Annotated in this window: 44 protein-coding genes and 1 pseudogene (2 of these 45 cut by a window edge); 21 read left to right on the top strand and 24 right to left on the bottom strand. The window is 60.8% G+C overall.

Translation table 11 applies throughout. The features are described 5' to 3' along the window. Positions 1-741, top strand: the 3' portion of a protein-coding gene (locus tag J1G34_RS12420; RefSeq protein WP_222994126.1) for a PQQ-dependent sugar dehydrogenase. It extends 417 nt beyond the left edge of the window; only the last 741 of its 1158 coding nucleotides appear in the window; the start codon falls outside the window, past its left edge; its stop codon occupies positions 739-741. A gap of 456 nt (positions 742-1197) precedes the next feature. Here the strand turns inward: J1G34_RS12420 and J1G34_RS12415 are convergent, their stop codons facing one another. Then, complete coding sequence (locus tag J1G34_RS12415) at positions 1198-1677, bottom strand: nuclear transport factor 2 family protein (protein WP_122561847.1); 480 nt, start codon at positions 1675-1677, stop codon at positions 1198-1200. 52 nt (positions 1678-1729) lie between these two features. Next, complete coding sequence (locus J1G34_RS12410) at positions 1730-2293, bottom strand: TetR/AcrR family transcriptional regulator (protein ID WP_122561848.1); 564 nt, start codon at positions 2291-2293, stop codon at positions 1730-1732. 124 nt (positions 2294-2417) lie between these two features. On the opposite strand from J1G34_RS12410, the gene pssA reads away from it, so the two are divergent. Further along, positions 2418-3761 (top strand): CDP-diacylglycerol--serine O-phosphatidyltransferase, encoded by a 1344-nt coding sequence (gene pssA, locus J1G34_RS12405; RefSeq protein ID WP_122462947.1) that lies wholly within the window; start codon positions 2418-2420, stop codon positions 3759-3761. An 83-nt stretch (positions 3762-3844) separates the two neighbouring features. Here pssA and efeO (J1G34_RS12400) read toward each other — a convergent pair whose 3' ends face one another. From efeO (J1G34_RS12400) to efeU, 4 genes are read right to left on the bottom strand one after another with little or no spacing between them, the layout of a single operon-like run. Continuing rightward, positions 3845-4663 (bottom strand): iron uptake system protein EfeO, encoded by an 819-nt coding sequence (gene efeO / locus J1G34_RS12400; protein ID WP_065884616.1) that lies wholly within the window; start codon positions 4661-4663, stop codon positions 3845-3847. 26 nt (positions 4664-4689) lie between these two features. Beyond that, positions 4690-5994, bottom strand: a complete 1305-nt coding sequence (gene efeB / locus J1G34_RS12395; protein ID WP_065893318.1) for an iron uptake transporter deferrochelatase/peroxidase subunit — start codon at positions 5992-5994, stop codon at positions 4690-4692. A 13-nt stretch (positions 5995-6007) separates the two neighbouring features. Next, complete coding sequence (efeO, locus tag J1G34_RS12390) at positions 6008-7210, bottom strand: iron uptake system protein EfeO (RefSeq protein WP_222994125.1); 1203 nt, start codon at positions 7208-7210, stop codon at positions 6008-6010. A gap of 10 nt (positions 7211-7220) precedes the next feature. Beyond that, positions 7221-8066 (bottom strand): iron uptake transporter permease EfeU, encoded by an 846-nt coding sequence (gene efeU, locus J1G34_RS12385; protein ID WP_065884619.1) that lies wholly within the window; start codon positions 8064-8066, stop codon positions 7221-7223. Positions 8067-8234: 168 nt separating this feature from the next. Here efeU and J1G34_RS12380 point away from each other — a divergent pair, with 168 nt between their 5' ends. Further along, on the top strand, positions 8235-9260 hold the full coding sequence (locus J1G34_RS12380; RefSeq protein WP_222994124.1) for an AraC family transcriptional regulator: 1026 nt from the start codon (positions 8235-8237) through the stop codon (positions 9258-9260). 721 nt (positions 9261-9981) lie between these two features. On the opposite strand, the gene J1G34_RS12375 is transcribed toward J1G34_RS12380, so the two are convergent. The 5 genes from J1G34_RS12375 to J1G34_RS12355 all read right to left on the bottom strand — a co-directional run bounded on the left by J1G34_RS12375 (position 9982) and on the right by J1G34_RS12355 (position 18110). Continuing rightward, positions 9982-10506, bottom strand: a complete 525-nt coding sequence (locus J1G34_RS12375) for a hypothetical protein (RefSeq protein ID WP_222994123.1) — start codon at positions 10504-10506, stop codon at positions 9982-9984. Positions 10507-10725: 219 nt separating this feature from the next. Continuing rightward, the gene (locus J1G34_RS12370) at positions 10726-12141 is read right to left on the bottom strand and encodes an efflux transporter outer membrane subunit (protein WP_065896904.1); all 1416 of its coding nucleotides are present in this window, start codon (positions 12139-12141) and stop codon (positions 10726-10728) included. Further along, positions 12138-15317 (bottom strand): efflux RND transporter permease subunit, encoded by a 3180-nt coding sequence (locus J1G34_RS12365; protein ID WP_065893313.1) that lies wholly within the window; start codon positions 15315-15317, stop codon positions 12138-12140. Before J1G34_RS12365 ends, J1G34_RS12370 begins: the two co-directional genes overlap by 4 nt. A gap of 15 nt (positions 15318-15332) precedes the next feature. Continuing rightward, positions 15333-16574 carry a multidrug efflux RND transporter periplasmic adaptor subunit MexE gene (gene mexE / locus J1G34_RS12360; protein WP_222994122.1) on the bottom strand — a complete coding sequence of 414 codons (1242 nt, stop codon included), beginning with the start codon at positions 16572-16574 and terminating at the stop codon, positions 15333-15335. 243 nt (positions 16575-16817) lie between these two features. After that, positions 16818-18110 carry an MFS transporter gene (locus tag J1G34_RS12355; protein WP_222994121.1) on the bottom strand — a complete coding sequence of 431 codons (1293 nt, stop codon included), beginning with the start codon at positions 18108-18110 and terminating at the stop codon, positions 16818-16820. 259 nt (positions 18111-18369) lie between these two features. Here J1G34_RS12355 and J1G34_RS12350 point away from each other — a divergent pair, with 259 nt between their 5' ends. Continuing rightward, the gene (locus J1G34_RS12350) at positions 18370-19452 is read left to right on the top strand and encodes a sensor domain-containing diguanylate cyclase (RefSeq protein WP_222994120.1); all 1083 of its coding nucleotides are present in this window, start codon (positions 18370-18372) and stop codon (positions 19450-19452) included. Between the two features lie 1003 nt (positions 19453-20455). On the opposite strand, the gene J1G34_RS12345 is transcribed toward J1G34_RS12350, so the two are convergent. The 4 genes from J1G34_RS12345 to J1G34_RS27180 form a co-directional block, all read right to left on the bottom strand. Beyond that, positions 20456-22807, bottom strand: a complete 2352-nt coding sequence (locus J1G34_RS12345) for a TonB-dependent receptor (RefSeq protein WP_222994119.1) — start codon at positions 22805-22807, stop codon at positions 20456-20458. Between the two features lies 1 nt (position 22808). After that, on the bottom strand, positions 22809-25211 hold the full coding sequence (locus tag J1G34_RS12340; protein ID WP_222994118.1) for a hybrid sensor histidine kinase/response regulator: 2403 nt from the start codon (positions 25209-25211) through the stop codon (positions 22809-22811). Then, a complete protein-coding gene (locus tag J1G34_RS12335) occupies positions 25211-26014 on the bottom strand; it encodes a response regulator transcription factor (protein WP_222994117.1) in 804 nt (267 codons plus the stop codon). The genes J1G34_RS12340 and J1G34_RS12335 overlap by 1 nt, the downstream gene beginning before the upstream one ends. A gap of 137 nt (positions 26015-26151) precedes the next feature. Further along, a complete protein-coding gene (locus J1G34_RS27180; protein WP_256095207.1) occupies positions 26152-26274 on the bottom strand; it encodes a hypothetical protein in 123 nt (40 codons plus the stop codon). A 99-nt stretch (positions 26275-26373) separates the two neighbouring features. Here J1G34_RS27180 and J1G34_RS12330 point away from each other — a divergent pair. The 7 genes and pseudogenes from J1G34_RS12330 to J1G34_RS12300 form a co-directional block, all read left to right on the top strand. Then, positions 26374-26703 (top strand): annotated as a pseudogene (locus J1G34_RS12330) (SDR family NAD(P)-dependent oxidoreductase); the annotation flags it as partial. Between the two features lie 230 nt (positions 26704-26933). Next, positions 26934-28556: a methyl-accepting chemotaxis protein gene (locus J1G34_RS12325; protein WP_065893307.1), complete on the top strand. Its 1623-nt coding sequence runs from the start codon at positions 26934-26936 to the stop codon at positions 28554-28556. A 61-nt stretch (positions 28557-28617) separates the two neighbouring features. Next, a complete protein-coding gene (locus J1G34_RS12320) occupies positions 28618-28767 on the top strand; it encodes a hypothetical protein (RefSeq protein ID WP_158254517.1) in 150 nt (49 codons plus the stop codon). Between the two features lie 239 nt (positions 28768-29006). Further along, positions 29007-29519, top strand: a complete 513-nt coding sequence (gene fae / locus J1G34_RS12315) for a formaldehyde-activating enzyme (protein WP_017845677.1) — start codon at positions 29007-29009, stop codon at positions 29517-29519. A gap of 10 nt (positions 29520-29529) precedes the next feature. After that, a complete protein-coding gene (locus J1G34_RS12310) occupies positions 29530-30564 on the top strand; it encodes an aldo/keto reductase (protein ID WP_122561693.1) in 1035 nt (344 codons plus the stop codon). After that, positions 30561-31994: an NAD-dependent succinate-semialdehyde dehydrogenase gene (locus J1G34_RS12305; RefSeq protein WP_222994116.1), complete on the top strand. Its 1434-nt coding sequence runs from the start codon at positions 30561-30563 to the stop codon at positions 31992-31994. The genes J1G34_RS12310 and J1G34_RS12305 overlap by 4 nt, the downstream gene beginning before the upstream one ends. Before the next feature lie 100 nt (positions 31995-32094). Next, positions 32095-33459 (top strand): MFS transporter, encoded by a 1365-nt coding sequence (locus J1G34_RS12300; protein WP_222994115.1) that lies wholly within the window; start codon positions 32095-32097, stop codon positions 33457-33459. Between the two features lie 61 nt (positions 33460-33520). Here the strand turns inward: J1G34_RS12300 and J1G34_RS12295 are convergent, their stop codons facing one another. The 8 genes from J1G34_RS12295 to J1G34_RS12260 form a co-directional block, all read right to left on the bottom strand. Continuing rightward, the gene (locus J1G34_RS12295) at positions 33521-34396 is read right to left on the bottom strand and encodes a LysR substrate-binding domain-containing protein (RefSeq protein WP_222994114.1); all 876 of its coding nucleotides are present in this window, start codon (positions 34394-34396) and stop codon (positions 33521-33523) included. A gap of 326 nt (positions 34397-34722) precedes the next feature. Next, entirely contained in the window at positions 34723-35829 is a 1107-nt protein-coding gene (locus J1G34_RS12290) for a hypothetical protein (RefSeq protein ID WP_240997015.1), read from the bottom strand. A 161-nt stretch (positions 35830-35990) separates the two neighbouring features. Further along, positions 35991-37637 (bottom strand): dipeptide ABC transporter ATP-binding protein, encoded by a 1647-nt coding sequence (locus tag J1G34_RS12285; RefSeq protein WP_065893301.1) that lies wholly within the window; start codon positions 37635-37637, stop codon positions 35991-35993. 2 nt (positions 37638-37639) lie between these two features. After that, positions 37640-38476 carry an ABC transporter permease gene (locus J1G34_RS12280; protein ID WP_065896893.1) on the bottom strand — a complete coding sequence of 279 codons (837 nt, stop codon included), beginning with the start codon at positions 38474-38476 and terminating at the stop codon, positions 37640-37642. Further along, positions 38473-39426: an ABC transporter permease gene (locus J1G34_RS12275; protein ID WP_122462729.1), complete on the bottom strand. Its 954-nt coding sequence runs from the start codon at positions 39424-39426 to the stop codon at positions 38473-38475. Before J1G34_RS12275 ends, J1G34_RS12280 begins: the two co-directional genes overlap by 4 nt. A 74-nt stretch (positions 39427-39500) precedes the next feature. Continuing rightward, entirely contained in the window at positions 39501-41135 is a 1635-nt protein-coding gene (locus J1G34_RS12270) for an ABC transporter substrate-binding protein (protein ID WP_222994113.1), read from the bottom strand. Positions 41136-41593: 458 nt separating this feature from the next. Next, positions 41594-42823 (bottom strand): M24 family metallopeptidase, encoded by a 1230-nt coding sequence (locus tag J1G34_RS12265; RefSeq protein WP_065893297.1) that lies wholly within the window; start codon positions 42821-42823, stop codon positions 41594-41596. 55 nt (positions 42824-42878) lie between these two features. Next, positions 42879-43760, bottom strand: coding sequence for a HalD/BesD family halogenase (locus tag J1G34_RS12260; protein WP_065893296.1), 882 nt, complete (start codon positions 43758-43760; stop codon positions 42879-42881). 116 nt (positions 43761-43876) lie between these two features. On the opposite strand from J1G34_RS12260, the gene J1G34_RS12255 reads away from it, so the two are divergent. After that, entirely contained in the window at positions 43877-44791 is a 915-nt protein-coding gene (locus tag J1G34_RS12255) for a LysR family transcriptional regulator (protein ID WP_130138004.1), read from the top strand. On the opposite strand, the gene J1G34_RS12250 is transcribed toward J1G34_RS12255, so the two are convergent. Next, complete coding sequence (locus J1G34_RS12250) at positions 44729-45964, bottom strand: MFS transporter (protein WP_128876511.1); 1236 nt, start codon at positions 45962-45964, stop codon at positions 44729-44731. The two genes, J1G34_RS12255 and J1G34_RS12250, sit on opposite strands and share 63 nt — an antisense overlap. Before the next feature lie 343 nt (positions 45965-46307). Between J1G34_RS12250 and J1G34_RS12245 the strand changes: the two genes are divergently transcribed. The 9 genes from J1G34_RS12245 to J1G34_RS12205 all read left to right on the top strand — a co-directional run. Continuing rightward, the gene (locus J1G34_RS12245; RefSeq protein WP_065893293.1) at positions 46308-47240 is read left to right on the top strand and encodes a LysR substrate-binding domain-containing protein; all 933 of its coding nucleotides are present in this window, start codon (positions 46308-46310) and stop codon (positions 47238-47240) included. Between the two features lie 145 nt (positions 47241-47385). Continuing rightward, positions 47386-48810, top strand: coding sequence for an aldehyde dehydrogenase (gene aldA, locus J1G34_RS12240; RefSeq protein ID WP_065896931.1), 1425 nt, complete (start codon positions 47386-47388; stop codon positions 48808-48810). Positions 48811-48893: 83 nt separating this feature from the next. Further along, the gene (locus tag J1G34_RS12235) at positions 48894-50213 is read left to right on the top strand and encodes an MFS transporter (protein WP_222994112.1); all 1320 of its coding nucleotides are present in this window, start codon (positions 48894-48896) and stop codon (positions 50211-50213) included. A 1-nt stretch (position 50214) separates the two neighbouring features. After that, positions 50215-51432 carry a mandelate racemase/muconate lactonizing enzyme family protein gene (locus J1G34_RS12230; protein ID WP_222994111.1) on the top strand — a complete coding sequence of 406 codons (1218 nt, stop codon included), beginning with the start codon at positions 50215-50217 and terminating at the stop codon, positions 51430-51432. 68 nt (positions 51433-51500) lie between these two features. Next, positions 51501-53108 carry a GMC family oxidoreductase gene (locus tag J1G34_RS12225; RefSeq protein WP_065893290.1) on the top strand — a complete coding sequence of 536 codons (1608 nt, stop codon included), beginning with the start codon at positions 51501-51503 and terminating at the stop codon, positions 53106-53108. 208 nt (positions 53109-53316) lie between these two features. Beyond that, positions 53317-54579 (top strand): serine hydrolase domain-containing protein, encoded by a 1263-nt coding sequence (locus tag J1G34_RS12220; protein WP_065893289.1) that lies wholly within the window; start codon positions 53317-53319, stop codon positions 54577-54579. Between the two features lie 117 nt (positions 54580-54696). Next, positions 54697-56034 carry an alginate export family protein gene (locus J1G34_RS12215; RefSeq protein WP_128876512.1) on the top strand — a complete coding sequence of 446 codons (1338 nt, stop codon included), beginning with the start codon at positions 54697-54699 and terminating at the stop codon, positions 56032-56034. A gap of 40 nt (positions 56035-56074) precedes the next feature. Then, complete coding sequence (locus J1G34_RS12210; protein WP_222994110.1) at positions 56075-57178, top strand: polyamine ABC transporter substrate-binding protein; 1104 nt, start codon at positions 56075-56077, stop codon at positions 57176-57178. 42 nt (positions 57179-57220) lie between these two features. Next, a protein-coding gene (locus J1G34_RS12205) for a DUF3237 domain-containing protein (protein WP_222994109.1) crosses the window boundary here: on the top strand, positions 57221-57671 show its 5' portion. It continues 29 nt past the right edge of the window; the window shows 451 of its 480 coding nt (coding positions 1-451); it begins with the start codon at positions 57221-57223; the stop codon falls past the right edge of the window.

Below are 57671 nucleotides of genomic sequence, written 5' to 3'. Positions count from 1 at the left end.
AGTGGCTTGAAGGACTTTACGGTGATTCTGCACCAGGAGCCCAAGCTGTCCACCGGCAATCACTTTGGTTCGCGCCTGGCGTTTGACCGTGACGGCTACCTGTTCGTGACCCTGGGCGAAAACAACGACCGGCCCACTGCCCAGGACCTGGACAAGCTGCAAGGCAAGGTCGTGCGCATCTACCCGGACGGCCGCGTACCCGACGACAACCCGTTTGTCGGCCAGCCCGGGGTACGCCCCGAAATCTGGTCCTACGGCCAGCGCAACCCGCAGGGCCTGGCGCTGAACCCGTGGAGCGGGACGATCTGGGAAAACGAACACGGGCCACGTGGCGGGGATGAAATCAACATCATCGAGCGCGGCAAGAACTACGGTTGGCCGTTGGCCACGCATGGCATCAACTATTCGCTTGCGCCGATTCCCGAGGCCAAGGGCAAGACCGCCGAAGGCACCGTAGCGCCGCACCATGTGTGGGAGAAGTCACCGGGGATCAGTGGCATGGCGTTCTACGACGCCGATCGGTTCAAGGCCTGGCAGCACAACGTGTTTATCGGCGCATTGGCCAGCCAGGAGCTGATTCGATTGCAGTTCGAGGGTGACAAGGTTGTGCATGAGGAGCGTTTGCTGGGTGATTTGAAAGCGCGCATTCGTGACGTGCGGCAAGGGCCGGATGGTTTTCTGTATGTGCTGACGGATGAAGATGATGGCGTGCTGTACCGCGTCGGGCTGGATCAGGACTAGGCAGATATAGCTGACGAATGTGGGAGGGGGCTTGCCCCCGATGGCGGCCTCTGGGCCGACCAGGATGTTGGATCAGATCGAGTACATATCCGTTTCTGCGGTAATGGCCACTTAGGGTTCCGCCCTGACGGCGGGTCACTTTGGAAAAGCCCCAAAGTAACCAAAGGGCTCTTGCCCCACCACTCGGCACCTCGCCTGGGCTCGGTGTGCCCGAACGCAGGCTTGAATCCGTGGGCCGCCGCAATGGGCCATCCATGGCCCAGTGCGGCTAACCCGGCGTCCTGCCGGGTTGCCCACGGATTCAAGCCTGCGTTCGGCCAGCGTGGTTTAACGGGGCGCCTGAGATCAAAAGCAGATCAAGATCAAGAGCGACTCGCTGCGCATCGTGGTTACGGTTGGGCGCTAGAGAGTTGTGTAGATGCCTATGCTCATCGGCGGCAAGCCCCCTCCCACAGGTTACAGGCCCAATTCCGACAACCCCGGATGATCATCCGGACGCCGCCCCAACGGCCAGTTGAACTTGCGTTCGCTTGCCTTGATCGGCAGGTCGTTGATGCACGCAAAGCGGTTGGCCATCAGGCCGTTCTCATCGAATTCCCAATTCTCATTACCGTATGAGCGAAACCAGTTGCCGGAGTCATCGTGCCATTCGTAGGCATAGCGCACGGCAATGCGATTGTCGGTAAACGCCCATAACTCCTTGATCAATCGATAGTCCAGTTCCCTGGCCCATTTGCGCGTGAGAAAACCCTCGGCTTGTTCGCGGTTGTGGACAAACTCGGCGCGGTTGCGCCATTGGGTGTCCAGCGTATACGCCAGTGAAACCCGATGCGGGTCGCGGGAATTCCAGCCGTCTTCGGCCAGGCGCACTTTTTCGATGGCCGATTCGCGGGTAAAGGGCGGCAGTGGCGGGCGTACTTCTGCGTCAGTGGACATAGAGCAACTCCTGAAAGCAATACAGTGGATCGAAAGTTGCCAGGCATGCGGTTCAAAGTGCCAATAATCTTCGCGCCATATCCTGCGCATTATCGGCAGCCGTTGAATCACCCATCACCAGAGCAACGGTAATGGCGCCATCGATCAGGATCAGCAGTTGTGCGGCCTGCCGCTCCGGGTCGGGGGTGCCATGTGCGTGACATAACTCGAGTGCGTACTCGAACAGTTTGCGTTTGTGGGCCTTGGCCAACAGGCGCACCGGGTCTTGCGCGTTGCCGGTCTCGCCACTGGTATTGATAAAGGCACAGCCGCGGAAATCCGCCGAGCCGAACCAGCTTTTCAATGCGCTGAACAGCGCCAGCAGGCGCTCGCCACTGTCGTTGCTGCGCTCCACGTGCGTGCGCAGCCAGTGCATCCAGCGTTCGTCGCGGCGCTGCAGGGCGGCAATCACCAGTTCATCCTTGTTGGCGAAATAGCGGTAGATGCTCTTTCTCGAGACGCCGGCGGTTTTCACCAGCAAGTCCATGCCGGTGGCCGCGATGCCATGGCGATAAATCAGCTTCTCGGTAACGTCGAGAATGATGTCGCGTGTTTCATTAGAGGTCATATCGTTCATGACTTAAACAGTAGAACGATCGTTCTTCTTGGTCAAGGAGCTTTTTCGGTTAGCGCTGACGAGACCTGAGCATCCTCATGGTGTAAGCTTTGGGCCTCTTCGGATTCGACCCTTTGCGAGCCTTATGCCGTCGTTCTTCAAACGCTCCCTGTTGCCCAAACTGCGCGGTTTCCCAGTGTCCACCGAGGCCATCGAGGTGCTGTCCGGCGCCGCTGCCTATCGGCGTTGCCTGCTGGAGAAAATCCCGCAGGCCACCCGGCGCATCTACATCGTTGCGTTGTACTTGCAGCAGGATGAAGCGGGGCAGGAGATCTACGACGCACTGCACGCCGCCAAGGCCGCACGGCCGGAGTTGGACATCGTGGTGATGGTCGACTGGCTGCGCGCCCAGCGTGGGCTGATTGGCGCGGGCAAGCAGCCGGGCAACAGCGCCTGGTACCAGGCCATGACCCAGAGCCATACCACTGAAGTGCCGGTATACGGCGTGCCGGTGCAAACCCGCGAATTGTTCGGCGTATTGCACCTCAAGGGCTTTGTGATCGACGACACGGTGTTGTACAGCGGCGCCAGCCTGAACAATGTGTACCTGCACAAGTTCGACAAGTACCGCTTCGACCGTTATCACCTGATCCACAGCCAGCCGCTGGCCGATTCCATGCAGCACCTGGTGGAGCATGGCCTGGTGGCGTCCAAGGCGGTGCATCGCCTCGACCTGCCCAACCCGCCCACCACCCGCAGCCTGCGCAACGACATCGGTGACCTGCGCAGCCGCCTCAAGCATGCGACGTACGACACCAGTGCCGGGCAGTTGCCCAACGGGCACTTGCAGGTCAGCCCGCTGCTCGGTGTGGGCAAGAACAACCCGCTCAGCCGGGTGATCCTGGAACTGATCGCCAGTGCCCAGCAGCAACTGACGATCTGCACGCCGTATTTCAACCTGCCGTTGCCGGTGACTCGAGAGATCAACCGGGCTCTGGCGCGCGGCGTGAAGATCGACATCATCGTCGGCGACAAGACCGCCAACGACTTCTACATTCCGCCCAGCGAACCTTTCAAGGTGATCGCAGCCTTGCCTTATCTGTATGAGATCAGCCTGCGTCGCTTTGCCAAGCGCCACCAGCCGATGATCGACAGCGGCCAGTTGAACCTGCACCTGTGGCGTGACGGTGACCACAGCTACCACCTCAAGGGCATGTGGGTCGACGAGCGTTACACCTTGCTGACCGGCAACAACCTCAACCCCAGGGCTTTTCGGCTCGACCTGGAAAACGCCTTGCTGATCGACGATCCCAAGGGCGAATGGCTGGCGCCGCGAGCGCAGGAGCTGGCGCATATTTTCCAGCACGCCACGCGCATTGCCGGTTACCAGCAATTGCAGACGCTGGTAGATTATCCGGCGGCGGTGGGCAAGTTCCTGCGGCGGGTGAGCAGGGTGCGTATCGAGCGGTTGCTGTACCGGATTCTGTAAACTCACCCGGCCCATAAAAAAACACCCAGGCTCCCCACGGGGCCTGGGTGTTTTTTTGCGCAGGCGGCCTGGCTCAGGCCCGATTAGTTCAGGCCCAACTTGCCGCGCAGCATCGACAGGTCTTCGGCCAGGGTGTTGACCGGGCCCACCAGGGCCTTGCGGTCGTTATCCTTGACCTTATCGTAGGTCTGAAACCCGCCATCCGGGGTCTTGTACTTGGCGAGGATCTTGTCCACGGTGGCAAAGTTCTTGTCGACCTTGGCCAGGAATGCCTTGTCTTGCTTTTCGATCTGGCCACGGAACAGGTCAACGATTTTCTTCGCACCGTCGATATTGCCCTGGAAGTCATACAGGTCGGTGTGGCTGTAGCGGTCTTCTTCGCCGGAAATCTTGGTGGCGGCCACTTCTTCAAGCAGCGCTGCGGCACCGCCGACGACTTTTTCCGGTGGGAAAGTCAGGCCGTCCACGCGGGTCTTGAGGTCCAGCACGTCGCTGTTGAGCTTGTCGGTGAGGGCGTCGAGGCCCTGGGTGGTGTTCTCGGAAAACAGGCTGTATTCGATGCGGTGAAAGCCGGTGAAGTCTTCAGCCTTCACGCCTTTTTCGTGGTCGTCGACCCGTGAGTCGATGGAGGCGTCGAGGTCGCTGAACAGCTCGGCAATCGGTTCGATGGACTCATAGTGCACCCGCGTCGGCGCGTAGAGTTTTTTCGCGGTGGCCAGGTCGCCTTTTTTCACGGCGGCGGTGAAGGCCTGGGTCTGGGTGACCAGTTCACCGATCTCTTCGGTGACGTAGATCTTGTAGTCGGACACCGGCCCTACCAGGTCCAGTGGTGCCGTGGCAGCGAACGCGGCCAGTGGCGAAAGGGTGATCAGCAACGACAACGCGAGGGTCGACTTTTTCATGGGACGGTATCCGCTCTGAGTTTGTTTTAGGTGTTGGCAGCAGTTTGAAGGGGCGTTGCCGCGAGCAGCGAGCGCCCGATGAAGTCCTCAGCGCCCGTGACGCCCGGCAAGGTAAAGAAATAGCCGCCGCCGACCGGCTTGAGGTATTCCTCCAGGGGCTCGCCGTTGAGTCGGGTTTGCACGCTGATAAAGCCTTGCTCCAGGTCAGCCTGGTAGCAGATGAACAACAGCCCCATGTCCAGCTGACCGTTTTTATTCACACCGTTGGAGTAGTTGAACGGCCGGCGCAGGATCAGGTTGGCCTGGGTCTGGGGCGTGCGCGGGTTGGCCAGGCGGATGTGCGCATCGAGCTTGGTCAACTTGCCTTCCGGGTCCTTGCTGTAATCGGGCACCTGGGACTCTTTGTCGCCTCCCATCGGCGCGCCGGTGGGTTTGACGCGGCCAATGATGCTTTCCTGTTCCTGCAGAGGGGTACGGTCCCAGCGCTCGACGAAGTTGCGGATGATGCGCACCGCCTGGTAGCTGCCATGGGCGGCCCAGGCCGGTTCGTCGCTGCCGGGCTGGACCCAGACGATGCGGTCCATGGCCTTGGCGTCGTTTGAGTCGGGGTTGGCCGAGCCGTCACGAAAGCCCAGGAAGTTGCGCGCACTTTGCGCAGGCTCGCCGGGTTTGGCCGGCGCCTGGGGCGGTACGCTGCCTTCCTGTTTCCAGCGCACCAGCAACAGGTCCGGCAGGTTCTTCACGATGTCGCGCAGGGCGTGGATATTGGTGTCCGGTGTATTGGAGCTGAACTGCAGGCTGAGGTCGCCGTGACACTGTGCCGGCTCCAGCGCATCGTTGGGAAAGCCGACCATGCGAATCAGGCGCTTGGGTTTGGCTGCAGCGAGGCCGAAGCGCTCATCGAACAACGACTCGCCGACGGACACCGTGATGGTCAGGTTATCCGGGGTGACCACCGGGCCGAGGATGCCGGAGTCGGTGGGCGGCAGTTTCGGGTCGACCTGCGGCACGGTGCCGCCGCTCATCAGGAACGCGATGCGCTCGTTCAAGGTGCGAAATAGACGCTCCAGGTCTTCGCGGTCGCCGGCCAGCACGTCGAAGGCCACCACCATGCCGCAGGCCGGGCGCGGGGTGACGATCCCGCTCTGGTGCCGGCCGAAGAACGCGTGGTGGTCCTGGGTCTTGTCGCTGCGCGGCGCGGTAGTAACTTGTTCGGCGGCCGCAGCCATGGCCGGGCAGGTCAGGGTGCTGCCGGCAATGGCCGCGCCGGTGGCCGCCATGCCGAGCAGGACACGGCGACGCTGAAGGTTGAATTGTTGGGGATCACTCATGTGTGCGTTCGTCTCACTGCAGGCCGGAAAGGCCGAGGGCGGGGTCGATTCCATCGAGTGCGGCGGCCAGTGCCTTGGCCTTGTCGGCGATCTGCTTGCGCTGATCGGCCGTGACGCTGTCGTACGTGCTGTAGCGGCTGCCGACTTTGAAACCGGCCAGTTCGGCATCCAATTGCGCCAGTGCGCTGTCGATGGTCGGCAGCAGGTCGGCCGCCGACTGGGTCAACAGTGGGCGCATCAGGTCGACCACTTTGTGCGCCACCTGCAGGTTGGCCGCGAAACCGTTGAGGTCGATATGGCTGTAGCGTTCTTCTTCACCGCTGGCGGCACGGACATCGGCGAGGCTGTTGAGGTTGCGCACCACGATGCTCACCAGTTGCTCCGGCGGCAGCGATTGCGCGAGCAGCTGTTGCCGGAGCGTGGTGACGTCGTCGACCAAACGCTGCGCAACGGGCGCCAGGCCATCGAGGCTGCGCTGCTGGAACAGGCTGTATTCCAGGCGGTGGAAGCCGCTGAAGGCCGGGTCCTGCTCGCGCTTTTCGAAGTAGTCGGCGCGGGCGTTGATCGCGTTGTCCAGCTCGGCCAAACGTTGCGAGGCCGGCGCCAGGCGTTGGTAGGCCTCGCGGGCCGGTACGTACAAGGCCTGGGCCTGGGCGAGGTCGCCCGCAGCAATCGCCTGCTGCAACGCCGTCACAGCCTTGACCAGTGCACTGCCTTGGCCGCTCAGGTACACACGGAACTCCGACAGCGGCCCGATAAACGCCACCATCGACGGCTTGGCCTTGGCCTGGGCGTCGGATTCAGCCGTGGGCGTCACATGCAAGGTGCCGCGCGGGTTACTCAGCAGGCCGCAGGTGATGGCGTAGTCGCCGGGCAGCAGGTTGGCGTTGATCATCTGGCTCAAGCCTGGGGCAATATTCTCCCGCTCTTCGACGACCAGCACGCCGTCGAGGATTTCCCATTCCACCGCGCGATCAGAGCGGTTGATGATGCGAAAGCTCGCGCGCCCGGCCGGCACCGTCAGAGCGTTGGGCTCGCAGGCGTGGCCGTGGATGGTCACCGCGATTTCATTGTGGTTGGCCTGGCGCTTGCCGGCGGCCAGCTGCGAGGCGTAATAGAACAGGCCGCCGGCGGCGATCATCACGACCACCGAGCCGGCCAGGGCCCAGCGCAGCGCGCGGGCCGGCGGGGCCGGTTGAGGAGTTGGGCTGGACAAGGGACGGTCCTTACTGGCTGGAGACGGAAGAAGTGGGCGTGACAGGCTTGGCGGACGGCGCGGGCAGGAAGAACATCACCAGCGCCACCACCAGGTAAATCAGATAAGCGCCGAGCGTGCTGACGGTCGGTGCTTCCTGATAGCCGAACATACCGGCGAGCACTGAGCCGAGCGGGCTGTCCATCGGCAGCGCGGCGCTGAAATCGAACAGCACGGTTTGCAGGTGATTCCACACGCCCGCTTCATGCAGGGCCTGCACCGAGTTGGCGAGGATGCCGGCCGCCACCACGAGAATGAACAGCCCGGTCCAGCGGAAAAACGCGCCGAGGTTCAGGCGCATGCTGCCGGAATAGATCAAAAAGCCTACGACAATCGCGAGGATCAGGCCGAGCAGGGCGCCCATCGGCGCGCCGGGGCCTTCGCTCTGCTGGAACACGGCGAGCAGAAAGAACACCGTTTCCAGGCCTTCGCGGGCTACCGCGAAAAACACCATGGCGATCAGCGCAAACACTTGATGCCGGGAGCCGGCCAAGGCATGGTCAAGGGACTCATGCAGCGAATGCTTGATGGAGCGCGCCACCTTGCGCATCCAGAACACCATGGAACTGAGGATGCCCACCGCGACCAGTCCGACGATGCCTTCGAACAATTCCTGCTGTTTCTGCGGGAATTCGGCGCTGACCAGTTCCAGCCCACCGCCCACCAGCAAGGACAGGGCAGCAGCGAGAAATACACCGATCCACACGGCGGGCATCCACTGGCCGCGCCCGGTCTGTTGCAGGTAACTGGCGATGATGCCAACGATCAACGCCGCCTCAATGCCTTCGCGCAGCATGATTAAAAAAGGAACGAGCATCGGGCACCACGGCGTAACTAGATAGGAAGCTAAGTTGTAACATAATGATACTCATTGCTAAACAAGAAATATTGACCTTTGCTGAACCTCGGCTGAACGGTGGTGGCGAAGCGCAACCGCCCTTATGATGCAGGCCACCTGGTTTGCAGTCGGACAACTCAACATCCCATGTCGGAAAAAGACACCATCTCCATCCACCTCGTGCGCGAAGCCTTGCTGCAAAGCTGTGCGCCTGGTGCGGGCACTGTCGAGGCATTGAGCAAAGTCGGGATTGATCCTGCGTTGCTTGAGCAGCCCAATGCCCGTGTCCCGGCCACGGCCTATGCGCGCCTGTGGCGTTTGCTGGCGCGGCGCAGGGATGACGAGTTTTTTGGCATGGACCCGCGCAAGCTCAAAAGCGGCAGCCTGGCGTTTCTGTGCCGCGCCGCCATGGCACAACCGAGCCTGATGGCCGGCCTGGAAACCGGGTTGGGTTTTCTGTCGCTGATGCTCGAGCGCATGCCTGCCCAGTTGGTGCGTCAACAGAGCCTGGCGGAGATCGTTCTGCTTGAGCCCGAGCCTGAGCCCAAGCGCGCGTTCACCTATTTCACCTATTGGATGATCGTGCACGGCGTTGCCTGCTGGCTGGCCGGGCGGCGCATTCCGATCCTGGCCATCGAACTGCGCTGCGGCCGTCCGGATTTTTGTGATGATTACCAGGTGATGTTTTCCGACAACCTGCGTTTTGATCGCCCACGCACCCGCATGATCTTTTCCGCCGACTGCCTGGACCTGCCGATCAAGCGCAGCCCGCAGGAGCTCCAACGTTTTCTCGCCCATGCACCGGCTAACATCCTGGTCAAATACCGCGATCCCGAAAGGCTCGCCACGCGCATCAAGCACGACCTTCGGCAGATGCCTCCCGACACCTGGCCGGAAACGGAGGGCCTGGCAGCCACCTTGTGCATCTCCGCCTCCACCTTGCGCCGCCGCCTGGCAGAAGAAGGGCAGACTTATCAGGGCCTCAAGGACAGCGTGCGCAAGGAGCTGGCAGTTGTATGGCTGGCAGAGCCGCAGATCAGCTTTACCGAGATTGCCGAGCGACTGGGGTTTGCCGATGCCAGTTCTTTCTATAAGGCGTTCCGTAAATGGTCGGGGTCGAATCCGGGGCATTATCGGAGTTTGATTCTGAATGAGATAACGCCTGGAATGTAGCGCCGGTGCGGGACTAGGAAGCAACTTACAGTTTCTTTCACTTGGGTATGACAGAGCCTTCCTTATTGTTTTTAGGAAGCGGCTGGCATATCCGGAATAAAAAATCGTGCACAGTTTTAACCGTGATCCTACTCGGTAGATGGGTGAAGTCGGACGATTCAGGCCGTACGGGTCGCGTTATTAACTGTGAGGGTTTTGCTGGATACCCATTAAAGCGTGGTGTGATGACCTTCATATGTTACGTCTCCAATCAATAACTTGATGGTGAACTTATGAATCGTTTCGTTGCGTTACCCTTTGCTGCGTTGATGCTGGCCTCGGTTCAGGCGTCGGCACTGTGCTTGAATATCTCGGAGAGTTTTAGCGGAACAATAGAGCCTGGAGAGCATGGAGTCGCTAATGGACCCTTCCAGATAACGGGAGCTAATGGCTGTTCCAATGCAAATATAGATGCGATGGTCTCTGCCGGCGGTGCCGGAAGGGCGCCTCAAATCTACATTGATCAACAAATAGGGAATTCATGGAAAGTAGTAGCGGGTAATCCCTTATCAGCAAGTGCATCTTGGCTGGGAGCCCTTGGTACTTATCGAGTTAGGCTTCATAATCCTGATGAGGTGCCAAAGTCCTACGCTGGCACTGTCAGATACGGCCGCTGATCCCTGGCAAATCGTAGTGTGCCAGGATCTCTGGCACACTACGGCGGGTGTCTGCTGACTCCAATTCAGGCACGCTCCTCGACCAAGAGATCACCCTTTGAAGAGTTCACGAAATACGCCAGCGCATTAAGTGCGCGGTTAGCGTCCACCATGCCTTGTATATACTCAGGGATGCCCTGCGAGCGACCAACATCAGGGTTGCTCTTAACAAAATTCAGGTAGTCATCCAGCTTCTCATCAAACAAGGCGATCGCGTTGAACTTTACATGGGTATTTGTTTGACGCCCGTCGACGTCAAATGCACCGTCTCCCAATGTGAACATACCAAAAGCGTTTTCATCGATTATCTTGCTATCGAACAACCGCCGCCCCACCTGCTTAAGCTCATCGGTGCTGATAGACGTCATATCATACTTCTTCAAAAACGCTTTCAAATCCGCCAGTTCGTCTTGCTGCCACATTCGCAGTTCGTCAACGGCGTTTGACTCCTCCGTAATGGTGAACGCATTCGTGACCTTTTCCGGGTTCTTGATGACGACCGCATCCGTCTGTTTGGAAAGTACATTAGGTATTGTCACTCTCATGTCCATGTTCGTCTCCTTATAGGATGAAGGGTACGTCCAGTTATCGACCTCTTTTGAATGATATTTAAGTCATTTGGAAATTTGGGAAGTGTCTGACGGATAAGGATTACCAACAGGCGGAAACCGTTTGACTCACTGATAACCGGGCAAAAAAAAGCCCCGCGACCGAATGGATCGCAGGGCTAAAAATTGGCTGGATGCGACCAACCAAAGGAGCTCTTTACATCACTTGTTGCCGGCGACCACCGTGTCCGGCTGCCAGCCGCCACCCAACGCCTTGTAGATCGCCACTATGCCGCGATACAGGTCCACTTCGGCCTGGGCCTGGGCGTCTTCGGCGGCCAGGCGTTCGCGTTGGGCGTCGAGCAACACCAGGAAGTCCACGGTGCCTTCGCGGTAGCGGATCGCGGCGAGGTCGGCGGCGGCGCGGCTGGATTCGCTTTGGCGGATCAGCGAGACCAGGCGTTGCTGGCGCTTGCCGTAGTCGCTGAAAGCGTTTTCGGATTCTTCCAGGGCCAGCAGCACTTGCTGCTCATATGTTGCCAGGGCGCCTTCGGCTTCGGCATTCGCACCGCGCAAGCGGGCGCGCACGCTGCCCAGGTCGAATGCGGCCCAGGTGATGCTCGGGCCCAGGGACCAGGCATTCGCGGCGGCCGAACCGATCTGCGAGCCGCGCCCGGCGGTGAAGCCGAGGAAGCCGCTAAGGCTGACCCGTGGAAACAGGTCGGCCTTGGCTACGCCGATCCGCGCGGTGGCGGCGGCCAGTTTGCGTTCGGCGCTGAGGATGTCCGGGCGTCGTTGCAGCAGTTGCCCCGGATCGCCGATCGGTAATGCCTTGGCAATCGCCGGCAGGTCTTTGGGGCTCAGGTCCACGCTCAGTTTGTCCGGGCGCTGGCCGAGGAGGGTGGCGATGCGGTTACGCTCGCGCACTTGCTCGGCCTGCAGTTGCGGCACGCTGGCTTCCACCGCTGCCAGGCGCGCATCGGCACGTTCCACGTCAAGCTGATCACCCACACCGGCATCGCGCAGGCTCACGGTGATGGAGCGCGAGTCCTGCTGGTTCTTCAGGTTGTCCAGGGCGATGCGTTCTCGCAGTTGCGCACCGCGCAGTTGGCCGTAGGCGTCCACCAGTTCGGCAATCATGCTGACTTGCAGTTGGTACAGGTCGGCTTCGGCCACTTGTTGGTCGGCGTCGCTGGCTTCCAGGTTGCGGCGGATGCGCCCGAACAGGTCGACTTCCCAGGCCATGTCCAGGCCCAGGTCATAGCGCTCGCTGTTGACACGTTTGGTGGTCTGGCCCGGAATCTGGCCTTTGCCCACTTCACTGCTGGCGCGGGAGGTGACCACCGGCATGATGTCGTTGGCCGCGTCATCGCGAATCGCACGTGCCGCCCGCAGGCGGGCAAACGCTACGCGTAAATCACGGTTGCCGCTCAACGACTGGGTCACCAGTTGGTTAAGCGTCGGGTCTTCGAACTGCTGCCACCAGATGCCTTCGTATTTGGCGTGGTCGTAGCTTTTGCTGTCGGCGGCGGCCGTGATATTGGCCGCCTCCAGTTGTTGGGTCTTGTAGTCCGGGCCTACGGCACAGGCGGCGAGCGCCAGTACCAGCAGGCTCGGCAGGAATATTTTCACACTCATTGCTGTGTCTCCAGCTTCAAGGCCTTGGCCGCTTTGCGCGCTTCCTGGCGCTCCACATAACGCCGGATCAGTACGTAGAACACGGGCGTCAGCAACAGACCGAAGAAGGTCACCCCGATCATCCCGGAGAACACCGCCACACCCATGGCATGGCGCATCTCGGCACCAGCACCGCTGGACAGCACCAGCGGCACCACCCCCATGATGAAGGCGAAGGAAGTCATCAGGATCGGCCGCAGACGCAGGCGGCAGGCTTCCAGTACCGCAGCCAGCGGGTCGAGGCCTTCCTGCTGTTTATCCTTGGCAAACTCGACGATCAGGATCGCGTTCTTGCAGGCCAGGCCCACCAGTACGATCAGGCCGATCTGGGTGAAGATGTTGTTGTCGCTGCCCGAGAGAATCACCCCGGTGATGGCCGACAGCAGCGTCATCGGTACGATCAGGATCACCGCCAGCGGCAGGCTCCAGCTTTCGTATTGGGCGGCCAGTACCAGGAACGCCAGCAGTACGCAGAGCGGGAACACGAACAGCGCGGTATTGCCCGAGAGGATTTGCTGATAGGTCAGGTCGGTCCACTCATAGGTCATGCCGTTGGGCAGTTCATCTTTCAACAGCTTTTCAATGGCTATCTGGGCCTGGCCGGAGCTGTAGCCCGGTGCGGCGTTGCCGTTGATTTCAGCGGTGATAAAGCCGTTGTAGTGCATCACGCGGTCGGGGCCCGAGGTGTCGCTGACTTTGATAAAGGTCGCCAGCGGGATCATCTCGCCCTTGTTGTTACGCACTTTCAACTGGCCGATCTGGTCGGCGTCCTGGCGGAACTGCTGCTCGGCCTGCACGTTGACTTGATAGGTGCGTCCGAAGCGGTTGAAGTCGTTGGCATACAACGAGCCCAGGTAGACCTGCAGCGTGTCGAAGATGTCGCTGATCGCCACGCCATGGGTCTTGGCCTTTTCACGGTCGATGGCCGCGTCGACTTGCGGCACGTTCACCGTGTAGCTGGTGAACAGGCCGAACAGCTCGGGCACGTTGTGGCTCTTGGCGATGACGTTCTGCACTTCTTTGTACAGCTCGTCATAGCCGAGGTTGCCACGGTCTTCGATCTGCAGGCGGAACCCGCCGATGGTGCCCAGGCCTTGTACCGGCGGCGGCGGGAAGATCGCCATGTAGGCTTCTTCGATATTGGCGTATTGACCGTTCAGTGCACCGGCAATCGCACCGGCGGACATGCTCGCGTCCTTACGCTCGTCGAAGGGTTTCAAGGTCACGAACACGATGCCGCTGTTGGGGCTGTTGGTGAAACCGTTGATCGACAGGCCGGGGAAGGCAATCGCAGCTTCCACGCCAGGTTGTTTCAGGGCGATCTCCGACATGCGCTTCATCACGCTTTCGGTGCGATCAAGGCTTGCAGCGTCGGGCAGTTGGGCGAAGGCCACCAGGTATTGCTTGTCCTGGGCCGGGACGAAACCGGTCGGGGTGTGGGCAAAACCGAAGAATGTCAGCACCATCAGGCCGGCGTACACGAACAGGGCAATGCCGCTGCCGCGAATCACTCGGCGGACGGTCCCCACGTAGCCATGGCTGGCCTTTTCGAAGAAGCGGTTGAACGGACGGAACAACCAGCCGCCGAAAATCTTGTCGAGGAACCTGGAGAAACGATCCTTCGGCGCATCGTGGGCCCGCAGCAACACGGCGGCCAGGGCAGGCGACAGCGTCAGCGAGTTGAACGCCGAGATCACTGTCGAGATGGCAATGGTCAAGGCGAACTGTTTGTAGAACTGTCCGGTCAAGCCGCTGATAAAGGCGGCCGGGATGAACACCGCGCACAGCACCAGCGCCGTGGCGATGATCGGGCCGGTCACTTCGCTCATGGCCTTTTCAGTGGCCGGGAACGGCTCCAGGCCCAGCTCGATATTACGCTCGACGTTCTCCACCACCACGATGGCATCGTCCACCACGATCCCGATGGCCAGTACCAGGCCGAACAGGGACAGCGCGTTGAGCGAGAAGCCGAACAGGTGCATCACCGCAAACGTACCGATCAGGGAGACCGGGACCGCCACCAGCGGAATGATCGAGGCGCGCCAGGTCTGCAGGAACAGGATCACCACCAGCACGACCAGGATCAGTGCTTCGAACAGGGTATGCACCACCGCTTCGATGGAGCCGCGCACAAAGATCGTCGGGTCATAGGCGATGCGGTAGTCCATCCCCGCCGGAAAGCTCTTTTTCAGCTCGGCCATTTTCGCGCGTACATCATTGGAGATGTCGATGGCGTTGGAACCGGGTCGCTGGAAAATCGGAATCGCCACGGCCGGCTGGTTATCGATCAACGAGCGCAGCGCGTATTGGCTGGAGCCCAGCTCGACCCGGGCGATGTCCTTGAGCCGCGTGATTTCACCGTTGGCGCCGGCGCGAATCACAATGTTCTCGAACTCTTCCTCGGTGACCAGGCGACCTTGGGTATTGACCGACAACTGGAAGCTGGTGGCACTCGGCGCAGGCTGCGCGCCCAGGGCACCGGCGGCCACTTGACGGTTCTGCTCGCGAATCGCCGTGACCACATCGGTCGCGGTCAGGTTGCGCGAAGCGGTCTTGTTCGGGTCCAGCCACACGCGCAGGGAATAGTCGCCCATGCCGAACAACTGCACGTCGCCGACGCCGCCCAGGCGGGCCAGCTCATCCTTGATATTGAGGATCGCGTAGTTGGACAGGTACAGCATGTCGTAACGCTGATCCGGGGAGGTCAAGTGCACCACCATGGTCAGGTCGGGAGAGGCCTTGTCCACGGTGATACCGATGCGTGTCACTTCCTCGGGCAGTTTTGGCTGGGTGCGCGTCACCCGGTTTTGCACCTGCACCTGCGCGTTGTCCAAGTCAGTGCCCAGGGCGAAGGTGATGGTCAGGGTGAGCTTGCCGTCGGCGGTCGACTGCGAGGACATGTACAGCATGTTCTCGACGCCGGTAATGGCTTGCTCCAGCGGCGCCGCCACGGTTTCGCCGATGACTTTGGGGTTCGCACCCGGGAAGTTGGCGCGTACCACCACGGTCGGCGGCACCACTTCCGGGTATTCACTGATCGGCAGCTGGAACAGCGAGATGGCGCCGGCGATCAGGATCAACAGCGACAGCACCGCTGCGAAGATCGGCCGCGATATGAAGAACTTGGAAAAATTCATCTTGAGTCGTATCCCTTAACCGCGTGGAGTCGCGCTGCTGGCAAGCTTGGGCGCGGTTTTTTCCGGCGCCACTTGCTCCAGGTTGCTGGCTTCAAGCGCTTGTCGTTGTTGGGCCAGGGCGGCGAGGGTTTCCTGGCTGGCCATCGGAATGGTTTCCGGCGCCACCGGAGAGCCCGGACGCACGCGCTGCAGGCCCTTGACGATAATGGTGTCGTCCTTGTTCAAGCCGCTGCGCACGATGCGCAAGCCTTCGATCTTCGGGCCCAGTTCCACGGCGCGATAGGCCGGCTTGTCGCCTTCCATCACCAGTACGAACTTCTTGCCCAGGTCGGTGCCCACGGCTTCGTCGTTGATCAGCACGGCGGAGTAGGTGCCGCTGCCCACCAGCTTCAGGCGCGCATACAGGCCAGGGGTGTATTCGCCCTTGCTGTTATCGAACACCGCACGTCCGCGGATGGTGCCGGTGGCCGGGTTGACCTGGTTGTCGACGAAGTTCATCTGGCCCAGGTGCGGGTTGCCGGTTTCATTCGACAGGCCCAGGTACACCGGCGTGGTCGCGCCGCGACGGCCTTGGCGGGCCAGCTCGGTGTACTTGAGGAACACACGTTCATCGGCATCGAAGTAGGCGTAAACCTTGTCGGTGGAGACCACACTGGTCAGCGCGGTGGTGTCAGCGGTGACCAGGTTGCCGGCGGTGATTTCGGCACGGCTGACGCGGCCGCTGATGGGCGAGGTGACGCGGGTAAAGCTCAGGTTCAACTTGGCCAGGTCCAACTGCGCCTGGATCCCGGCCATGGCGGCGCGGGCTTCCTGGGCGGCGGTGGCGCGCGAGTCGGCCAGCTCGGCGGAGATCGCATTGCTCTGGCGCAGGCGTTCGCCGCGTTGTGCTTCGTTTTCACTGCGGGTGACGGCGGCTTTGGTCTGCGCGAGCTGAGCTTCAAGGCGGCGCACTTCGGCCTGGAACGGGCGCGGGTCGATCTGGAAAAGCAGGTCGCCTTTCTTGACCAAAGCGCCTTCGGTGAAAGCGACTTGGTCAATCTGGCCAGAAACCCGTGGGCGAATCTGTACGGTTTCCGGGGCTTCCAGGCGCCCGGTGAATTCATCCCACTCGTTGACCGGCTGTTCCAGCACCTTGGCCACGCTGACCTTGGCGGCAGGCATGGCGGCCGCTTGGTCCGGGGTCTTGCCGCACGCGCTCATCACCACCACGGCCAATATCGCCAGGGGCAAGCGCAAATGTTTGAGTGACTGTTCCATGAGGTGCATCCGCCAATGTATTTGAGATGGGCGGATCATGCGCGGGGAGGCGGTATGTCACGAATCGAATGAAGCAAAGGTAACTATCATTCGGAATGATATAAGCGCTGGCGACAGCCCCCCAGTATGCAGTTTTAGTTAGGAAGCTATCAATGTGCGTGATGACAAAACACTGTTGTTGCTGACGTATCTAAACTCACCGGTAGTGTCCCGGCCACGCAGGCCGGGACAATCGGATGGCTTTTACGGCTGAGGCTGAGCGGGCTCACCGCTCAATGCATCCATCATGGGTGGGTGTTCCTGCACCGCCTGGCGCAGATCCTCGGTGACCCGCAGCTCGGCGCCCGTCGGCGAGAACGTTGCCGCTGCCGCAAACGGCGCGGGGTTGGCCGGGACGGGGCGTTTGCCGCGTCGCCACAGGAAGAAGGTGACCATGCACAGGTTCACCAGTGCAAATACCCAGAACAGGCCGTTGGCGCCGAACGAGTTCATCACCGGCGAGATCATCATCGGACTGATGGCCGAGCCCAGCGAGTTGATCAGCAACAGCCCCTGGATCATCGGCACCAACGCGTCGGCAGGCGCGCGGTCGGCGGCATGGCTGACGGCGACCGGGTACAGCGCGAACACCGCGCCGCCGAGCAGGAACAGCAGCACCGCAAGCAGCATCGACGACAGGGGCAGCAGTACGATCAGCAGGGACAACAAGGTGCAGGCCACCGCCAAGATGGTCAGCACCTGCAAGCGATCCTTGTGGTCGGACCAGCGTCCTACCGGGTATTGCAGGAGCATGGCGCCGAGGATCGTCCAGGCCATCATGCTGCCGACTTCGCCAACGTTCAGGCCGGCGCGTTGCAGGTACAGCGGCAGCAAGGTGTAGATCGCCGCGATGCTGACCCCCGAGCCGAAACACCCGACCAGCCCGGTCGGCGTCACGCCCAGCAGTTGCCGTGGCTTGAGCGGTTCAACCTGATCCAGCAGGGGCGATACCCGGGGCAGGATCACAATCGGCAATACCGACAACGACGCGAGCATGCCGGCCACCATGAACGGTGCGCTGTCGCTCAGGCCGGCGATTCTGCCCAGCGCCGCCTGGCCCAGCACGCCCGCGCCATACAGCACGATCATGTACAGCGCGAGCAAGCGCCCGCGAATCTTGGCGTCGCCGGCCAGCAGCAGCCAGCTTTCGATCACCAGAAACACCCCGACCGTGGCCCAGCCATTGACCAGGCGCAGCACGAACCAACCCCAGGTGTCATAGAACAAGCCCTGCAGCAGGATGGTCACCGCGATCAGCGAGGCAAAGCTGCCGTAGGCGCGGATATGCCCGATGCGCAGAATCAGCCGGTCATTGAAGACGGCGCCCAGCGTCAGGCCGATGAAGTAGGCCGATGACACGATCCCGATCATCGTGGCCGATGCGCCAGCCGCGTCGAGTCGAAGGGTCGTCAGGGATGAAAGAAAGCCGTTGCCCAGCGCAACAATGAACAGCCCCAGCAAGGGCGCCAGCGCCATGGCCAGCAAACGCGCAGACATAAAGACCTCTGGAAAATCGAACGGCGAAACAGGCGGTCGCCTGCAAACGAGCGCGGGATTCTACGGCTTGCGCATGATTTTCCAAGGGCTGTTTGCTGCGACGTTAGGTCGCAGGGTTGATTGCATAAAGCGCAAGAAAATTTTTCCATCCATCCCCTCCCGCAAAGCTTGCGTCCGGTCGAGCAAAGACCCCGGCAGGCCTGCGTCTTGATAATCCCTGCACTCAACTCCACCGCAGCAACGAGCACCGCGTCCCGCCATGAACCTGCGCACCCTCATCCGTCGTCACTGCCTCAACTCCAGGCTCGCTACGAAGGCACTGACCCGACTGCATAAGTCGCTGTCTTTCCTGGTCACTCACCTGGCCATGCGAGGCTTCGACTCCCGATCCTCTCCGGCCACCCGTGACGTGGCCGCCCTTGATCGTCGCCTCAGTACCCTGTGCCCGGAGTTGGCCGCCACCGTGTTCAGCCACGCCCGCGACGGGATCATCCTGGTCGACCCGTTCGGCCGCGTCATCGCCGTGAACGAGGCCTTCAGCCGGCTCACCGGTTACGGGCGGGACGAAGTGCTGGGGCGAGCGTTGAATGCCCATCCCATGGTGCGTCGGTTGGCGACGTTTTATGCGCCGATGAAGAACGCGCTGGACTTCCACGGGCATTGGTCCGGTGAGATCCAGAGCAGCCACAGGGATGGACGGCAGATGACTTCGCGGATCAGTGTCAGCGCGGTGCATGACCGTCACGGGAACGTCCAGCACTATGTGGCATTGTTCAGCGACATGACGCAGATGAAGCAGCGCCTGCAGTTGCTGGAACGTGATGCCCGGTATGACGCGCTTACCCAGTTGCCCAATCGGTTGCTGTTGGCCGAGCGGATGCGCCAGGCGTTGGGCAAGGCGAAGATTGACCAGCACAAGGTGGCGATTGCGTTCATTGACCTTGATGGGTTCAAGGCGCTTAACGACAGTTACGGCCATGATTGGGGCGATCGGGTGTTGCAGATTGTCGCGGCGCGGATCAACGCGACGTTGCGTGAAGGCGATACCTTGGCGCGGCTCGGTGGCGATGAGTTTGTGGCCGGGCTGGTGGGGTTGCAGGCTGCGCAAGACAGCGAGCCTTTGCTCCAGCGAATGTTGCAGGCGGCCAACGCGCCGATTTTGATTGGCACGCAGACGGTGGAAATTGCCGCGAGTATCGGCGTGGCGTTTTATCCGGAGCATGGGGCGCAGATCGATGGGCTGATCAGCAAGGCGGACCAGGCGATGTATCTGTCGAAAAAGGCCGGGGGGAACCGTTTGGCGTTTTGTCCGATGCGGTGTGTTTCGGCTATCGGGACGTAGGTCTCTACACAGCTTTGGCGAGACGCCGAGCTTGCTCCCCCGTTGGGCCTGGCCGCCTACGACTATCTTACTGATATCCCACAAATCCAACTGTGGGAGGGGGCTTGCCCCCGATGATGGCCTCAGAGCCGACCAGGATGTTGAGTCGATCCCGGTCCAACTGTGGGAGGGGGCTTGCTCCCGATGACGGCCTCAGGGCCGACCAGGATGTTGGATTGGACCGAGTACATATCCGTTTCTGCGGTAACGGCTGCTTAGGGTTCCGCCCTGACGGCGGGTCACTTTGGAAAAGCCCCAAAGTAACCAAAGGGCTCTTGCCCCACCACTCGGCACCTCGCCTAGGCTCGGTGTGCCCTCTCTCCGGCTTGAATCCGTGGGCCGCCGCCACGCGCCATCCATGGCGCGGGGCGGCTAACCCGGCGTCCTGCCGGGTTGCCCACGGATTCAAGCCTGCGTTCGGCCAGCGTGGTTTAACGGGGCGCCTGAGATCAAAAGCAAAAGCGCGGCGGCCTTAGAGCCGACCGGTATCTTGTGTCGATCCCGGTGCAAATGTGGGAGGGGGCTTGCCCCCGATGACGGCCTCAGGGCCGACCAGGATGTTGGATTGGACCGAGTACATATCCGTTTCTGCGGTAACGGCCACTTAGGGTTCCGCCCTGACGGCGGCTCACTTTTGAAAAGCGCAAAAGTAAGCAAAACGCTCTTGCCCACCACTCGGCACCTCGCCTGCGTTCGGCCAGCGTGGTTTAACGGGGCGCCTAAGATCAAAAGCAAAAGCGCCGCGGCCTTAGAGCCGACCGGTATCGTGTGTCGATCCGCGATCCAAATGTGGGAGGGGGCTTGCCCCCGATGGCGGCCTCTGGGCCGACCAGGATGCCGGGGGCATATCCGCTCCTGCGTTCAGCCAGCATGGTTTGACGGGGCGCCTGAGATCAAGATCAAGAGCGCCTCGCTTCGCATCGTGGTTACGTTTGGCGCTGCAGCGTTGTGTAGATGCCTATGGTCAGTAGCGAAGCCTGACGGTGGTGCCAAGCGTGCGTTCGCTGCCGGTCATGACGCCGTAGTCACCGGCGCCGAGCAATGAGTACACGGCGCTGATGTACTGGCGGTCGAAGACGTTGCGCACCCAGCCTTCCACTTCCCAGGCACGGTCCTGGCTGCGTAACCCAAGGCGCAGGTTGGTCAGGCCGTAGCCGGGTTGATAGCTGCCTTCGCCGCCTTCGAGGGTGCCGTAGTAGCCGCTCCTGAAGCTGTAGTCGATAGCGCTGTAGGCTTGCAGTCCATACGCAAGCGGGTGGACGTGGTCGAGGCCGGCGCTGAAGCTCCATTGCGGCGCGTTGTAGAGACGATCGCCGCCGAGGTCGCAGTTCCACTGGCTCGAGGCCGGGGGGCACGGGGCGTTGGGGAAGCTGCGGTAGCGCGCATCGCTCCAGGCCAGGCCCAGGCGGGCGGTGAGTGGGGCGGCGAGTTGCCAGGAGGAATCCAGTTCGATGCCGCGCAGGCGGACTTTGCCGACGTTGATCAGGTTGTCGCGCAGCGGTGGCGCGAACGGCGAGGTCGGCGGGCTGTAGGTGAGCGCCTGGTAGTTGTCGACGTCGGTCTGGTAGACGGCAAGGTCGAGCATCGCGCGCTCTTCCCAGAAGCGCGTCTCCACGCCCAGTTCCAGCGAGGTGGCGCGCTCCGGCTCGAACGTGGGGGCGGCGAACGGGCCGACCACGTCGAAGTTGATCCCGCCGGCCTTGTAGCCCCGCGACCCACTGACATAGCCCATCACCGCATCGTTGAAGCGGTAGCTGGCGCTGAGCAGGCTGGAGAGGCTGTGTTCTTCAATCGAGTCTTCGCGGTAATAACCACCGCCGAGTGCGATGCCACGCAGCAATTGCCCGCCCGCCTGGAAAGCCGGAGGCAATCCATTCAGCGGGGCGAGGTGGCTGACGTCGCGCAAGATCCAGCCGTCCTTGCGTTCCTGGCTGTAGCGCAGGCCGCCGGTGAGCTCCAGCCGATCTATCGGACGCCAGGACACCTGACCGAAAACGGCGCGGCTGTCGCCTTTCTGTTCGCCATCGGAGCGTTGCCGGGCGCCCTCCAGCAGCATGGCCGGGACCTGGTCTGGCGCGGTGAAGGTGATGCCATAGTTTTTTTTCAGCGACGCCAGTTGGTCGCCGACGAACCATGGCGCGGCGTCCTTGCCGAATTCGACGTCGATCCTGCGGTCGAGCTGCTGACGCAGGAAATACAGCCCGGCGACATAATCGATGGACGGGCCGGCCGTGCCGGACACACGCCATTCCTGGCTGAACTGCCGGTGACCCAGCGCGGTTTCGGACTCGGCGACCGACAGCGCCGTGCTGTCGCCGTCGCGGGTCGCGCGGTAATCCCAGTCGCGGTAGGCGGTGATGCTGGTAAAACGCGTGGCCGCGTCCAGATCCTGGTTCAACTCCAATGACACGCCGTTCTGCATGGTCTGCGGACGGCCCGGTGCGTCGACGCGTGTCTCGCGTTGGTAAGGGGAGGGTTCTGCCAGCGCATAGCCAAGGAACCTGGCGCGCTGGCGCGTCTGGGCGCTGTAGTGGTTGGCCAACAGCACATTGCCGGCCTCCTTTTGCTCGGTATGGTCGGCGATCAGGCGCGCGCTGAACTCCGGGTTCGGCGTCCACAGCAATTGCCCGCGCAGGCCCTGGCTGTCGGTGTCGCCGAGGCGCGTGCCATCCTGCAGGTTGCGCACTGAGCCATCAGCCGAACGGTTGAACACGTTGAGGCGCCCGGCCAGTACGTCATCCTGCAGCGGCCCGGAAACCACGCCGCGGTATTCGCGCAAACCGTGCTCGCCCTGGCTGGCTTCAAGGCTGGCTTCAGGTTCAAAGGTGGGTGGGCGGGTGATGATGCTCAGCGCGCCAGCGCTGGTGTTCTTGCCGAACAAGGTGCCTTGCGGCCCGCGCAGGACTTCGATGCGCTCGATGTCCATCAACTCGGTGAAGGCCATGCCCTGGCGCGCCTGGTAAACACCATCGACGTAGGTGCCGACGCTGCCTTCCAGGCCATCGTTGTAGGGGGTGGCGCCCAAGCCGCGCAGTCCTAACCCGGCGAAGCGGGCGTCATGACCGGACACCACCAGGCCAGGTACCCGCTGCTGGATGTCCTGAAGCCGATGCAGGCCGGCCTCGTCCAGTTGATCACCATAGAGCACGCTGATTGGCATCGGTACGTCTTGCACCGCTTCCTCGCGGCGCCTGGCGGTGACGGTTGATTCATCCAGCGTGAGCAGGCCGGGTGCTTCTGGTGCGGCATGTGCCGGCGCCCAGGGCAGTGCCACAACACAGCCGAGCCAGAGCAGCCGATAACCCGGACCCGGCATGCTAAACCTCCCTGGCCATCTCGCGACGCACCGTGTCCGGGCAGGCCAGCGCCTTGACCCAGGCCAGCAATGCTCGGCTGTCGGCGGGCTTGACCAGTACCGCGTCGAACGCCAGGGCATCCGGATAATCCTGCGGCCGGCGTGGCGGGACCGCTGAATACAGCATCACGGGCAGAGGCCCGCAGTGATTGCGCACTTGCCGCAGCAGCTCCCAGCCGTCCATGCCGAGCATCATCTGGTCGCTGATCAGCAGATCGACCGTTTGTGCGGCCAGGCAGGCCAGGGCGGCTTCGCCGTCCGCCGCCAGGCTCACGTCAAACCCATAGCCGGCCAGCAGGTCGTACAGCCATTCGCTGTTCTGCAAAGCGTCATCCACCAGCAGAATATGTTTGCCCCGGCCGTCGAGCGGCGCGGCGTTGTTGTCGACGATGCCCAGTTCCAGATCCTGTTCCCCGGCGCAGTTGAGTCGCAGGCGAAAACTGAAGTGGCTGCCGCCCTGTTCACTGGCCTGTGGTTCGAGCCGGCTGTCCATGCGCGCCAGCAACTGCGTGACAATCGACAAGCCCAGCCCGCTGCCGTCATAGCGCTGCGCATTGCGGCCACGGCGGAACGGTTGCAGCAGGTGTTCGAACTCATGTGGGTCGATGCCGATACCGGTGTCGATCACGCTGAAGCGCAGCGCCACGCTCTCAGCCGTCGCGCCCGTGTCAGCGCTGACTTCAAAACGGATCTGGCCGTCGCGGGTGAACTTTGCCGCGTTCGCCAGCAGGTTCATGAGGATTTGCCGAAGACGTGTGAAGTCGGCCTCGACCAGTGGCGGCAGGTCATCGGCCAGCCGCGCTTCGAAGGTGTTGCCCTGGCGCGCGGCGAGAAAGCCGGCCTCATCGGCGATTTCCTTGAGGAAGCCGTACAGGTAACCCGGCGCGAGTGTCAGTTGCATGTGCTCCAGTTCGCCACGGGAAAATTCGAGCATCTCATCGATCAGTTCCAGTTGCTGGCGCGCATTGCGTTCGATCGTGGCTGGATAATCGCGATTCGGCCCGGCGTGCAGCAGGCGCGCATAGTCGATGATGCGTACCAGCGGCGAGCGCAGGTCGTGACTGATCCGCGCCATCAAGGCGCTGCGCGCCGCCAGGGATTCGCGCAACTGCGCGGTGCGCAGCGCCACCGTGCTTTCCAGGCGTTCGTGCTCGGCCTGGCGTTGTTGTTCAAGGCTGGACAGCGCGTGCCTTTCACGGTCGCGGCTGCGCGCGACTTCCATGATCAGGGTGCATACCAGCAACGCCACGCCCGCCAACGTGGACGATAAGCTGTATTTGCTGGCCGGCGACTGCCAGGGCAACTGTTCCTGCGGGAAGAACATCCGCATCAGCAATTGGCCCAGCAAGAGCCCCGGCACCAGCCAGGCCATCCAGCTGTAACCCAGGCGTCGGCGCCAGGCCATGCATAACGTGGCGAGCAGCACGACATAAAAGCTGATCAGCGACCATTGGACCAGTTGTGCGCCCTGGACCGGATCGACATTCAGCCACCAGAGTCGGCCCAGAATGCAGCCCGACAGGGGCAACCCATAGCTCCAGCCAATGGCTTTGGGCAGGCGCGATACCTGCAGCAGCACGCGCATGTAGGCCACAAACAGGATGAACGAGATTACGCTGGCGCAGGTCAGCCACTCGCGCGTCCAGCCCAGCGCAGCGGGCCAGTAGACCAGGTAGCCGTTGAGGATGCCGGTCAGCAGGATGTAGCTGAGCACCGCGCCCGCATTCACGGTCAGCAACCGGGAGCGCAGGATCCAGCCGACGATCAGGCCGAACGGCACGACCAGCAGGACGATGCCAAGGGTGAGTCCGTCGCTCAGGTAGGTCTGTTGCTGACTGCGCAGCAGCGCCGGTTCCGACCACAGTTGCGGCTCCAGCAGCAGTTGGAAATGGCTGGTCACGCGGATGAGCACCGTGACGTGTTCCCCGGCGGCCAGCGAGATCGGGAACGCGGGCTGACGCGTGGGGGGCTGCGGCCAATCGGCCAAGGGATGGGCGCTGCCGGCACGCGCATCACTCCAGTGTCCATCGGCGCGCTGGTAGACGCGAATGTCCTCCAGGCGCGGCGCCCCGACCACCAGCAGGCGCGAACACGTCACGTCGCTCGCGTTGGTGAGCTGCACGCGCAACCAGAACGCCGAGCGGCTATAGCCTTGGGTCGGCCAGCCTGGGCGTGGGGTGGCGAAACGCGCTTCGGGCAGTCGAGCAACATCGTCCACGCCCAAGCGGGCCTGGGTATCCTCGAACACATGCAGCGTGGGCATCAGGTCCAGGTGCTCGGCCCGGCACATATCCACGGGGGCGGCGCGCAGCAGGCCCGCGAATAGCAATGCCATTGTCAGCAACAGGCATTGTAGAAATCGCATCAGGCCTGCTCGTTGCCCAGGGAGTGCTGGCGGAACTGGCTGGGCGTCATGCCGATGCGCTGGCGGAATGCGGTGGTGAAGTTGCACGCATTGCGAAAGCCCACCAGTTCGGCGACGTCCTGCACGCTCATGGCGCTTTCGCAGAGCAGTGCCTGGCCCCGACGCAGCCTTGCATCGCGAATGTAGGCGAACACGGTCAGCCCCAGGTGCTCACGGAAAATCGCCGAGAGGCGTTTTTCATGGGTGCCGACTTTTTGTGCCAGGCAGGGCAGGGAGGGTATGTCGTCCAGTTGATGTTCAATCACTCGCATGGCCGCCCTCAACACGATTTCATCGCCTTGCGGTGCTGGCTCGGCCAGGCTGGCCTGAACGGGTGGCGGCGCTCGCCAGGTCAATTGCAGATGAATCCGGATGCGCGCCAGCACTTCCTCGGGAGCGTAGGATTTGGGGATGTAGTCCACCGCGCCCACAGCCAGCCCTTCGAGGCGTTCCAGTGAGGTATTTGCCGATGACAGGAACAGGATCGGCGTATGCCGGGTGGCCGGCGCTTCGCGTAACAGCCTGCACAGGCTGAAGCCGTCCATGTGTGGCATGTGAACATCCAGCACGATCAGGTCCGGACGCAGGGCAAGTGCCCGTTGATAGCCCTGATGGGCATCGCTGGCAACCGAGACGCGCCAGGACTGGGTCTTGAGCAGAATGAGCGTGGCACGGATATCTTCAGGGGCGTCGTCGATCAGCAGAATATGCGGCACCGCGTTCTTCGCAGTCGCTGCCTGCCTTTCGTGGTGGCCATTGTTCATTCGCCAGGTTCTCTTATCTGTTTTGTTGCCGCGACATCGTCAGCGAACCCGGGGGGATTCGTCGGCAGGCCTTCGCTCGGGGGTTGTCTGCCTGCCGGATTGCCGCACTTTAGAGCGTTTTGCAACGATAAGTCACGTCACGCCTTCTTGTGGAAATGCAGCTCTTCAGCCACGGCGATGAACTGGCGCAGCAGGCGGGTTTCGATCATTTCCTCTGTTCCTTCATTGAACTGATCAGCAGGCTTACATGGACTCGACATTAACTTGATATTAATCAGGCATCGACTTTGGCTGCCGTTAGTATTAAACAGGTCCGACAGACATTGTTAGGGTGAAGGGCACTCCAGAGGAAATAGCCAATGAACTTTACCGGAAGAACTGCGATTGTAACGGGCGCCGGTCGGGGGCTCGGCTTTAGTTATGCGCGCCGGTTAGCCACCTTGGGCGCCAACGTCGTGATCAGTGATGTCGGGGCCGATAAGCTGGGCGCAGGGGGCGATGGTTCGATTGTCATGCACGCGGTGCAAACCCTCAATGCGTTGAGCATGGAAGGTGCACCCGTGGGCATCCTGGTCAACACGGTATCGCCGGTGGCCAAAACGCGTATGTGCGGCCCCGTCGATCTGGCCCGCGTCAAAGCCGCCAGTGCCGAGCAGGTTGCCCAACGTTGGAACGAAATCAAGGAGTGTTGAGTATTTCTGCTCAGCAAGCGGTGACTTTTCCGAGGTCGAGTTCTCTGCTCTTTGGTGATGGGATCTTTCGACGTACGTTTTCGTACAACACGTGCTAAAGAAAGAAAAAGCGCGCCGATACAGTCTTTGAGGTTTGAGTAAACCAGGTGTTCTGCGGGTTTGCCTTCGTAGTGTGCATTTACACGCCTCTATACGGCCAGGGAAAGGCCCATCTCGGGACTTACACAATGCTCAACAAACTCAGCATTTCGCAAAAGCTCTATGTCAGCTTCTTCATTATTGTGTTGTTGATTGGACTGTTGGTAATAAGCGCTTACCGGGGCTTTGGGCAGGTTGAAGAGGCGACCAGGAGTAACGTTCACAGCTATGAGGTTCTCAGTGGCATTCAGGTAGCGCTTGAACAATTGATCAATATTGAAACCGGCATGCGCGGTTTTGTCATATCGTCAAAAGATGCTTTTCTGGAACCGACGATAGCGGGAGAAAAACGCTTTGGCGAAGTGTTGGCCCTACTGAAAAACCTGACGGCCGATAATGCGCAGCAACAGCAACGCCTCGCTGCATTGGGCGACACCCAGAAGCGTTGGATCGACGAAGATGTCCACCCGATCATTGCCCAGCGCCGAGATTTGACCCAGCGCAATGCACCTGACGAAGAGCTGGACCAGCGCATTGCATCGGGCGCTGACAAGACCAAGATGGACAGCATGCGCGCTGTGTTATCGCAGATTGCTGACGCCGAGAACAAACTCCTGGATACCAGAACTCAGCAAATGACCGACGCCAAGCATTTTGCGTTGCTGGTCCTGTTTTGCGGCGGCGTTGCAGCGGCGATTCTGTCCGTGATTCTGGCCACGTCTTTGGGCCGAAGCACCACCGCGCGCCTGCAACTGGCGATTGACGCCGCCACGGCGATTGCCAACGGCAGACTCGACACCGTGATCGACACAAGCAGCCATGACGAGTTGCCCAAAGCCTTTGACCGTATGCAGAACCGCCTGCGTGAAATGATTCAACAGATCAGTCAGGCCGCCAGTCAACTGGTCGTGGCTGTGCAGCAAATATCCGGTGCATCCGAGCAGCTTTCCGGCGCCATTCAAGAACAATCAACGTCGGCGTCGATGATGGCGGCCACCGTCGAAGAACTGACGGTCAGTATTCATCACGTCTCCGAAAACGCGGATGAAGCCCACAAGTTGGCGACCCGTTCAGGCCAGCAGTCGAACGACGGTGCACAGGTCATTGAAAATACCCTGTCCAGCATGATGGGGATTGCCAAGACGGTGCAGCTTTCCTCCACGCAGGTCGCGGGGTTGGGTCAACACTCGGAGCAAATTTCCTCGATCGTCAGTGTCATCCAGGGCATCGCTGATCAGACCAATCTACTGGCACTCAACGCCGCGATTGAGGCGGCCCGCGCGGGTGAGCAAGGTCGTGGGTTCGCGGTGGTAGCCGATGAGGTGCGGCTGCTGGCGCAGAACACTGGCAAGTCGACCAAGGAAATCGCGAGCATGATCGAGAAAATTCAGCTTGGCGTACGCGACACCGTTGAAAGCATGCGCAGCGGCGTTCAGGAAGTGGATCATGGCGTGGAAATGGCGGGTACTGCCGGTCACGCCATTGTCGAGATCCGCGACAGCTCGGACAAAGTCCTGAAAGTGGTCGATCAAATCTCGTTTGCCTTGCGTGAACAAACGGCTGCAAGCCAGGATGTTGCGCGTAATGTCGAGCGCTCAGCGCAGATGGCTGAGCAAAATAATATGTCCGTCCAGGAGTTGCTTAAAACCAGCGGCGGATTAAAAAGCCTTGCCACCAGCCTGCAACTTGAAGTGAGCAAGTTTCAGCTCTAGCGTTCTGGTTGTTGGAGCAAGAGGCAAATACGCCAGCCGGAAAACAGACAGGTGTGTGGACGTGACGCCATTGTCCGGCGAACACACCTGTCTGCTGCCATCACCTGAGGTGAAGGTGTCGCAACTCATCGGGCAGGCGATCTGCCCCACCAGAACGCTGGTTGGCGAACAGCTCGTCTTCCAGTTCCGCGCGGGACTTTGCTGGGTATGAGGAGAACTCATATCCCCATGACTTTTAATGGTTACAGCCCCTTCGACCCCCGATGTTAAAAAATCGCAAACACAGCTCATCAATAACAAAAAGAGCGTTTGCAATCATGACTAAGCCCCTCTGCCGCGTCCTCGCCAGCCTCGTGTTGCGCTCTTCTTACCCCGATGTTTACCACGCGATCTTCAAGACCTGCGTGCGCTTCTGATCACCCAAAATAAATCCAAAAAGAGTAATGACTCATGAAAGAACTCGACCTGTACATCGGTGAAGGTTTTGAAGGACCAGGCGTGAACGCCGCGCACATCAACATTCTGATCGGCCCGCGTAACGGTCCGGCGGGGCAGGCGTTTGCCAACAGCCTGGCGTCGCCGAGCCAGGGGCATTGCCCGTTCATGGTGATCGCCCAGCCGAACATTCCGGTCAAGCCGATGACGCTTTACGTCAACAAAGCTGCGATCAGCAGCGACCTGCATGGCAACGCCACCTGGGGCGCGTCCCAGGCCGGGATCGCCAAGGCTGTGTTGGAAGCGCTGCTGGACGGCACCTTGCCGCCGGAAGCCGAAGACGAGTGGGCGATTGTCACGGCCAACTGGGTCAACCCGGCCTGCGATGACCTCGATGCGGTGTACCTGAACAACTACAACGCCTGCCGCACCGCGATCCGCGCCGCCCTGACCGGCAAACCGGAAACCGCGCAACTGGCGGATGTGGTCGCTCACATCAGCAACCCTTTCTACACCCCAAAAGCCTGAGGTCTGCGCCATGCAATACATTCGTTTGGGCAACTCCGGCCTGCAAGTCTCCCGCCTGTGCCTGGGCACCATGAACATGGGCACCCCGGACTGGAAACCGTGGATCTTCGATGAAAAGCAAAGTGAGCCGATCGTCGCCCATGCCCTCGACAACGGGGTGAACTTCATTGACCTGGCAGACTTCTATTCCGCCGGCGTCGGCGAGGAAGTGGTGGGGCGCATCGTCAAGCGCCTGGCTCGCCGCGAAGACCTGGTGATCACCACCAAGGTTGGCTACGGCACCCGCAACGGCATCAATGCCAGCGGCCATTCGCGCAAGCACATCATGGACAGCATCGACGCTTCGCTCAAACGTCTGAACATGGATTACGTCGATGTGTTCATGCTGCATTACTTCGACCTGAATACCCCGGTCGAAGAAACCATGAGCGCCATGAATGACATCGTGCGCGCCGGCAAAGCCCGCTATATCGGTGTCTCGACCATGCTCACCGGACAACTGGCAAAAATCCTCATGGCCTGCGAACGCAATGGCTGGGTCAAGCCGATCAACATGCAGCTGCAACTGAACTGCGCCTACCGCGAAGAAGAGCGCGAGATGATTCCGTTCTGCCGCGACCAAGGCCTCGGCGTCTCGGTGTTCAGCCCGCTGGCTCGCGGCTTGTTGACCGGCGATGTGCAATCGACCCGCAACCAGACCGACTTTTTCACCCAGCAGATGTACAGCGACGAGGCCTCGTTCGAGATCGCTCATTCGGTGCAGCGCGTGGCGCGGGCCCGTGGTGTCTCGAACGCGCAGATCGCTCAAGCCTGGGTTGCCAATCATCCGGGCGTCGATTGCATGCTGGTCGGCGCCGACACCACCGCGCAGTTCGACAGTGCCTTGGCAGCCTTGGAAACCAGGCTCGACGCCGAAGAACTGCATGAGTTGGAACGCAACTACACCCCGTGCGACGTGATCAACGATTACACCGCCGGCAAACGCATCCTGCGCTCGGCTCGCCCGGGTCTGGAACGCTTTACTCTGACCGAGGCTGTGGCATGAGCACGCTGATCCGTAACGGCAATTTTATCGACGGCCAATGGTCGAGCGGTGGTGCGACCTATCCGGTGTTGAACCCGGCCAATGGCGAAGTGATCACTGACGTGCAAAAGGCCGGCGCCGAGGAAACCAACCTCGCCATCGCCGCCGCCAACCGTGCCTTGCCGGCCTGGCGAAAATTGACCGCCAAAGAACGCAGCCAGCGCCTCAAGCGCTGGAGCGAACTGATGTTGAGCAACCAGAAAGACCTGGCCACGTTGCTCAGCCGCGAACAGGGCAAACCGCTCGCTGAAGCCATGGGTGAATTGGTCTACGCTGCAAGTTTTCTGGAATGGTTCGCCGAAGAAGCCAAGCGCGCTTACGGCGACGTAATCCCGAGCCATAAGGCTGATGCGCGAATCATTGTGGTCAAGGAGGCCATCGGCGTGGTTGCGGCGATCACCCCTTGGAACTTCCCGCTGGCGATGGTCACGCGCAAGGTCGGTCCGGCGCTGGCGGCGGGTTGCACAATGATTCTCAAACCATCGGAAGAGACGCCTTTGTCAGCTTTCGCCTTGGCGGTGTTGGCCGAGCAGGCGGGGATTCCGGCCGGCGTGTTCAACGTCATCTCGGGTGATGCAGTGGCGATTGGCGGCGCGCTGCAAGCGAGCGGCATCGTGCGCAAACTGTCGTTCACCGGCTCGACCCGCACCGGCAAGCTGTTGATGCGCCAAGCGGCGGATACGTTGAAAAAAGTCTCGCTGGAATTGGGCGGCAACGCGCCGTTCATTGTGTTCGACGACGCCGATCTGGATGCTGCCGTCAAAGGCGCGATGGCCTCGAAATTCCGCAACACCGGGCAGACCTGCGTCTGCGTGAACCGCTTCTTTATCCAGGACGGCGTGTACGAAGCGTTCACCGGCAAACTCGCCGAAGCGGTCGCCGCGATGCGCGTCGGCAGCGCACTGGACGGTGAAACCGAGCAAGGTCCACTGATCAACGCGGCGGCGTTGGCCAAGGTTGAGTTGCACGTGAGTGACGCCTTGAAGAAGGGCGCCACGTTGTTGTGCGGCGGTCGTCGTCATGCGCTGGGCGGCACCTTCTACGAGCCGACCATCCTCTGCGACGCCAACAGCGACATGCTGATCGCTCAGGATGAAACCTTCGGCCCGGTAGCGGCGTGCTTCCGTTTCAAGGACGAAGCCGAAGTATTGCAACGGGCGAATGACACACCCTACGGATTGTCGGCGTACTTCTACAGCCGCGACATTGGCCGCGTCTGGCGCATGGCCGAAGGTTTGGAGGCCGGCATGGTCGGGATCAACGAAGGCATCATCTCCACGGAAGTCGCGCCGTTCGGCGGCATCAAGGAGTCGGGGCTGGGTCGCGAAGGCTCCAGGTACGGTCTGGAAGACTATCTGGAAATCAAATACCTGTTGATGGGCGGCCTCTGACCCCCAACCGTAATCCTTGTGGGGGCGAGCGAACTCACTCCCACAGGTTCAAGCGCTGTCGATTTCATTTCTCCGTCAATAACAACAATTGGAGACGAACATGTCCGCTCAATCGATAAAGATCGATGACCTGCCCATCGGGCGCTTTCATATCAAAATTGCCGGTCTCACGTTCGGCGCGCACTTCACCGACGGCTACATCCTCGGCCTGATCGGTATTGCTTTCACGTTGCTCAGCCCGCAGATGCAGCTCGATGCCTTCTGGCAAGGCCTGATCGGCGCTTCGGCACTGATTGGCCTGTTTCTTGGCAGCCTGTTCTTCGGCTGGATTTCCGACAAGGTCGGTCGGCAGAAAATCTTCCTGGTCAGTTTTGTCCTGATCACCATTGCTTCGGTCATGCAGTTCTACGCCGAAACTGCGATGCAGCTATTCCTCTGCAGGGTAATAATCGGCATTGGCCTGGGCGGCGACTTCAGCGTCGGCCATGCGATGCTCGCGGAGTTTTCGCCGAAAAAACACCGGGGCGTGTTGCTCGGTTCATTCAGCGTTATCTGGACGTTCGGCTACGTCGCCGCGACCTTCGTCGGCACCGCGATGCTCAGCCTGGGGGATGACGCCTGGCGCTGGATGCTGGCTTCATCGGCAATTCCGGCGGCGCTCATCCTGATCGCGCGAATCGGCACACCCGAGTCACCGCGCTGGCTGGTCAATCAGGGGCGGATCGCCGAAGCACGGGCGATTGTCAAAAAACACCTGGGTGAGAATGTCGAACTCGATGAAACCCGCTCCACCGAAACCCGTTCCGGCTACGCGGTGCTGTTCAGTCGTGAATACCGCAAACGCACTGCTTTCAACTGCCTGTTCTTCGTCTGCATCGTCATGCCGTACTTCGCTATCTACACCTTCCTGCCGTCGATCCTGCAGAAGATGGGCTTGGCGGAGGGCTTTGGCACCGAGTTGATGCTCAACATGCTGCTGATCCTCGGCGCATTGATCGGCATCTGGTGCACGGTGAAGTTCTCGCGCCGAGGCTTCCTGATCAACTCGTTCATCATCCTCGCGGTAGCCTTGTTCCTGCTGGCGGTATTGCCGGGCAGTGCGGCGTTCCTGATGGTGCTGGTGTTCGGCGTGTTCACGCTGGTGTTGTCGGCGGTGAGCAATCTGGTGGGCGTGTTCCCGGCCGAGAGCTTTCCGACCGAAGTGCGGGCCAGCGGTATTGGCCTTGCTACGGCGGTGAGTCGTTTGGGCTCGGCGGTCAGCACGTTCCTGTTACCGGTGAGCGTGGCGGGTATCGGCTTGAGTCCGACCATGGGCATATTGGCGGCTATTCTGGCGTTGGGGGCGATCATTTCCTGGGCTTGGGCGCCGGAGACCAAATCCCTGACGCTGAGCCAGGCGTGCAAGGCGCAGAGTCCGGTGGAGAGCGGGGCGCCCGTTGCGGTGAAAGTCGTAGCGCCCATCTAAAACCTACCACCAGCCCAATGTGGGAGCGGGCAAGCCCGATCCCACAGGGGACGTCGGTGTTTCATGGATTGCTGACCAACCCCAACCAGTCCGTAAACAGCCGCACTTTCGACAACCCCTGTTTATCATTCGCCACATCCAGCCAATACCCATAGGGCCCAAGCACTTCCACAGCAGTGATCGGCAACAGGCTGCCATTGGCCAGTTCCTTTTCAATCATCTGTCGGTCAATCACCGCCAGCCCACCGCCGGCCAGTGCCGTGTGGATCACCTGGTCCAGCGTGCTGAACTCCAGTCCTTGCGTAGCATCGACATCCTCGCGGCCCATCGCCGCCAACCAGTTCTCCCACACCTTCAAGCGTTTGCCATCATGCAGGATGTGCAGCAGTGGAAACTGGCGCAGATCCGGCGGCTGGCCGTTGACGAACAACTCCGGGCTGGCCACTGCCATATGCCGTTCCATCACCAGCAACTGACTGCTGCAATGGTTGGCCGCTTCGAGGCCGAAGCGGATGTGGCAGTCGATTTCCGCGAGGCTGTCGTTACCGTTCTGTTGGGTCACGCTGAGGCTGATGTCCGGGTAGCGTTGGCAGAATGCGCGCAAGTGCGACGACAACCAGCGCGTGGCCCAAGTCGGTGGCGCAACTATGCGCAGGCGTTGGCGCAGGTTGGGCACGCGCACCGCTTGCAGGGCGCGCTCGATGTGGTCGAAGGCGTCGCTCAGTTGCGGGGAGAGGGCCCGGCCGGTTTCGGTCAACGACAGGCCTTGGGGCGTGCGGATGAATAGCGTCACACCGAGATAGTCTTCAAGCTGCTTGATCTGACGGCTGACCGCGCCTTGGGTAACGTTCAACCCCAACGCTGCCTGGCTGAAACTGCGGTGCCGAGCAACTTCTTCAAAGACGCGCAGCATGTTGAGCGAGGGCAGTTGACGCATGAAAGGGTGACTCCATACCCGCCTTCGACGCGGTAGTGCGCGGGCAGGTTTATTGTTTTGGGTGAATATTGTGTATGGCGTATCTGACTCCTGTCTGAGGGTGGGCTGCAAGTGGTGTTTGGGCAAAAGTCTTCGCGGGCAAGCCTTAATGCCGTGTAGGAGCGAGCTTGCTCGCGAAAAACGTCAACGATAACGTGTGCTTCCTGGATAAATGTGGCGCCTGTGGGTTCTTCGCGAGCAAGCTCGCTCCTACAAGGGATTGCGTGTTCCTTGCAGGAACGAGGTTTGCGCGCGAAGGCGTGCTCAAGAACGCCAAAAATCATGGATCAGAAGTAATACCCAATGTTCATGTACAGCTGATTCTCCCATTGGTTACTCCCACCAGCCGCCAGACTCTGGGTGTAGCTGCTGCCACCAATGTACGGATCATTTTTTCCGTACAACCATTCCGTCGCGATCCACAGTTTGCTGAAGGAAAACGAGGTCCCCAGAATCAATCGTTGCGACGTCTTGAACGCGTCGGCGGACTTGTCGAAGGCGCTGTAGTTGGCGTACAGCTTCACACCGCTTATCTGGTCGAACAGGTATTTGCCGGCGACGTCGTAGCTCAGGTCGGCGACGTACAAGTTGCCGCGACTGGCGACGTTGTAGGTGCCGTCGTATCCGCCGAGCGTAACCACTTCATCGCTGCCACGGTTGCGCGGCGACATCTGTTGCCGCGCCGCTTGCAATTGCACGCCCCATGGGCCGTTCTTGCCGAGGTAGTGCACGGCCACCGCGTTGCGGCGGCCATCGTTATCGGTGTCCTTGTTTTCCAGGGTCGAGGTCAGGCCGGAGAGGCCGATTTCGGATTTCCACCCGCCCAGGTCCAGGGCTTTGGCCACGCGCAGCACCACGGTATTGCGCTCCTGGTTGTCGCTGCCGTCGCCTACGTAGCTGTCGGCCCCGGACACCACGCTGGAATACGTCACCCCTTTGCTCGTGCCCTTGCCTTGCCACGCCGGGCGCAGGTAGTAGCCGGCCTGGATGTTCCAGTCGCCACTTTGCTGGATGTATTTGGCGCCGACTTGTTGCACATCTTCCAGGCCGATGACGTTGCCCAGGGTTTCGTAAAAGGTGCTGCCGAAGTAAGGCTGCAACCCGAACGGCACGGTATTCAGGCCTACCTGCACTTGTTGGTCGGGATTGAACTTGTAGCCGACCCAGGCGAACTTGGCGAACTGGATATCGCCGTAATTCTTGGTGTACTGGTAGGGATAGGAGCGACCGTAGAAGCGGTATTGGGCCTCGCCGATCCAGGTGTCAGAGTTGTACTTGGCGCTGAGGAACACCGTGTCCAGTCCGAACTTCTGGATGTCACGGTCCGGATCGTAATCCCAGCGCGCCCGGATGGCGCCGCCGAGGTCGAGGTTGTCGGTGACCTGTACTGCCATGGCCGGGGCCGCGAAGGCGCCGAGCAGCGGAATGAGGACGATGGAACGGACCGCAATCTGGGTGGTAGTGCGCACAGTGATACTCCTGATTTTTTAGTTATGGTTGGCAACAGCAGCCCACGCCGCAACGAACGCTGCGACTTGGGAAAAGGGTTATTGACTCAGTGGGTATGCGGTCGGATCAGCCTCAGCGCAGGTTCTGTGACAGGCACCACGGGGATCGCCGAAGCGCCGGGGGCCGCAGCGAGCAAGGTCTGTGTGTAGGTGTTTTGCGGACGCAGCAACACCTGTTCGGCCGTTCCATATTCCACGACTTCGCCCTGGCGCATCACCGCGATGTAGTCACTGATCTGCGCCGCCACGCGCAGGTCGTGGGTGATGAACAAGATGCTCAGGTTGAGGCGCTGTTGCAGCTCGGCGAGCAGCTCCAGCACCTGCTTTTGCACCGAGACATCCAGCGCCGAGACGCTTTCATCGGCGATCAACACTTCCGGGCGCATCGCCAGGGCACGCGCGATGCCGATGCGCTGGCGCTGACCGCCGGAGAACTGCCGGGGTTTGCGCTTGAGGGCGTCACGCTTAAGCCCGACCTGTTCCAGCAAATCACCGGCCTCGGTCCACGCATCCCTGGCCGACAAACCGCGCAATTGCGCCGCGCGGGCGATGATGTCGCCGACCCGATGGCGTGGATTGAGCGAGCCGTACGGGTCCTGGAAAATCATCTGAATCCGCCGCCGATTGGCCGCCAGCGCAGAGCCGCGCAACGCGAGAAAATCCGTGTCACCCACCCAGACGTGGCCGCTGTCGCTTTCCACCAGCCGAATCGCCGCTTTCACCAGGGTGCTTTTGCCCGAGCCTGACTCGCCGACAATCGCCAGCGTCTTGCCCCGTGGCAGTTGCAGCGAGACATCCTTGAGCGCCGGAATCAACCGGCCACCGACGTTATAGGTCTTGGTCAAGTGCTCGATGCGCAGCGCCAGCTCACCGTCGGCGCACGGCGCGTGCAGCTCTGGGTGCAGGGCCGGCACAGCGGCGATCAACTTGCGGGTGTACGGGTGTCTTGGCGAGTTGAGCACTTGATCGCGTTCACCGATTTCCACCAGCACGCCGCCCTCCATCACCGCGATGCGGTCAGCGATTTCCGCCACCACGCCGAAGTCGTGGGTGATGAACAGGATGCCGTGTTGACCACGACCGCGCAGGTCGCGGACCAGTTTCAGCACTTGGGCCTGTGTGGTTACATCCAGCGCCGTCGTCGGTTCGTCGGCAATCAGCAAATCCGGGTTCATTGCCAGCGCCATGGCAATCACCACCCGCTGGCATTGGCCGCCCGAGAGTTGATGCGGGAAGCTGTTGGCAATCCGTGGCGGGTCGGGCAATTGAGTCGAGTCGAGCAGGGCGAGCATGCGTTCGCGGCGCTCCGTGGCGGGCATCTGCGGCGCATGAATATCGAAGATTTCTTCGACCTGCTGACCAATGCGAATCGCCGGGTTCAGCGCCGCCATCGGCTCCTGGAAAATCATCGCAATGCGGTTGCCGCGCAGCGTGCGCAGAGCGTTTTCATCCATGCGGCAGATATCGTCGCCGAGGAAATCAATCACGCCTTCACTGTGGCGCAGGCCTTTGGCGTAATCGCCCATGATCGCGGCCGAGAGTACCGATTTGCCGGAGCCCGACTCGCCGATCACACAGAGAATTTCGCCTTTGCGTACGTCCAGGTTGATGCCCTTGACGGCGTGGCTACGATCGGCGCCGGCGGGCAGTTCGATGGAGAGGTTTTCCACGCTCAATACTTGTTGATGACTCATGCTCAGCTCCTTGCGCCTTTCTGGGCGTGCTCGTCCAGACCGTCCGCCAACAGGCTCAGGCCCAGCATCAGGGTGGAGATGGCAATGCACGGGAAGATCACCAAATGGGGGAAGGCGATGGCCATGCTGCGGCCTTCGTTGATCATGCCGCCCCAGTCAGGGGTCGGCGGCGGCAAGCCGAGGCCGAGGAAGCCAAGGGCGCCGATCATGATCGCGGTGTAGCCGATGCGCAGGCAGAAATCGACGATCAACGGGCCGCCGCAATTGGGCAGGATTTCCACCAGCATGATCCGCAGCGCTCCTTCGCCCTGGGTGATGGCGCTGAGCACGTAATCCCGCGAGCGTATGTCGATGGTCAGTGCGCGCATGATCCGGAAGATCGCCGGAGCGCTGGTGAAGGTCACCGCAATCAGAATGTTCAGCGCCGACGCGCCGAGGGCGATGATGATCACGATGTACAGCACCAGCACCGGGAACGACAACACAGTGTCGGCGACATAGGACAGCAGCGCATCGACCCAGCCATTGAAGTAGCCGGCGCACAGGCCCATGGCGATGCCGACGGCAAATGCAGTCAGCGTTGCCAGAATTGACCAGAACAGCACGGTGCGCGTGCCCCAGATCAGCCGCGAGAGAATGTCCCGGCCGATCATGTCGGTGCCGAGCAGAAAGTGCATCCCGTCGCCATCCGGCGTCATCGGCGTCAGCAGCGGGGTGAAGCTTTCCAGCGGATCATGGGGCGCCAACCACGGCGCGAACAGCGCCATCAGCACCCAGCCGCCGACCAGCAGCAAACCAAGTAACGCAAGGGGATGTTTGAACGAATTGAGGAAATTCATTGGCCACCTCCGCCAAGACTGCGCAACGTTATGCGCGGGTTGAGCCAGGTATAGGCCAGGTCAGAGAAGATTTTGGTCGCGCCGACTACGATGCCGCTGATCATTGCGCAGGCTTCGATCAGGTAGACGTCATGGTTGAGCGACGCGGTGTAGAGCAGCGAGCCGAAGCCTTTGTAGGCGAAGAACACCTCGACCACGATCACGTTCGACAGCAGCCACGGGATGTACAGCATGATCACGGTGATGGGGGCGATCAGCACGTTGCGCAGGGCATGGCGCAACACGATACGTGAGGTCGACGCGCCTTTGAGGCGGGCGGTGCGGATGTAGGGTGCCTGCATCACTTCGACCATCGAGGCCCGCGTGATCCGCGCCAGATAACCGATGCCGAACAGGCATAGCACCATCAGTGGCAGCGCCAGTTCCACTGGGTTGAAGCCGTCGCTCATGCTGCTCACGCCCGGCAGCCAGTTAAGCCAGAACACGAAAATCGCCGAGACAAACACCGCACTGGCGAAGTCCGGGATCGAGGTGGTGACGATCGACAGAAACGATACCAGTCGATCCACCGCCGAGCCCTGGCGAATCCCGGCCAGGATACCGAGTGTCAACGCCACCGGTACCATCACTGCCAACGCCAGACCCGCAAGGGTCAAGGTTTGCGCGAGGTTCGGCAGCAGCAGGTCAATCACCGGCTCACGAAAGTGCACCGAAGTGCCCCAGTCGCCGCTGAGAAAATCCTTCAGCCACACCAGGTAGCGCCAGACGAAAGGTTGGTTGTAACCGTGTTCCACCAGCCATGCGGCGCGCTGGTCGGCAGCGGAGTAGGGACCGAGGACGTTGATTGCGACGTCCTCAATGTTCAGTTCCAGGGCCAGGAACACGATCACCGACACCGACAGCAAGGTTGCCGCCAGCGCCAATAACTTGCGCAATAGAAATTCAGCCATGCTGCACGCTCCGGCTAATCAAGGGATGGCGGCCCGCCGCAACTGAGTGGGCGGGCGCGTTCGGGGCGCCTGAATCAGGCGCTCAACCAGACTTGATCCATTGGGTAGAAGTCCGACGGGTGAACCTGAAATCCCTGGACCTTCTTGCTCGCGGCAGTGAACTTGTCGCCCCAGAACGGCTGGACCATGACGCAGGCCTCTTGCAGGATCTGCTCGACGCTTTGCATCGCTGCGGCCCGTTGTTTCGGGTCGATGATGCCCATGGCGTTGTCCAGCGCCGCGTCGAACGCCGGGTCGCTGTAGTGGCTTTCATTCCACGCCGCGCCGCTGCGGTAGGCCAGTTCCAGCGACATCACCCCAAGCGGGCGGTGCGCCCAGTAGGTGAGGCTGAACGCGGCCTTGTCCCAGATCGGCCAGTATTGCGTGGCGGGGATCACTTTGAGGTTGATGCGGATGCCGGCCTCGGCGCAGTTCTGCTGGAGGATCTGCGCGCAGTCCTGTTCATAGCGGCCCTGGGTGTTGCCGACGATCAGGTCGATGTCGATGCCGTTCGGGTGGCCGGCTTCGGCGAGCAGTTTCTTCGCCGCGGCCACGTCCCGCGCACGTTTGGGCAGCGGGAAGTATTCCGGGTGGGACGGGGCGACGTGGTGGTCTTCGCCCAATGTGCCCATGCCGCGATAGGCGATCTTCAGCATTTGCGCGTTGTCGGCACAGAGCACCACGGCTTTGCGAATGCGCAGGTCGTCGAACGGCTTCTGGTCGCAGGCCATGCGCATGACGATGGTTTGCGCCGACTTGCAGGTGAGCAATTGCGCGCCCGGCAAACGTTTCGCCAGATCCAGTTCGGCCACCGTTACCCGGTACAACACGTCCACTTGTCCAGCCTGCAGCGCCGCGAGATGGGTGGAAATGTCGGTGCCCATGTCGACGTAGCGCAATTCGTCGAGATTGGCCGGTTTGCGCCAGTAATCGGCACGCTTGGCGAAGGTCGCCTGTTTGTTGACCGCGAACGACACCAGCTTGAACGGCCCGGTGCCCAGTGGGTTTTTCGCCCAGTCGTCACCGGCCTTGAAGCTGCGGTGGACGATGGCGCAGGTGAAGGCGTTGAGCATTTCCGGGATCGCCAGCATCGGTCGCTTGAGCACCAGGCGGAATTGGAAGTCACTGACTTTTTCGAACGCTGTAATGTCCTGGAACGCGGTGCGGTTGACCGACTTGGAATCGGCGGCAATCCAGCGTTCGATATTGTGCTGCACGTCCTCGACGTTGAAGGTGTCGCCGTTGCTCCACTTCACGTCCTGGCGCAGGTTGAAGGTCCAGGTTTTCAGGTCCTCGGACGGGCTCCAGCTCTCGGCCAGGTACGGGTGAGTGATGTTGTCGGCATCGACCCAGGTCAGGAATTCGAGGCTGTTGCGCAGCAGGTTCGAGGCTTCGATCCAGGTGATCAGCATCGGGTCCTGGATTTCCTGGATGGCGCAGGCAAACCGCAGGCTGCCGCCCTGGCGCGGCTTTACCGCGTCAGCGGCATCGGCCGAATTACCGAGCAGCGCGGAACCGAGGAAAGTGCTGGCGCTGGCGGCGGTGACGCCCAGCAGCGCGGCGGTGCGCAGGAATTGGCGACGATTGATTTCGCCACGTTTGACTTGGGTGCACAGGTCGTTCACCGCTGGATGCGGCAGAGTGCCGTCCAGTGTTATTAAGTCTTTCATATGCCTCTCCGATAACGTGCAAAAGTGCGTTTTTCGACTGGCCGCAAGTGGGGCGAGCGGCAGACGCAGTCGGTTCGATGAACCGAGACTGTCAGTGGCCGGCAGCGCAAAGGCGCAGGCGTGACAGGCGTGAAGCCGGCAGTAGAGCAAGGCGCAACGAGATCAGAAGGACGGAGGCTGGGTATGACATAGGGCTGCTCTTATGTTGTTTTTATTAGAGATGTCCGCAGTTTTGTCATCTGGGCAACGATCGACAAACGATAAATTCAACGCTGAAACGTTCGATAAATGCATGTTACTGACCGTAAGGAAGGCTGCCGCTTGAGCTAGACAGGCCGGACGGAGGAGCGCGCGGGTACGAAACACTGCGCGGTGGCCGCAAACGCCCCTTGTTCCGGGTGGGAACAAGGGGAAAACCGGACGATGTCGAAGGAGGTTACGGCGCCGTCCGAGGCAACTCAGCGCGGCATCAGGCGCGGATCGAACGGGTAGTCCGAGAGCAATTCGATGCCGTTTTCGTGGATGTAGATCTGCTCTTCGAGCTTGACCCCTTCGCCGCCCGCATCGTGACCGATGTAGCTTTCCACGCAGATGGTCATGCCGGCTTCGAACACCCCGTCGTAACCCAGTGCATCAATATCTTCGCGGTGCACCACGTACGGGTATTCACCGGTCATGCCAACGCCGTGGGCCAGGGCGAAATAGCGGTTGGCCTTGTAGTTATCCGGGATTCTCCAGGCCAGCTCGGCGTATTCCTTGAAGCTGCGGCCGGCCTTAAGCATCTCCACGTTGGTCTGCACTTGTTCGTAAGCCAGTTTGTAGAGCTCTTGTTGCTTGGCGGTGGCGGCTTGCTCGCCGCACAGGAAGGTCCGCGAAAAGTCCGCGTAGTAGCCGAAACGCCCGACCACGTCTGTGTCCAGCGCCACCAGGTCACCGGCTTCGATGGGCCGGGTGCTGCATTCCTGGAACCATGGATTGGTGCGCGGCCCGGAAGACAGCAGGCGGGTTTCGACGTAGTCGCCGTCGGTGGCGATCACGTGTTGGTGCAAGTGCGACCACAGTTCGTTTTCGCTGATGCCCGGCACCAGTTTGCTTTCCATCAAGCGCACGCCAGCCTCGGTGGCACGCAGGCTGGCGCGTATCATCTTCAGCTCGTTCGGCACTTTGATGCAGCGCGCGCGCTCCAGCGGTTCCTGGGCGTCGAAGATCTGGTAGCCGAGTTTTTGCAGTTCGAACGCAGCGGCTGAAGTGGCGCTTTCGATGGCGACGCGTTTGTTGCCGCCGCCGTGCTTGCGTACCAGTTCACCGATTTCGGCGGCCCATTGCGCAGTGACGTTATTCAGGAAGCTGTCGCAGAAGTAATAGGAAATGGCTTTGGCCGGGCGCACTTCATCGACAGTGTTGAGCTGTTCGGCCAGGTGCAGGCAGCCGCCGAATTCGAACACCACCACCGGGCCTTCTGCCGGGATGAAGGCATAACGTGCCGGGTTGCGCGCCGAGTACACCTGCATGTTGCGCGAACCGGTGGCGTAGCGCATGTGGGTCGGGTCGAACAGCACGCACGCGGCGTAGTCGCGTTTTTTCAGTTCGTTGCGCACCCGTTGCAAACGGTCGAGCTGGATCTGCTGGATCTCGGCGTACGTCGGTTCGCAGTCGGCGGGGTTGCGGTTAGGGCCGGACAGACTCATAGGTGTTCCTCGCAGGGCAAATACGGTTAGTTTTTTCTAGGAGTTTTTGGGTGAGTCAGTCGAGCAACTGGTCGCTGCGCACCAGGTTGCGTTCGGCTTGCAGATGGGCTTCGGACAGGCGTCCGTAAAGCTGCTTGGTGCGCTGGGCGCGGCCGATGATTCCGGGTTTTTCGGAGTAGGCGAAGATCGCGGTATTGCGTTCAGTGGCGCCCTCGACGCGGGTGACCCGGTGCACCGAAAAGCGCCCCTTGAAGATCTGCAAGTCGCCGGGGTTGAGTTGCAGTTCCTGTACGCGGCTGCGGTCGTCGCCGCGCACCACGTTGCCGACGGCGCCAAGGTTTTCCTGGGTGCGCGAGCGGATCATCGGTGCGTACTCGAACAGACCGCCAGCCTCTGGCTTCTGGGTCATCATGCTGACGATGAATTCGTTGGTGTCGAAGTGCCAGGGCTGCTCGGTGCCTTCGGGCATCACGTTGATCACCAGCCCGGCGAACGGGTCGGCGTATTCGAAAATCTCCGGTTCGTCGAGGCAGGCACCGATAAAGCGTTTCATCATCGGCGAGACGTACAGGCGATGAATGATCGCGTCCGGGGCAATCATGTCCCGGGTGACAAAACCGCTGGTGCGCTCCATGAATGTGCGGCGCGGGTCATCCTGGGGCAGGGTAGGGTCGTCTTCAGTGAAATAGGCGTTGACCTTGCGCACCGAGTAAAAGGTCTTGCCCGACAGTGCCTGACCTTCAGTACGGGCCCGTTCCAGCGCCTCGGGCCGCAGGAAATTCTTCAGCAGGCAGCAACCGTCCTTGGCGAGTTCGGCACGGGCGTGCTCGATCAGCGCCTGCAACCGGACATGGCCCGAATCATGTATGGGGTACAACTCGGTATTAATAATGTCGCTGATATCGCCCACTTCGGCGTCGGCAAGTTGAAGGCTCATGCAAGTCTCCTGGAACTATCAATTAACAGTGTTTGGCGTTGAATCGATAGTTGCTTAAAGAGGTGCGAAGTGGAAATTACAAGTTGTGATCGAATCCATCGGCAGGGGCGATAGTTATGTCAGGCGAACTGGATGGAAGCTTACTGAAAGTGTTTGTCGCGATAATCGAGTGCCAGGGATTTTCTGCGGCGGCCGAGCGTTTGCACAAAACCCAGTCGACCGTCAGCCAGAATTTGCAGCGCCTGGAAGAGATTGTCGGCACGCCGTTGGTCCAGCGCACCAGTCGCTCGGTGAGCCTGACACCCTGTGGCGAGACATTTCTGATCTATGCGCGGCAAATCCTCAAGCTGCACGCTGATGCGATCAACGCCGTGCAACTGCCGGATGAGCAGGTGTGTATACATGTCGGTATGCCCGAGGACTACGCCCAGTTTTGCCTGGCCGGGGTGTTGCGCGACTTTCAGGCGCAGTTCCCCCAGGTGCGGCCGGACGTCTGTTGCGAGATGTCGACCGCGCTGGTCAGCCGTTTGCAGCGCGGTGAGCTGGACCTGGTGCTCGGCGTGCAACACGCCAATCTGCACGCGGGTGAATACCTCTGCGACGAACCGTTGGTGTGGGTGGCGGCTGAGGGGTGGTGCGCCGGTGCGGATGCTTCTGTGCCGCTGGCGGTGTATGCCGAGGGCTGCGCCTTTAGAGCCAACGCCGTGCGGGCGCTGGCCGAGGCCGGACGGGCGTGGCATGTGGTTTACACCAGCCAGAGCCCGCGTGGGATTGGGATTGCCATCGAACAGGGCCAGTCGGTCGGTGTCACGGCGCGACGCCTGGTGCCGTCGGGTTGGCAGGTGCTGGACGAGGCTCAGGGCTTTCCGCCGATTGAGCCTGCGCGGTTGATGTTCTGGCGTTCTGCACAGTGCCAGGCGCTGGCGGTGGAGGCTTTGGTGGACATTGTGGCGCGCCGGTTAGGCCGTTCAAAGTGGCTGGCCGAGCGCCGGTTCACAGCGTTGACGGCGGGCCATCAGCCCCAGCAATAACAGGCTGGCAGTGACCCAGCAGACGATCCAGCCATGCACCAGGCCAAACTGTCCGGTGGCTTGCAGCAGCCAGCCGCACAGCCAATTGGCGGTGGCGCTGCCCAAGCCATAACCGACCATGCTCAGGCTCACCACTTGCAGGCTTTGTACGGGGCTCAAGCGTGCGCTGAGGTAGGCGGCCATCAAGCCCCAGACCGGGAAATAGAACAGCGCGAACAGCCCGGCCGCCAGCCAGGTCAGATTCAAGCTTGGTTGCCAGAGTAGTGCGAGCATCGCCAGGCCGAAGGCGCCGATACTCAACGCCATTACTCTCAATGCCCCCCAGCGATCCGCCAGCGAACCCAACAACAATCCGCCGACAACCCCGCCAATCCCGATCAGTGTCCACAACGAGCCGGTGATCTGTGCGTTGGCGCCCAATCGTTCGCTGGCAAACGCCGAGAGGAAATTCAGGAACGGGCCGCTGATCCCGCCAATAAAGGCACTGAGCAGCAGTATGTGCAGCGCCACCGGGTATTCCACACACAGCTTCAACCATTGCCTGAGTATCCGGCGCAGCGACGGCGCGCTGCTTTGCTTGATGCGCTGGGCTGTCGCCAGCGGTGCCAGGACCCAAAAGGTCAGTAGGGTGACCATCAGTGTCAGCCCGGCGCAAACCAGCCAGAAGTGCCGCAGCGAGATGCCCTGCAACAAGGCGATCAGCACCCCGTTAAGGCAGATCGCAAACGCCGCACCTGACGACGCCAGGCCCAGCACGCGGCTGCGGTGGGAGGCGGGGATCACTTCGCCGACCAGTGCGGCGATGGCGTTCCAGTTCGCCACGGCGCAGGCCGAGACCAACGCCAGGCACAGCGCATACGGCAGCACCCACGGGGTGGCGACCGCCAAGGCCAGCAGTGCCGGGCTCAAGGCCATCGTCAGTTTTACCATGTTGCGTGGGCTGATCCACGCCGCGGCGATACCGCTGACAATCGACGCGCCCATGTAGAACAGTTGCAGCAGCGCCGCGATAAACGCGGCCTGGCTGTAGCTCAGCTCGAACACCTGGCGGATCTGGGGTAATAAGGCCGAATAGAGGAAAATACTGAAGCCGTGGGTGGTGGCGTTACACGCCGTAAAGATAAGCGCCAATAAAACAATACTTCTTGTGGGTGAGGGTGGGTTGATTGGCATGGAGTTGGCTCGGTCATTAATTGCTATGGAATGGGGCGTAAGTGCGAGGACTGCCCTAGGTAAGTGCGTTGATTGGGTGGGGCATTTAATTCAAATAAGACTAGCGTCTCTATAAATAAAACAGCCAGTGCTTAATAGTCATGAGTGTGCTGCGAAATACTCATGCTATTTATACGTCGGCGACAGCGGCAGGGCTGAAAGCGACGTCATTGAATCGTGCCGATTACCTGTGGCGAGGGAGCAGGGAGTCGCCCACCACAACACAAAAATGCATGTTACTCGGGAAATTTCCCGCAAGCCGTGGGATGCTTGGGGCTCGTCAGCCCCAGCGCGAGTCCTGTTCATGAAACGCAAAATGCCCGCACTCAATGCGCTCAAAGCCTTCGAAGTGGCCGGCAGTACCGGCAGTTTTACCCGGGCGGCGGAGCTGCTCAATGTCACTCAAAGTGCTGTCAGCCGCCAGGTGCGTCAGCTCGAAGAACAGCTCGGTGAGAATCTGCTGGAACGCCGGCACCACCACCTTGAACTGACCAGCGCCGGCCGGGTTCTGCTGCGGGCACTGCATCAATCCTTCGACAAAATCGAGCTGACGGTGCGCAGCATCCAGCAGAAGTCCCACGCTAATCGCCTGCACATCAACGCGCCGCCAACCTTCACCAGCCGCTGGTTGATGCCGCGCCTGGGACGGCTGCGGGAAAAACACCCCGAATTGGAGCTGAGCATTACCACGCGCTTGCAGGACAGCCTGGCGGAAACCAGCACGCTGGACTGCGCGATCCGCTTTGGCGATGGCGAATGGGATGGGCTGGACAGCTCGCTGCTGCTTCAGGAACGGCACATTGCGGTGTGCGCGTCGTCGTTGTATGCGCGGGAAGCGAGCGAGGGCGAAATCGACCTTAATCGCCTGACCTTGCTGCACGTGTTGGCCAGGGAAGATCAGCGTTATCTGACCTGGAAACACTGGCTCGACGCGGCGAAAATCAGCGGCGTGGATACCCAGGGCGGTTATGAATTCGACCTGCTGGACCTGGCGATTCGTGCGGCCACCGACGGCCTGGGTATCACCATTGCCGACTGGCACATGGTTGCCCCGGAGCTGGCCAGCGGGCAGTTGACCCAGGTACTGAACGTGCATGTGGAAGGGCATCAATCCTACTGGTTGGTGACCCGGCCGGAGCAGACCTTGATGCCGCAATTGCAGGTGTTCGCCCAGTGGTTGCAGGAAGAAATCTGGTTGGCGCAAAGGCAGCTCGAACCCTCCACCGCCGCCAGTTGACCCACCCAACCTTCAGGGGACATTTGATTCCTTCTCGGGGAACATGCATTTTTTGAATGTTACGCCGCTCGATAAATCGTTTGTTCAACCCCCTCAGGATGCCAAGACTGCGGGAACTGGATAAAAACAACGATGGGCGATGCACATGCGACTTGAGCGAAACTTTGTAAACGGTCACTTCATTGAGCCTGCCAGCGATGCGCTGATTGCAGTCTACAACCCGGCGACTGAAGCGTTGGTCGGTCAGGTTTCGGCCGCCACCCGTGCTGAAGCCACGGCAGCTGTCGAGGCTGCCGCCGCCGCCCAGAAGCGCTGGGGCAAACTCACCAGCATTGAACGCGCCGAGCATCTGCGTTCATTCGCCGACGCCCTGGAGGCCTGCGCCGAGAGCATCGGTGCTGCACTGGCCGCCGAGTCCGGCAAAAGTGTCAGCGACGCCAGCAACGAAGCCCGTTACGCCGCGCAAGTCACCCGATACCACGCCGAGTGGGCACGGCGGATCGAAGGCGAGATCATCCCCAGCGACACCCCGAACGAAAACCTCTTCCTGCACCGCGAGCCGATTGGTGTGGTCGCCTGCCTGATTCCTTTCAACTACCCGGTCTACACGTTGCTGCGAAAAATCGCCCCGGCACTGATTGCCGGTAATACCGTGGTGGTGCGCCCGAGTAACAACACCCCGACCTCCGCGTTTGAAATCGCCAAGGCGGTGCAGCAATCCGGTCTGCCCGCTGGGGTGGTCAACATACTGACCATGGACCATGCCACCGCCGCAACGGTCTGCACCCACAACGCCGTCGGCTTGATCACCCTGACCGGCAGTGTCAACGCCGGGCGCATGGTGCTTGATTATTGCAAGACCAACATCGCCAAACCGTCCCTGGAACTGGGCGGCAAAACTCCGGCAATCATTGAGGCCGATGCTGACCTTGAAGCCGCCGCCAGCGCTATCGTCGCGTCCAAGACCACTCACTGCGGTCAGGTGTGCACGGCGGTGGAGCGGGTTTATGTGCAGGAAAGTGTCTACGAACAATTTCTCGGGTTGCTCAAAGCCAAAATCAGCGCCGTGAAGTTTGGCGACCGCGCCACCGACGCCAACCTGATGGGTCCATTGGTCAACGCAAGTTCGCAGCAAAACATCCACGCCATGGTCGAGCGCGCCGTCGCCGACGGTGCTGTACTGGAAACAGGCGGTTTTTTGCCTGAGGGCAACGGCCATTTCTACCCGCCGACGCTGTTGAGCAATTGTCGCCAGGACATGGAAATCATCCAGGAAGAAATCTTCGGCCCGGTGCTGCCAGTGCTCAAGTACCGCGACATCGACGAAGCGCTGGCCATGGCCAACGATCACCAGTTCGGCCTGTCGTCGGTGCTGTACACCGAGAACTATCGCACCACCCTGAAAGTCGCCAACACCATCGAGGCCGGCGAGTTGTACATCAACCGGACCCCGGCCGACCCCTACCAGGGCTTCCACGCCGGATGGAAACGTTCGGGCCTGGGCGGTGATGACGGCAAGCACGGCATGCTCGAATTCACCCAGACCCGACTTGTGGTGATGAAGTACTGATCCACCCGCAATACGCCTCACGCCACACCTATAAAAACAATTATTGGGGCGCCCGGACCACCGGGCTGCCCGAGGTCTCACAGATGTCCAAGTCTGCAACCACTGTTGCCGCTGTTCAGGGTTCGAGCGCGGGTGCAAAAAGCCGCAGTGACACGGGAAGTCGCTACGTCCAGTTAATGCTGCTGGTGCTGGCCGCCGGGGCGATCTATCCGATCCTCTACCTGCGCCAGGTTTACCAGACCACCATGCTTGAGGTGTTCCAGATCAACCACAGCGAATTGGGTTATCTGTACTCGATGCTCGGGACGATTTTCCTGCTCAGCTATTTGCCGAGCGGTTGGCTGGCCGACCGGATCGCGCCACGGTTTTTGATTTTCTTTTCGCTGGTGGCCACCGGAGCCTTGGGGCTTTGGTACTCCACGGCACCCTCGATGACCGGTTTGATGATCATCTTCGGTTGCTGGGGCCTGACCACCGGCCTGACGTTCTGGGCCTCTGTGCTCAAGCGGGTGAAGATGATTGCTCATCACACTGAACAGGGCCGGTTCTTCGGCATCCTCGACGGCGGTCGCGGCCTGGTCGAGGCGTTGCTCGCAACGGTCGCCCTGGGGCTGTTCGCCTTCGCCACTGAAACCCGTGGCGAGTCCGCCGCTGAAGGTTTCAAGCACGTGGTCTACCTGTACGCCTGCACCTGTATCGCCATCGGTTGTGTGCTGGTGCTGATCAAGGACCCGAAGTCGATGGAGGACACCGCGCCAGTGGAAAAGGGCAAATACAACCTGCTCAGCGACCTGACCACACTGGTGAAAATCCCCGAGCTGTGGTTGGTGACGGCCATCGTGTTCTGCGGTTACCACATCTTCTGGGCGACCTACAGCTTCTCCGATTATTTGCAGGGCGGCGGCATGACCGCCGTCATGGCCGGCACCATCACCACCATCAAGCTGTGGATGCGCCCGATTGGCGGTATCGGTGGCGGCTGGCTCGGTGACAAGTTCTCGAACATTTCGGTGCTGATCGTGGCGCTGTTCCTCGCGACGTTGGCGATGGTCGGCCTGATCGTGTTCCCGGCGCTCAACAGCATGGGCCTGCTGGTCGGTACGGTGATCTTCATCGGCCTGATGACGTATGCGATTCGCGGTTTGTACTGGGCGATCCTCGACACCTGCAACATTCCGCTGCGTATCACCGGTCTGGCCATCGGCATTGTCTCGGTGGTCGGTTACCTGCCGGACGCCTTCATTCCATTAATCAACGGCTACCTCACCGAGCACTTCCCCGGCGCCCTTGGTTACAAGCTGTATTTCGGTTACATCGCCTCCGTCGGCGTGATCGGGACCCTCGCGGCCCTGACCTTGCGCGCGCGTATCAATCGTCAATCTTCGAATAAAACAGGTGCCTGAGATGAAAATCGTCGCCCTTGAAACCCATATTGTTGCCGTACCGCCACCGCACATCGGCGGCATGTACTGGCTGTTCGTCAAGCTCAAGACCGATTGCGGCATTGAAGGTGTCGGCGAAATCTACGCTGCGACCTTCGGCCCCAAAGCCATGCTGCCGATCATCGAAGACGTGTTTGAACGCTACTTGCTCAACCACGACCCGCATCACATCGAGCGTTTTTTCCGTCAGGCCTATTCGAGCGGTTTCACCCAGCGTCCCGACCTGACCATGATGGGCGTGGTCAGCGGCCTGGAAATGGCCTGCTGGGACATTATCGGCAAAGCGGCGAACAAGCCGGTCTATGAATTGCTTGGCGGCAAGGTCAATGAGCGCCTGCGTTCCTACACCTACCTGTACCCGGTCAACAGCCAGGGTGAGTACGACTACGACGACCCGGACCTGGCTGCCGAATGCGCCGTCGAGAACATGAATAAAGGCTTCACCGCCGTGAAGTTCGACCCGGCCGGGCCGTACACCGCGTACTCCGGGCACCAGATTTCGCTGCAAGTGCTGGAGCGCTGCGAAACCTTCTGCCGCAAGATCCGCGAAGCGGTGGGCGACAAGTGCGACCTGCTGTTCGGCACCCACGGGCAAATGGTCCCGTCCTCAGCGATTCGCCTGGCCAAGCGCCTGGAGAAGTACGACCCGTTGTGGTTTGAAGAACCGGTGCCACCGGGCCAGGAGGAGGCGATGGCGCAAGTCGCGGCCAAGACCACCATTCCGATTGCTACGGGCGAGCGGCTGACCACCAAGTACGAATTTTTCAAGCTGTTGCAGGCTGGCGGCGCGTCGATTCTGCAAATGAACGTCGCCCGCTGCGGCGGGCTCCTGGAAGCCAAGAAGATCGCGAGCATGGCCGAGGCCTATTACGCGCAGATCGCACCGCACCTTTATAACGGGCCGATTGGCGCGGCGGCGAGTTTCCAGTTGGCAACCTGTACCCCGAATTTTCTGATCCAGGAAAGCATCATGACCTGGGGCGGTTTCCACGCCGAGGTACTGACCAAGCCGCTGCAATGGGAGGACGGCTACATCATCCCGTCCACCGAGCCGGGCCTTGGGGTGGAACTGAACATGGACGTAGTGCGCAGGCATTCGCCCTATACCGGTGAGCGTTTGCACCTGCAAATGGCGCAGGCCCCGGCAGACGTCAAAGACACATCGCCGGCCAGAGGCTGACGGGATTTCCCGTCGTTCAGTTGCGGGAATGGGTGTTTTTTAAATAACGACTTACGCGGTAACCGTGCATGACATACGACTACATCATCGCTGGCGCAGGCGCGGCCGGCTGCATCCTCGCCAACCGGCTATCGGCCTGCGGCCAATACACGGTGCTGCTGCTGGAAGCGGGCGGCAAGGACAGTTCGCTGTGGTTCAAGATCCCGGTTGGCTTCGCCAAGATGTATTACAACCCAACCTTCAACTGGATGTACTACAGCCAGCCGCAAAAGCAGCTCAACAACCGTGAAATTTATGCCCCGCGCGGCAAGGTCCAGGGCGGTTCCGGCTCGATCAATGCAATGGTCTACGTCCGTGGTCAGGCCCATGACTTCGATGACTGGGCCGCCAACGGCAACGATGGCTGGGGTTTCAAGGACGTGTTGCCGTATTTTCGCAAACTGGAAAACCACCCGTTGGGCGAAAGCGAATACCACGGCGGCAGCGGCCCGATCAGCATCACTCCGATGAAGGGAGAGACCCATCCAATCTGCGATGTGTTCCTCAAGGGTTGCGATGAACTCGGTTACCCGCAGAGTGACGACTTCAACGGGCCGAACTTCGAAGGCTCGGGCATCTACGATGTCAACACCAAGGACGGCCAGCGCAGTTCCAGTAGTTTTGCGCATCTGCATCCCGCACTCAGCCGCCCGAATCTGACGGTCGAGCATTACGCACTGGTGGATCGGGTAGTGTTCGAGAACGAGCGGGCCAGCGGTATTTGCGTGACCCAACACGGCGTGGTCCGCACCTTCCAGGCGCGCAAAGAGGTGATCCTCTGCGCCGGTGCCGTTGACACACCGAAGATTCTGCAACTGTCCGGTGTCGCCGATCAGGCGTTGCTGGCCAGGCACCAGATCCCGCTGGTCAAACACCTGCCGGCGGTGGGGCAGAACCTTCAGGATCACTTGTGCGTCAGCTACTACTACAAGGCCAACATTGCGACGCTTAATGACCAGCTCAGCTCGCTGTTCGGGCAGTTCAAGCTCGGCCTCAAATACCTGCTGACCCGCAAGGGTGCCTTGGCGATGAGCGTCAACCAGGCCGGTGGTTTCTTCCGTGGCAACGAGGCGCAGGCCAACCCGAACCTTCAGCTGTACTTCAATCCGCTGTCGTACCAGATCCCGAAAAACAACAAGGCCAGCCTCAAGCCAGAGCCGTATTCCGGCTTCCTGTTGTGTTTCAACCCCTGCCGTCCGACGAGTCGTGGGCATATCGAGATCCGGTCGAATAACCCCCGAGATGCGGCGCTGATCGATCCCAATTACTTGAGCACACAAAAGGACATCGACGAAGTAATCCAGGGCAGTCGGCTGATGCGCAAAATCATGCAGGCGCCGGCCTTGAAAAGCATCACGGTTGCCGAAGTCCTCCCGGGGCCGATGGTCGAAAGTGATGAACAGATGCTGCAGTACTTTCGCGAAAACAGCGGTTCGATCTATCACCTGTGCGGCTCGTGCGCGATGGGGGCGGATGTACAGACGTCAGTGGTCGATAAACGGCTTAAAGTCCATGGTCTCGACGGTCTGCGCATTGTTGATGCGTCGATTTTTCCCAATGTGACGAGCGGCAATACCCACGCCGCAGTGCTGATGGTGGCGGAGAAGGGCGCCGACCTGATTTTGCAGGACGCCTGATTCGTTGCCATCGTGATTGAAAGCCCGCCGTTTGTTTTTGCTCGAAGCGAACCTCAGGTCTGTTGCTGGAGAATGGGCAGGGTGGACTCGCGCGCTACGTGCAAGCAAATCTATTTTCATGATAAAAAGTTTTATTGACTAAAATATTGTATGGGGTAATTATTTCTCTGCATCTGCTTCATGCAGAGTTATCTTCAGGGTTATCCCGATGAGTCATAAAGCTCAATTCTCCCTCGCGACTTCTTACGTCTTGGCCAATGAATCCTCATTGGCCACTCGCGTGGCGCCGCTGCTGATGCAGGGTTTTCCCGCCGCGCCGGAACACCGGGTAACGTGGAACAACTGGATGCGCGCGCCCTTCAATCAATGGGGGTTCCGTCATCTGTCTCGACTGCGCCCCAGCATTGATGTGTCGGCGGGGCCAGGGCCTGCCGGTCAGCTCCAGGAGGCCCCGCGCGCGCTGGATCAGCTGTGTTTCGACAGTGAGAGTGGGCTGGGCATCCGTGTGATCGAGCACCTCGTCGCCAGCCAGACGGACGCCTTTTTGGTGATGCAGGGTGACAGGGTGTTGTACGAGCGCTACTTCAACGGTCAGCGCGCCTGTGACCGGCACATCATGTTCTCGGTGACCAAGTCGTTGATCGGTACCTTGGGTGAACAGTTGGTGACGCGCGGCGCGCTCAACCCCGAGCGGCCGGCCGCTTACTACGTGCCTGAACTGGCGGGCAGCGCATTTGGCGATGCGACGGTGCGCCAATTGTTCGATATGGCGGTGGGCATCGACTACAGCGAAGTGTATGACGACCCCAATTCAGAAAGCTCGCAGTACGGCTATGCCTGCGGCTTTCAACCCGCACCGGCGCAGTACGCGCAGTTCGAATCGTTGTACCAGTACTTGCCATCCCTCAAGAAACGCGGCAGCCACGGCGGCTTTTTCCACTATGTGACGGCCACCACCGAAGCCTTGGCGTGGGTCATGGAACGTGCCTCGGGCAAGGCCTGCAGTCAGATGCTGGAGGAGGTCTGGGGGCGCCTGGGGTGCGAGCGCGACGGCTATTTCATGGCCGATCCGTGGGGCCGTAACGTAGCCGGGGCGGGGTTCAGCGCCACTTTGAGAGACATGGCGCGCTTCGGTCGCCTGCTGGCCAACAACGGTCGCCACGACGGTGCTGAGCTGCTGTCGCCCGAGACCGTGGCCCGTATCGCCGCCGGTGCGGACCCGGCGATCTACGCGCAAAATGCCGAGTTCTCCAGCTGGACCCCGGGGGCGTCCTATCGAAGCCAGTGGTACGTGTTCAACGACCACAGCCAGGCCCTGATGGCCGGGGGCATTCACGGCCAGTACCTGTTCATCGACAAGCCGTCCGGCGTAGTGATCGTCAAGCAATCGTCGCTCACCGATGCGGTCAGCCCGTTCGATACGGACAGCGTGCGCATGCTGCGCGCGATCGCCGCCCACCTGAGTCACTGACCCACGCCTAAAAAATAAGAGTCTTGCGTTCTATTCACCTGGCTTGCCCAGGTGCTGGCGGCGCCCTGCGTCGCCATTGACTGCCCTGTAACAACAATAATTCCACAGGAGCTTCTTATGGTATTCACCAAGCGTTTCTCTCGAGCGCTGTTGGCGGTCGGCTTACCTTTGACTACCCACGTTGCGTTGGCGGGCTACACCTTTGAGGACGGCGATCTCAAGGGCGAAGTCAATCTGACCGCAGGCGGGGCGACGTTGTTTACCCGTGGTGTCAACTTCGGCAGCGGCCAGGTCGATGCGCGCAACGGTAAAAACGGCGGCGCCCGGATCAACTGGCAAGAGGTCTACGTAAAACCGGGGGTCAAACTGGAGTATGCGTTGCAACCGGATTTCAGCCTGCTCGCGGGCGGCTCCCTGGTGGCGGCGAGCACCTTCGGCGACGGCGACGCGGGTGGCTTGACCCGCAGCTCCGATGGCAAGGCCGCAGCCGAAGAACTCTACGGCGGTTTTCGCGCCGGCGAGTGGAAGCTCACCGCCGGCCGCCAGAATTATATGATCGGTACGGGGTTCATCGTCATGGATGGCAACCTCGACCAGTTCAAGGATGGCGCCTACTGGCTCGGCCCGCGAACCGCGTTCAAGGATTCGGCGATCCTCGCCTGGGACCATGGCGCACTGAAGTCCCAGGCCTTCACCTTGCGCACCGATGATGACTTGGGCGACTTCCGCATGACCGGCGTCAACCTCGATTACAACCTCGATGACCAGGTGACGCTCGGCGCCATGGCCATGAAGGTCAATGCCCTTGGCCCCCGAGGCAGCACGCTCCCGCGCCGTCGGGACGGGATGCAGGTGTACAACCTGCGGGCGCTCAACGCCAAGGTGCCCGGCTTACAGGCGCTGACGCTGAATGCCGAGTACGCGCTGGAGCGCGGCAGCGGCGAGGGCGTCGACTACGATGCCAACGCCTGGTACGCCCAGGCCGACTACGCCTTCAGCACCGTGCCGCTGACGCCGATCCTCGGCTACCGCTACGCGAGCTTTTCCGGTGACGACAACCTCACCGACAACCGGCAAAAAGCCTGGGACCCACTGAGCAAAGGCTTCGTCGACTGGAGCACCTGGCTGGTCGGGGACGTGGTCGGCAACTACCTGTTGTTCAACAGCAACGAAAACGTCCAGCAGTTCTCCCTCAAGACCCACCTCAACGAAACCCTGACCCTCGGCGCGATTCACTACCAGTTCTGGCTGGATGAGAAAAACTACCTGGGCGCACCGGTCAGCGACCGGCGCTTTGCCGACGAAAGTGTGGTTTTCCTCGACTGGACACCCACGCCGTCGTTCTATACGTCGCTGTCCTACAACTGGGTCAAGCCACTGGCCGCCGCCAAACAGGTGTTCGGTAACGACCAGATGTTCAGTGCGCTGGAACTGTATTTCACCTACCGCTATTAAGTGCTGCGAGCCATCGCGGCCGCGCTGGAGTGTTTTGATCATGAACAGATTTTTGCGTAACACCGTGCTGGGCGCTGTCGCCTCGTTGCTCATCAGTGGTTTTTGCCTGGCTGAAGAACGCACCGTACGGATCTACAACTGGATCGAATACCTGCCACCCGAGGTGCTCAAGAGCTTCCAGGAGGAAACCGGCATTCGCCCGGTTTACGATGTGTTCGACAGCGTCGAAACCATGGAGTCCAAGCTGCTGACGGGCAACTCCGGGTATGACGTGGTGTTTCCCGGCTCCGCCAACCTGGGACGCTTGATCACGGCCGGGGCCGTGCAGCCGCTGGATCGCAAGCAGTTGCCAAACTGGCAGCACCTGGACCCGCTATTCATGCAAACCCTGGAAACCGCAGGTGACCCCGGCAATCGCTACGCCGTGCCTTACCTGTGGGGCACCACGCTGATCGGCTACAACGTCGACAAGGTGCGCAAAGCTCTCGGCCCTGACGTGCAGATGAACAGCTGGGACGTCATCTTCAAGGAAGAAAACCTCGCCAAGCTCGCCAGTTGTGGCGTGGGTTTTCTCGACGCCGCCAACGAGATCCTGCCGATTGCCTTGCACTACAAGGGCCTCGACCCCAATAGCCAGAAGCGCGAGGACTATGTACAAGCCCAGGCCCTGATGATGAAGATTCGCCCTTACGTCAGTTACTTCAACTCGTCGCGCTACGGCATGGACCTGGCCAACGGTGATATCTGTGTGGGCGTGGGCTGGTCCGGCGGTGTCGCACTGGCCACACGACTGGCAGATGCCGCTGGCAAGGGCGTCAAGGTCGAAATGGCACTGCCCAAGGAAGGCGCGCCGATGTGGTCGGACGTGATGACGATCCCGGCCAAGGCCCCCGATCTGGCGGAGGCCCATGCGTTCATCAATTACATCCTGCGCCCGGACGTGATTGCGCGCATCAGCAACAAGATCGGCTACCCCAACCCGAACAAGGACGCCACTGCGCTGGTGGACGCCAGCATCCGCAACGACCCGAACATGTATGTGCCGGACGAAGCGCGCAAGACCCTGTTCGCCCTGGAGCCGATCCCGGCTGCCGCGGAGCGCATCCGCACCCGCACCTGGACCGCCATCAAGAGCAACCGCTGATCAGTGTGGCCCGGTGCGTGCGCGCCGGGCTTGGAGCTTGCCATGACTGAACGGATGGACATTGCCCCCAACTTGCAGCGGGTGCTGACCCTTCGCGTCGCGATAGGGCCGGGCGTGATGCTGGGCGACAGCGTTGAAGGCCTGCGCTGCAATTACCCGATTGTGGGCGGGGATTTCGATGGGGTCGGCATCAGCGGCCAGGTCCTGGAGGGTGGAGAAGATTGCTTTCTTTTGCGCCCCGATGGCATCGGTCAACTGGATGCCCGCTACAGCGTAAGGACCGACGAAGGCGAGGTGATCAACATCCGTAACCGGGGTGTGCTGAGCATGACTGAGTACGGACGCCAACTGGAGCGCGACGGCCAATGGCCGATTCCTGAGACGGAGTACCGCTGCACCTGTACGCCGGTGTTCCAGGTGCCCAAGGGGCGGCTGGACTGGCTCACCCGTTCAAGTTTTATCGGCTTGGTGCATTACCCGTGCGCCGACCAGG

The sequence above is a fragment of the Pseudomonas sp. Wu6 genome (assembly GCF_019891515.1).
In the GTDB taxonomy this organism is placed as follows: Bacteria; Pseudomonadota; Gammaproteobacteria; order Pseudomonadales; family Pseudomonadaceae; genus Aquipseudomonas; species Aquipseudomonas orientalis_A.
This window is presented reverse-complemented; position numbering and strand designations above follow the sequence as displayed.

What these genes read in the sequence shown, in the direction of transcription:
- aldA (WP_065896931.1), top strand. Translation starts at nt 47,386, where the DNA reads ATGCGACTTGAGCGAAACTTTGTAAACGGTCACTTCATTGAGCCTGCC.
- J1G34_RS12410 (WP_122561848.1), bottom strand. Translation starts at nt 2,293, where the DNA reads ATGAACGATATGACCTCTAATGAAACACGCGACATCATTCTCGACGTT.
- J1G34_RS12345 (WP_222994119.1), bottom strand. Translation starts at nt 22,807, where the DNA reads ATGCCGGGTCCGGGTTATCGGCTGCTCTGGCTCGGCTGTGTTGTGGCA.
- J1G34_RS12245 (WP_065893293.1), top strand. Translation starts at nt 46,308, where the DNA reads ATGAAACGCAAAATGCCCGCACTCAATGCGCTCAAAGCCTTCGAAGTG.
- J1G34_RS12285 (WP_065893301.1), bottom strand. Translation starts at nt 37,637, where the DNA reads ATGAGTCATCAACAAGTATTGAGCGTGGAAAACCTCTCCATCGAACTG.
- J1G34_RS12210 (WP_222994110.1), top strand. Translation starts at nt 56,075, where the DNA reads ATGAACAGATTTTTGCGTAACACCGTGCTGGGCGCTGTCGCCTCGTTG.
- J1G34_RS12380 (WP_222994124.1), top strand. Translation starts at nt 8,235, where the DNA reads ATGTCGGAAAAAGACACCATCTCCATCCACCTCGTGCGCGAAGCCTTG.
- J1G34_RS12340 (WP_222994118.1), bottom strand. Translation starts at nt 25,211, where the DNA reads ATGCGATTTCTACAATGCCTGTTGCTGACAATGGCATTGCTATTCGCG.
- J1G34_RS12265 (WP_065893297.1), bottom strand. Translation starts at nt 42,823, where the DNA reads ATGAGTCTGTCCGGCCCTAACCGCAACCCCGCCGACTGCGAACCGACG.
- pssA (WP_122462947.1), top strand. Translation starts at nt 2,418, where the DNA reads ATGCCGTCGTTCTTCAAACGCTCCCTGTTGCCCAAACTGCGCGGTTTC.
- J1G34_RS12230 (WP_222994111.1), top strand. Translation starts at nt 50,215, where the DNA reads ATGAAAATCGTCGCCCTTGAAACCCATATTGTTGCCGTACCGCCACCG.
- J1G34_RS12250 (WP_128876511.1), bottom strand. Translation starts at nt 45,964, where the DNA reads ATGCCAATCAACCCACCCTCACCCACAAGAAGTATTGTTTTATTGGCG.
- fae (WP_017845677.1), top strand. Translation starts at nt 29,007, where the DNA reads ATGAAAGAACTCGACCTGTACATCGGTGAAGGTTTTGAAGGACCAGGC.
- J1G34_RS12415 (WP_122561847.1), bottom strand. Translation starts at nt 1,677, where the DNA reads ATGTCCACTGACGCAGAAGTACGCCCGCCACTGCCGCCCTTTACCCGC.
- J1G34_RS12365 (WP_065893313.1), bottom strand. Translation starts at nt 15,317, where the DNA reads ATGAATTTTTCCAAGTTCTTCATATCGCGGCCGATCTTCGCAGCGGTG.
- J1G34_RS12300 (WP_222994115.1), top strand. Translation starts at nt 32,095, where the DNA reads ATGTCCGCTCAATCGATAAAGATCGATGACCTGCCCATCGGGCGCTTT.
- J1G34_RS12290 (WP_240997015.1), bottom strand. Translation starts at nt 35,829, where the DNA reads ATGGCAGTACAGGTCACCGACAACCTCGACCTCGGCGGCGCCATCCGG.
- efeU (WP_065884619.1), bottom strand. Translation starts at nt 8,066, where the DNA reads ATGCTCGTTCCTTTTTTAATCATGCTGCGCGAAGGCATTGAGGCGGCG.
- J1G34_RS12375 (WP_222994123.1), bottom strand. Translation starts at nt 10,506, where the DNA reads ATGGACATGAGAGTGACAATACCTAATGTACTTTCCAAACAGACGGAT.
- J1G34_RS12260 (WP_065893296.1), bottom strand. Translation starts at nt 43,760, where the DNA reads ATGAGCCTTCAACTTGCCGACGCCGAAGTGGGCGATATCAGCGACATT.
- J1G34_RS12370 (WP_065896904.1), bottom strand. Translation starts at nt 12,141, where the DNA reads ATGAGTGTGAAAATATTCCTGCCGAGCCTGCTGGTACTGGCGCTCGCC.
- J1G34_RS12310 (WP_122561693.1), top strand. Translation starts at nt 29,530, where the DNA reads ATGCAATACATTCGTTTGGGCAACTCCGGCCTGCAAGTCTCCCGCCTG.
- J1G34_RS12280 (WP_065896893.1), bottom strand. Translation starts at nt 38,476, where the DNA reads ATGAATTTCCTCAATTCGTTCAAACATCCCCTTGCGTTACTTGGTTTG.
- J1G34_RS12225 (WP_065893290.1), top strand. Translation starts at nt 51,501, where the DNA reads ATGACATACGACTACATCATCGCTGGCGCAGGCGCGGCCGGCTGCATC.
- J1G34_RS12270 (WP_222994113.1), bottom strand. Translation starts at nt 41,135, where the DNA reads ATGAAAGACTTAATAACACTGGACGGCACTCTGCCGCATCCAGCGGTG.
- efeB (WP_065893318.1), bottom strand. Translation starts at nt 5,994, where the DNA reads ATGAGTGATCCCCAACAATTCAACCTTCAGCGTCGCCGTGTCCTGCTC.
- J1G34_RS12255 (WP_130138004.1), top strand. Translation starts at nt 43,877, where the DNA reads ATGTCAGGCGAACTGGATGGAAGCTTACTGAAAGTGTTTGTCGCGATA.
- J1G34_RS12295 (WP_222994114.1), bottom strand. Translation starts at nt 34,396, where the DNA reads ATGCGTCAACTGCCCTCGCTCAACATGCTGCGCGTCTTTGAAGAAGTT.
- efeO (WP_065884616.1), bottom strand. Translation starts at nt 4,663, where the DNA reads ATGAAAAAGTCGACCCTCGCGTTGTCGTTGCTGATCACCCTTTCGCCA.
- J1G34_RS12235 (WP_222994112.1), top strand. Translation starts at nt 48,894, where the DNA reads ATGTCCAAGTCTGCAACCACTGTTGCCGCTGTTCAGGGTTCGAGCGCG.
- J1G34_RS27180 (WP_256095207.1), bottom strand. Translation starts at nt 26,274, where the DNA reads ATGTCGAGTCCATGTAAGCCTGCTGATCAGTTCAATGAAGGAACAGAG.
- J1G34_RS12325 (WP_065893307.1), top strand. Translation starts at nt 26,934, where the DNA reads ATGCTCAACAAACTCAGCATTTCGCAAAAGCTCTATGTCAGCTTCTTC.
- J1G34_RS12355 (WP_222994121.1), bottom strand. Translation starts at nt 18,110, where the DNA reads ATGTCTGCGCGTTTGCTGGCCATGGCGCTGGCGCCCTTGCTGGGGCTG.
- J1G34_RS12335 (WP_222994117.1), bottom strand. Translation starts at nt 26,014, where the DNA reads ATGAACAATGGCCACCACGAAAGGCAGGCAGCGACTGCGAAGAACGCG.
- J1G34_RS12350 (WP_222994120.1), top strand. Translation starts at nt 18,370, where the DNA reads ATGAACCTGCGCACCCTCATCCGTCGTCACTGCCTCAACTCCAGGCTC.
- J1G34_RS12275 (WP_122462729.1), bottom strand. Translation starts at nt 39,426, where the DNA reads ATGGCTGAATTTCTATTGCGCAAGTTATTGGCGCTGGCGGCAACCTTG.
- J1G34_RS12305 (WP_222994116.1), top strand. Translation starts at nt 30,561, where the DNA reads ATGAGCACGCTGATCCGTAACGGCAATTTTATCGACGGCCAATGGTCG.
- mexE (WP_222994122.1), bottom strand. Translation starts at nt 16,574, where the DNA reads ATGGAACAGTCACTCAAACATTTGCGCTTGCCCCTGGCGATATTGGCC.
- J1G34_RS12220 (WP_065893289.1), top strand. Translation starts at nt 53,317, where the DNA reads ATGAGTCATAAAGCTCAATTCTCCCTCGCGACTTCTTACGTCTTGGCC.
- J1G34_RS12215 (WP_128876512.1), top strand. Translation starts at nt 54,697, where the DNA reads ATGGTATTCACCAAGCGTTTCTCTCGAGCGCTGTTGGCGGTCGGCTTA.